Source organism: Amycolatopsis sp. CA-161197, from assembly GCF_050942255.1.
In the GTDB taxonomy this organism is placed as follows: domain Bacteria; phylum Actinomycetota; class Actinomycetes; order Mycobacteriales; family Pseudonocardiaceae; genus Amycolatopsis.
Genome location: NZ_CP192059.1, coordinates 5348779 through 5405232, shown reverse-complemented (window position 1 = coordinate 5405232; position 56454 = coordinate 5348779). Strand labels below are relative to the sequence as shown.

Below are 56454 nucleotides of genomic sequence, written 5' to 3'. Positions count from 1 at the left end.
CCAGCTCCGCCGCGGTCACCGTCTTGTGCAGGACCGGCTGCCGCGGGTCGGGCTGGGTGTCGAAGACGTGGACGTTCGAGGAACGCAGCCCGGGCAGCAGCAGGAACCGGCGGCGCAGGCCGTCGGTGTCGTGGCCGGTGTGAGCGAACGCGCTGCTGCACGCGTTCCACCCGAAGTGGTGCAGCTCGTCGCCGCTGCCCGGCAGCTCCGACCAGCCGACCACGCTGCCGTAGGTACCCGAGTCGGGATCCACGTCGACCGTCGCCAGGGCGTCCGGTTTGGCGGCCGTCCGGTCGAACGCCACGACATAGGCGAGCGTCTCCGGCGGGGCCGCGATCGCGTCGCCGGGGCTGCGGTAGAAGGTCGGATCGGTCTGTGCCTGTGCTGACTGTCCCGTCGTCACGTTCTGCCTCCCGTGTCCGATTCCCCGCGGCCAATGTCCCGCGCGTGCCATCGGGGCCGCAAGGCGTGAACGCGCACGTCAGACGGCATCGGCGCGGGCTCCGCGAGAGCTGCCGGGCCGCTGCTCACGCGGTGTGAGACTGGCGTGCTGCTCGCGTTTTCCCTTGGCCGCGCAAGGGAAAACGGCCGGTCCAGGCCGCCCGCGGCAGGTGCCCGAGCGGGCAGTCACCACGGTGGCCAGGCGGCGCGAGGGTGAAACTTCACGGTCAGGGCCGAGGGGTTTCCCCGGGCAGGTCGAGCAGTTCCGCCAGCAGGTCGGCACGCAGGTCGGTGTTCTCGGTGGGAGTCGCCAGGGCGAGCCGGTGCACGCGCTCGAGCCGGGATCGCAGGCCGTTGTGGTGCTCCGCGGCGCGGGTCAGCTGTTCGTGGGCCGCGTCCAGCCGGCCGGCCAGGACGGCGGAGCGGCTGCGTTCCTCAGCGAGGGCTTCGGCCGAGGCAGCGGATTCCGTGCGCTGGTGCTGGTGGGCAGCGTCCAGGCGTTGCTCCAGGTCCCCGAGGGAAGCCCGGGCGACGGCGAGTGTCTCGGTGGTCTGGTCGAGCCGGCCCGTGAGGTCCCGGCGGACCTCCTCCTCGCGGGCGCGGGCCTGCGCGAGGTTCGTGAGCGCGGCGTCGCGTTCGGTGGTGCGGACGGCGAGCTGCTCCGAGCGCTGGGCGAGCTCCGCAGCGAGGGCGTCGGCGCGGGAGCGTTCGGAGCGGATGTCGGTGGCGGCCTGGTCGGCGCGTTCGGCCGCGGCGGTGGCGGCCGCTTCGGCACGGGCCTGGTCGAGCTCGGCCGTCTTGCGGGCTTTCACCGCTTGCGCGGCGGTTTCCTGCGCGGCTTTCGCCAGCTCGGCCTGTTCCTGGGCGTGAGCCTGGGCGGCGGCGGTGGCTTCTTCGGCGTCCAGCGCGCGGGCTTCGGCGGCTTGGCGCAGGCCGTCGGCTTCGGTGGCGCGGCCTTCCGCGGTTTCGGCGCGGGTGAGCGCGGAGGTCACCTCGTCCTGCGCGCGGGCGGCGACGCTGTCGAGGGCGTTGCGCAGCGTCTGCAGCGGCCCGCCCAGTTCCGTGGCGGCGCGGACGAACTCCGCGGCCGCGTCCGTCAGCCCGGCGTGGGAGACCGAGTCGCCCAGTGCTTCCCGCAGCGCCTGGTCGGCGGCGGCGAGCTGCTTGCACGTGCGGTCTCCGGGCCAGCGGCGGTCCGGGCAGAACTCGAACGGCCGGCCCCCGCGCGGCCCCGGTGGCGGCAACGGCGCCCGGCACTGCCTGAACCCGCACAGCGCGGCCGTCCGGTCCTCGATCACAGCTCCTTCAGTCACTCCTGAACCCTATCCGATTAGTTATGTAACCCATAACTGAGGTTGTAGTTATCTAACTCAATACCCAGGTCGGCTACAGAACAGAGCTTTTGTTGCTAAGCTACTCGAGAAGATAATTGGTCGACGGAGAGTGACGGAGCCGGCAGCTGTGAGTGAGATCGTGAGCCTCGGAACCGGCTCGAAAACTGGGTACCCCCTCTCGGCCGACCATGACGTCTGGCCGGGCGTCGAAGACCCCGCCGCGCTGCTCGACGCGATCGCGGAGTGGCTCGCCGGCTACGGCAACCAGGCCACCCGCCGCACCTACGCCGAAGGACTCGGCCTGCCCGTCACGGCGGCCGACCTCGCCGAGTGGGCCGAACCGGGCCGTCACCTCGACACCTGGCGAACCGCCGTCCTGCACTACGCCGACGCACTCCGCCTCACCCCGAGCCCGGCCACGGCCACCGCTCCCCCGCCCGCACCCCGCGGCCGGCTGCGCGCGCACCACTGGTTCCGCTGGTGCGCCACCCGCGGCCTCGATCCGATGGCCGCGACCTCGGCCGACGTCAAGAGCTGGCTCGACACCCTCGCCACCGCCGACGCCGCACCCGCGACGCGCGACCGGATGCTCGCCACCGTCAAAGCGCTCTACGGCTACCTCGCCGACACCGGCCTCGTCACCGGAAACCCCGCCGCGCTCAACCGCCGCCGGCTCGGCCTCGCCACGGCCGCGAGCAGCACGTCCGGCACCGTCACGCTCACCACGCGCCAGGTCCGCGCCCTCTACACCGCCGCCGGCACCCCCCGCCGCGGCGCGAGTCCCTTGGACACGGCACGCGCGGTGGCCGTGGTCGCGCTGTTCACGCTGGGGCTGCGCGTGAGCGAACTGTGCGGGCTGGACCGCTCCGACCTGCACGTCACCCGCGGCCGCCGCGCCCTGCGCGTGCTCGGCAAGGGCGGCAAGACGCGCGTGGTCTACCTCAGCGTCCCGGCGGAGAACGCGCTCATGAGCTACCTCTCCGCCCGCGACACCGCGGCCGCCTCACGCGAGACCACGGTCGAACGGCGCACGCAGGCGCGTCACGCCCCACCGTCACCTCTCCTGCAGACCCGCACCGGCAACCGCTACCAACGCCAGGCGATCTGGCAGCTGCTCCGCCGCATCACCGCCACCGGCGGCACCGAACTCGAACCCATCGCCGGCGCCATGCACCCCCACGCGCTGCGCCACTTCTACGTCACCACTGCCGTGGAAGCGGGCGCCCAGCTGGTCCACGTGCAGGCCGACGTCGGCCACAGCAGCATCGACACCACCCAGCAGACCTACGACCACGCCGCCCGCGCCCCGGAACGCAGCGCCGTCGACCTGGTCGCGGCCAGCTGGTTCCCCGACGACACCGGCACCGGCTGACGTGCGGTCGTGGCGAGTCAGGCCTTGGCGGATTCTCGTTCGGCGATCCGCGCAAGCCGCTCCAGACTCACGCGCATGTTCGCGTTGAGGTCGGCCTCCAGGTCCCGGACCCCGAAGAACACCCGCAGGATCACGTGCAGGCCCCGCGGCACGGATTCGACGACCTCGTAGGACTCGATCGCCGCGGTACCGGTCCCTTCCGGGCGGAACACGTACCGCCACCGGATGCTGCCGCCGCCGCGTTCGGTGCGGCGGATGCCGAACTCCCGCGCCGGATCGGCGACTTCGACGACCGGCTTGTTCGACCAGGTGAACCAGCGCCGCTTGTTGCGGGCGACGAACGTGGCGCCCACCGCGGCACTGCTCGCACCGTCGAGCCAGCGGCACTCGATCACCTCCGGACTCCACTCGGGCGTCCGGGTCACGTCCGACACCAGGTCGTACAGCGTCCGAGGGTCGGCTTCGACGTGCCGGTGCACCTCGTCGCGAGTGAGCTCGCCCATCGTCCCCTCCCGGGAGCTGATGCGTTCTCACCGCCGCTCGACCAGCCTCTCGACACTTGTCGACGGCGGTTCCGATAGGACATAGTGTGGCCGATACCCTATCGGGTTGTCTACGCTGCAGGTCATGGGATCTTTCAACCCGCATCCCGGCTCGGCCCGCCTCGACGCCGACGGCGGTCCTCGCCACGCTTCGCCACCGTCAGGCCGGCGTGAGCGGCTGCGGCTGCAAGCGATCGACGAGATCCTCGACGCGGCGCTCGACGTCGTGACCGAGCAGGGCGCCGCCGCGCTCAACCTGTCGGAGGTGGCGCGACGGGTCGGGTTGCGGCAGTCGTCGCTCTACCAGTACTTCGACTCGCGGCTCGCGGTGTACAACGCGCTGTTCGAACGGGGAATGGAGCAGCACCTGGACGTCGTCCGGACGGCGGTCGCGGCCGTGCCGGAGGGCTGGGCGGCCCTGCGCGCGATCGCCGCCGCCACGGTCCGGTTCTCGGTCGACCACCCGGCCTTGTCCCAGCTGCTGTTCCTCCCGGCGGTGCCGGGGTTCGAGCCGTCGGCGCGGGCGTATCGGCCCAGCTTGGCGGTACAGGAGCTGACCACGCGAGCGTTCGCCGCGGCCGTCGACCGCCACGAGCTGCACCCGGCGGCCGCCTCGGAGCGGGGCGTCGGGCTGTTCATCGCCCTCGGCGCCGGCGTCGGCTCGCTCCAGCTGGGCAACGATCAGCACGCCGGCTTCGACGAGGGCCGGTACGCCCGCCTGGTCGAACCCGCCCTCGACATGTTCGCCGCCTACTTCTCCCCGGACAAACCGGCCGGTTGGGTGCCCTGACCGAGGAGCCACGGCCCGCCCGGCGCGCTGCACACCCGTTGCGCCGAGCGGCGAAAGCGCCGCCGATACGCTGGCAGCAACCCCGCAGCCTGGAGAACACTTGCCCCACCACGATCCGCTCACCGCCGACTGCGGCAGCTGCTTCGGGCTCTGCTGCGTCGCCCTCACCTTCACCCGCTCCGCGGACTTCGCGATGGACAAGGCCGCCGGCGACCCGTGCCCGAACCTCGAGCCGGAGTTCGGCTGCGGCATCCACGACCGCTTGCGGGACAAGGGATTCTCCGGCTGCACCGTCTACGACTGTTTCGGCGCCGGGCAGAAGATCTCACAGATCACGTTCGGCGGGCGGGACTGGCGCAGCGAACCGGGCGGTGCGAAGCAGATGTTCGCCGCGCTGCCCGTGATGCGCCAGCTGCACGAACTGCTCTGGTACCTCACCGAAGCGCGGTCCCTCGACGTCACGCGGGAGCTGCACACCGAACTCGACACCGCGCTCGGCGAGACTCAAGCGCTGACGCTGTCCGACCCGGACACCCTGCTCGCCGTGGACGTCGCCGGGCAGCGCGCCCGCGTGGACGTGCTGCTGCAGGCCACGAGCCGGCTCGTGCGGGGCGGGGTGCGCGGCAAGAAGAAGGACCGCCGCGGCGCCGATCTCATCGGAGCGAGGCTCGCGAACGCGGACCTGCGGGGCACGAACCTGCGCGGCGCCTACCTCATCGCCGCGGACCTGCGCCGCGCCGATCTGCGCCAGGCCGACCTGATCGGGGCGGACCTGCGCGACGCCGACGTCCGCGGGGCGGACCTCACCGCGTGCCTGTTCCTCACGCAGTCGCAGGTCAACGCTGCCCGCGGCGACGCCACGACCCGGCTCACCGAGCGCCTCAGCCGGCCCGCCCACTGGTAGCCGGGCGCGTCGACCCGACCACCACGCCACCGAGCCGCGCGACCCAGCTGCCGCACAGGCAGCGGACGTAGTCGGCCCGGCTGCCGCGTGAGCCGGGCACGACGGCGGACGGGGGCAGTTCGGCCAGCGGCCAGCCACAACGGGGGCAACGGTTCTCATCCATGCCCCGATCGTGCTGTAATGAGTCAGTGCACTTCAACCCTTACGGCGGCTCCGGCGCGCAGGTGGCCGCGGCGCTGGCCACTCTGGTCCGGGACGACGGCGTCCGGGCGGACGACGTGCTGGACACCTGCCGCGCCCACGGCATGACGCTGGCCGGGCTCACCGACGACGAAGGCGCCCGGATCCTCGACTGGGGCCGGCGGCTGCGTGAAGTCTTCGCGGCCGGCAGCGCAGATCGGGTCGGGCTCGTGAACCGGTTGCTCGCCACCGCGGCCGTGCGCCCGCACATCTCCGGCCACGACGGCAAGCCCCCGCACCTGCACTACGCGAGTGAGGACGCGGGGGCAGTGGAACGCGTGCAGGCGCACTCGGCCGGCGGGCTCGCCCACCTGGTGTGCGAAGCACCCGACCGCTTCGGCCTGTGTGCGCGCGAGGGCTGCGGGATCGCGTTCGTGGACACCTCGCGCAACGGCCGCCGCCGGTTCTGCTCGACGCGGTGCGGCACCCGGGTCAACGTCGCCGACCACCGGGCCCGGCAGCTCAGCGCCTGACTCAGCTCATCTGCTCGTGGATCCAGTCGAGGATCGTGTCCACGCGCGCAGTGGTCTCCACGCCGGGCTGGGGGCAGTCCGGGCCGTTGTCCTCGACCGCCACCAGCCGGCCCTTCTGGTCGCCCTCGGGGACGAAAAACGGTGAGCCCGAGTCGTCGTGACACGGGCTGTTCTCGACGGTGCGCGCCTCCCGCGGGCTCATGTCGAGCTCGGTGTGGCGGATGTCGCTGACCTCGAAGTGGCCGCGTTTCATGTGGTCGGCCGGCGCGACGACGGTGGCCGAGAGCGAGCCCCAGCCCACGAAGTCGACGTCCTCGCCGACCTTCGGCGGACCGGTCGGCAGCGTCAGCGGCGCGATGTCGGTGATCGGGGCGCTGAGCTTGACCAGCGCGAGGTCGTTGACCGGCGACTGGCGCACGTCCACCGCCTGCACCACGTGCCCGCGCGGGTCGTCGTCGTTGATCTTCCCGACCGCCACCGTCATGTGGTACTGCGGCGCGCCGCCGACGCGGGTGCCGTCGAGGTCGTGGAAGCAGTGCCCGGCCGTGATGATCCAGTCCGGCGCGATCAGCGAACCGCTGCAGCCGCCGCCGCGCACGCCGCCGCCCTCGACGGGGATGTCCTTCGACGTGAGCTTCGCGTTGAACGGCATCACACTCGGCGGCAGAGCCGGCGCCGTGCTGCTGGGCGCCGCGTCGGGCTGAGCCGACGAGCCCTGCCCGGCGGCGCCCGCGCGCGTGTGCGCTACTCCGGCCGTGTCGGCGTGCCCCTCGGCGGACGCGGCCGCACCCTTCTGGACGGTGACGTAGCCGCCGGCGAGGCCCGCACCAGCGACGATGGCGAGTGCCAGCGCGCCGTGCCGGGAACGACGGTGACCGGATCGTGACTTCACACTCGCAACAACGGACGGAGACCCCAAGAAGTTCATCCATCCGTGGAGAAATCTCAGCGAATCTCGTCACTCTGTGACACCGCAGCCGATCAAGGGACGTTTCGGGCTGCATTAGGGTTCCCGTTATGACCAACCGCTTGGTATCCCTGGGCGATTCCTTCACCGAAGGTGTCGGCGACGACGATCCCGCCGCGCCGAACGGCGTGCGCGGCTGGGCCGACCGCGTCGCCGAGGTGCTGGGCGCTCGTGAGCCGGACTTCCGCTACGCCAACCTCGCCATCCGCGGGAAGCTGCTGCCCCAGGTGCTCGCCGAGCAGGTCGAGCCGGCGATCGCGATGGAACCGGACCTGGTCACGCTCTACGCGGGCGGCAACGACCTGATGCGCCCGAAGGTCGACATCGACGCGCTGACCGACTCCTACGAGCTCGCCGTCGCCCGGCTGCGCGGCACCGGTGCGCGGGTCGCGCTGTTCACCGGCGTCGACGGGGTGGAGGACGCGTTGTTCCGGCAGATGCGCGGGCGCGTCGCGATCTACAACGAGAACGTGCGCGGCATCGCCGCCCGCCACGGCACGCTGCTGGTGGACATGTGGTCTATGCGGCAGCTGCGCGACCGGCGGCTGTGGGCACCCGACCGCCTGCACCTCAACTCCCGCGGCCACCTCGAGGTCGCCATCGCGGTCCTCGGCGTGCTGGGGGTCCCCCACGACCTCACTTCGGCCGAGCTGGGGCCGCGCCCTCGCCTGTCGGCCCGCGAACGCCGCGAGGAGAACCTGCGCTGGAGCCGCGAGCACGCGTGGCCGTGGGTTCAGCGCCGCCTGCGGGGCGAGTCGTCCGGAGACACGATGAGCCCTAAACGCCCGGTGCTGGAGCCGTTCGGGTCCGGTGCACTCGGATCAAGCGCCGACGCGCGGCGCGTGCGCGGCTGACAAGGCCGGGCGCAGGCCGTCGAAGAGGATCGCGACCACGCGGTCGCGCAGGGCGCAGTCGGCGCCGATGTGCTCGGCGGCCTTGGCCGTGCCGATGATCACCGGGATCAGCTCGGCCACGGTGAGGTCGGCGCGCACCGCGTCGGCGTCCTGCGCGCGGCGCAGCAGCACGCCGAGCGCCTCCAGCAGGCGGGTGGCGACGTCCGAGCCGGCCTGTGGCACGTGGATGCCGGCGGCGCTGAGGGCTTCGAAGTAGGCGTTTTTCGCGCTGGACATCTCGATCCAGCTGGTCAGGAACGTGAAGAACGCGGCGCCGGCGTCGGGTGAGTCCTGCGCGACGACCGCCTCGGCCTCGTCGACGAAGCGGTGCAGCCGTGCGTAGAGCACCGCTTCGAGCAGTGCTTCCTTCGTCGGGAAGTGCCGGAACACCGTGCCGACGCCCACGCCGGCCTCGCGTGCGACCTCTTCGGTCGGGGCGCCCGTGCCTTTGGCCGCGAACACCGTCTCCGCGGCTTCGAGCACTTTGGCCCGGTTGCGCCGGGCGTCGGCGCGCAGCGGTTTGGACTCCGTCACGGTGCCTGATCGTAGCCGGGTTCAGCAGGGCAGCGCGCTGAGCACGCGTTCCAGCGCTCGCGGCACGTGCGAGCGCCAGCCGCCTCCCATGATCCGGCGGGAGACGCGCTCGAACTCGTCGTCCGGGTCGAAGCCCTCGTGGCTGAGGAACAGCCGGGTGCCGGTGCCCTCCGGCACGAGCCGCCACGTGACCGTCCACTTCGGACCCACTTGATGCTCAGCTCGCGTTCGGGGTCGGCCACGAGCACCTCGCACTGCACCGGCCCGCCTGTGAACCCGGCCGCCGGCACGGGCTGGGCGAGCAGCTCGAACCGGTGTCCCACCACGGGTTTGATGTCGTTGGGCATCGTGAGCCAGCGTTCCAGCAGCTCCGGTTCGGTGAGCGCGCGCCAGACCTTGCGCGCGGGGTGCGGCAGGAACTGGTCGACGTGCACGGCCGTCGGGTCTTCCGCGTTCGGCACGGCCTCGGTCACAGGTCCTCCTCGTCGAGCAGGTCACGCAGGTTGGTGAGCTTGGTGCGCCAGAACTGCTCGAACGGGTGCAGCCACGTCGTGACTTCCTCCAGCGGCGCGGCTTCGAGGGAGTAGACGCGGTTGCGCCCGGCGCGGTGCTCGGTGACCAGTCCGGCCTCCCGCAGCACGCGCAGGTGCTCCGACAGGCTGGGCCGGCGCATGTCGAAGCGCCCGGCCAGATCACCGGCGGCCATCGGGCCCTCCAGCAGCATCCGCAGCACCTCGCGCCGCGCCGGGTTGGCGAGCGCGGCGAAGACGTCGTCGTTGACCGGCACGCCGCTCAGCCCGGCCGGTTGCCGAACGCCGAGGGCTCGAGCAGGCCGACACCGTTGCCGTCGAGGTCGCGGAACGAGGTCGCGCGACCCCACGGCATCACCTGTGGCTCGGGGACCTCGATCCCGTTGCCGCGCAACGCGGCCACGTCGGCGTCGAGGTCGGTGGTGTCGAGCTGGAAGTGCAGCGGCCCGGTGAGCGTGACGCCGGAGATCGGGTAGTCGACCAGCACCAGACCGGTCTGCGCCCCCTTCGGCGCCACCATCACGAACCGCCCGGCGGGCCCGCCGCGATCGACCACGACCTCGAACCCGAGCTTCTCGACGTAGAAGTCGCGCGCTTTCGCCTGGTCGGCCACCGGCACGGTGACGAACTGGATGCGGGAGACGGTCATGCCGGAAACAATAGGTAGGAGAAATCCTACGCGTCAACCCGTAGTGCGCTGCGCCAGAGGGGGTGAGCACGGATTCGGAGGGCGCACGCGCGCAACATCGCCATCGCCGGAGCGGGATCGCCGGAGCGGCACTGGGCCACTGAGCTCGCGGCCGACTTCTCGGTCGCAGGCTATGCGCACGGCGATCGAGAAGTCGCGGGGCGCTCGCTGGTGAAGGGCACGTGGGTCGCGCGCGCCGCGGCCCGGCCACTTCGCCGGGCAGGGCGGCGACGTGACCCACCGCGGGTTGAGCTTTACCGCGACGTCCACGCGACGGCTTGACCGCCTCGGGTCAACGACGCGGCGTCACTCGCGCAGCCGGGAGTTCAGCCGGGCGGCCTGCCGGGTGAGGTGGTCGCGTTCGGGCAGGTTGGGGGCGGCCGCGGCGGCTTCGGTGTAGAGGTGGGCCGCGGTGGCGGGGTCGCCGGCGCGTTCGTGGAGGTAGGCCGACGCCGCGGTGTGGCGGGGCAGGGTGGGGTCGAGTTCGGCGAGCGCGGCCAGGCCTGCGCGGGGACCGTCGGCCTCGCCGACCGCGACGGCTCGGTTGAGGCGGGCCACCGGGCTGTCGGTGAGGCGCACCAGCTCGTCGTACCACTCGACGATCTGCACCCAGTCGGTCTCCTCGGCCGACTGGGCGTCGGCGTGCAGCGCGGCGATCGCGGCCTGGGCTTGGAACTCGCCCAGGCGGTCGCGCGCGAGCGCGGCTTGCAGGATGTCGACGCCCTCGGCGATCAGGCGCGTGTCCCACTGGCTGCGGTCCTGCTCGGCCAGCGGGACGAGCCGGCCGTCGGTGCTGGTCCGCGCGGGGCGGCGGGCGTGGTGGAGCAGCATCAGGGCGAGCAGGCCCGCGACTTCCTCGTGGTCGATCCGGGCGGCCAGCTGGCGGGTGAGCCGGATGGCCTCGGCGGCGAGGTCGACGTCCCCGGAGTAGCCCTCGTTGAAAACCAGGTACAGCACCCGCAGAACCGTGGCGACGTCGCCGGCCCGGTTCAGACGCACGCCCGCCACGGTCTTCTTGGCCCGGGTGATGCGCTGGCCCATCGTCGCCTCGGGCACGAGGTAGGCCTGCGCGATCTGCTGCGTGGTCAGCCCGCCGACCGCGCGCAACGTGAGCGCGACGGCCGAAGCCGGGGTCAGCGACGGGTGCGTGCACAGGAAGTACAGCTGCAGCGTGTCGTCGGCGACCTCGCTCGGGCCCGGTTCCGGCTCCTCGTCCGCGCGCAGCTCTCGATTGCGGCGCGAGGAGTCGGCGCGCGCGGCGTCGAGGAACTTGCGCCACGCGACGGTGACCAGCCAGCCCTTCGGGTCACGCGGCGGGTCGTCCGGCCACACGCGCACGGCCTCCACCAGGGCTTCCTGCACCGCGTCCTCGGCCGCCGCGAAATCGGCTCCGCGGCGGCCGAGGATCCCGATCACCGCCGGGGTGAGGGTCCGCAGCAGGGTCTCGTCCACCGGCACCGTCATTCGGTGATGGCGGGGCACTCGCCGTAGAACGGGCGCACCTCGAGCCACTCCTGGACCGGCTTGCCGCCCGCACCCGGTGCTGCGGACAGCTCGCCGGCGAGCTCGACCGCGCGCTGGTGGGACTCGACGTCGATGATCACCCAGCCGGCGATGAGGTCCTTGGTCTCCGCGAACGGTCCGTCGGTGACCGGCGGCCGGCCCTCGCCGCCGGAGCTGACCCACGTGCCTTCCTGCGAGAGCGCCTGGCTGTCCACGAACTCGCCGGTGCTTTGGAGCTTGGCCGCGAAGTCGCGCTGGTACTGCACGTGGGCCGTGACCTCGTCGGGGGTCCACTGGTCCATCGGCACGTCGTTGCCGGCGGCCGGCGCGCCGCGGTAGTGCTTGAGCAGCAGGTACTTGGCCATCGTCGTTCTCCTCGGTGTGGTCCGGCCCATTCTGGCCGGGTTCGGTAGGGGGACGCAGCCGTTCGCGGGTTCCCGACATCCGGCGGCGGAAATCTTCTAGGCGTGCTGACGCTCGGCGCGCTGCTTGACGAGCTCTTCGACGGCGCTGGGCAGGGTGGTCTCGAAGTCGATGAGCTTCACCCAGGTCGGGGTCACGACGATCCGGACCATGCCGTCGTAGAGCGACCGGACCTCGGCCTCCCACTCGACGCGCTGTTCGGCGGTCATCTCGTAGGAGCCGTTCATCTGCAGGTACTCCTCGGGGATCCCGTCGACGACGTCCAGCTCCGCGCGGCCGCGGATGAGCAGGATCTTCGGCGGGTGCACCTCGGTGTCGATGGTGAGTGCGACCATCGGGTTGGCGCGCAGCGAAGGGAGCTTCGGTGCGTTCTTGGTGGTGCACATGACGATCTCGGTGCCGTTCCAGGCGAACCCGATCGGCACGGTGCGCGGTGTCCCGTCCTGGGCGACATAGGCCAGGCGGGTCAGGTCGCGCGCCAGCAGCTCCTGGCTGAGCGGGCGGTTGAGGATCTCGGTGATCTCGCTGCGGTCCACGGGGGTCTCCTCGGTGAGGCTCGGTCTGTGTTCGCCGCGGGGACGGAGCCGCGCTCGGGTTCCCGACATCCCGTCACGAAGTTTTTCGGAACAATCGCAGACCGTGGCTTTCGGCGGAATACGACCACAAAGGGTGACGGGATGAAACGGCCTTCCCGCATCGTTCGTCAGGAATCGCCGAACCGGGGCAGGTGCCTCACACTATTGAGTGACGCCAGTCACGAGAGGTGTGCATCATGGTTCTAGGCGACAACGAAGTCACCAAGTCAGTCGCAGCGTCCTCCGGAGACCGTCGAGTGCAGGTGCGGCGGGCGGCGCTCGCCGGGTCGATCGGGACGACGATCGAGTGGTACGACTTCTTCCTCTACAACACCGCCGCCGCACTCGTCTTCCCCCACCTGTTCTTCCCCTCTTCAACCGGCTACGCGGGCGTGATGCAGTCGTTCGCCACCTACGCGGTGGGGTTCGCCGCACGCCCGGTCGGCGCGGCGATCTTCGGGCACTGGGGCGATCGCCTGGGGCGCAAGGCGACACTCATCGTCACCCTGCTCCTGATGGGCTTGTCCTCGGCACTCGTGGGGGTGCTGCCGGGGACCGCGTCGATCGGGATCGCGGCTCCCATCATCCTGGTGCTGCTGCGCCTGGTGCAGGGCATCGCGATCGGTGGTGAGTGGAGCGGATCGGTTCTGCTCGCGATGGAATGGGGTGATCAGCGCCGGCGCGGGCTGCTCGCCAGTTTCGCCCAGGTCGGCGTGCCGGTCGGGCTGGTTCTCGGAACCGGTGGCATGACCCTGCTGTCGGCCACGCTGTCGCAGGAGGACTTCGATTCGTGGGGCTGGCGGATCCCGTTCCTGCTCAGCCTGGTGCTCGTGGTCATCGGCCTCGTGATCCGGCTCCGGATCCTCGAGACCCCGATGTTCGCGGGGGTGGTGGCGAACAAGAAGACGTCGAAGGCGCCGGTGAAGGACGCGGTGCGCCACCACTGGCGGGAGATCCTGCTCTCGGCGGGCCTGCGCTTCAGCGAGCAGATGCCGTTCTACCTGTTCACCAGCTTCGTGCTCGTGTACGTGGTGGAACGTCCCGAGTTCAGCAAGACGTTCATCCTCAACGCGGTGCTCGTCGGCGCGCTGGCGGAGCTGGTGCTGATCCCGGTGTTCTCGCAGCTCTCCGACCGGATCGGCCGGAAACGGGTGTATCTGAGCGGCTCGGTGCTCACGGCGGTGATCGCGTTCCCGTACTTCACGATCCTCAGCCACGCCGGACACGTGCTGATCTTCGTCGCGGTGATCGTGTCGCTGGCCGCGCACGCGATGCAGTACGGGCCGCAGGCCGCGCTGATCGGCGAGAGCTTCCCGACGCACCTGCGCTACGGCGGCGCCGGCCTCGGGTACCAGCTGGCGTCGGTGTTCGCGGGCGGGCCCGCGCCGCTGCTGGCGACGTGGCTGCTGCACCTGACCGGCACGCCGTACTCGGTGTCGATCTACATCGTGCTGTCCGCGGTGGTCACGGTCCTGTGTGTGATCGCACTGCCGGACCGGTCGAAAGCGAACATCGACGACGTGAGCGTCTACGCCCGCCGTTGACGACGAAAGAGGGGCGCCGCACCGGAATGACGGTGTGGCGCCCCTCTTTCGCGTGGTGCGTCAGCGGCGCTGCTGCGGCGGCCCGCCCTGGGGTCCGCCGAACGGGCCCTGCTGCGGGAACGGCCCGCTGCCCGGACCCTGCCCCTGCTGACCGCCGAACTGCTGCGGCGGGCCCTGGTACGGACCACTCGGCGGAGTGGTCGGGGGCTGCGGCTGCGGGAGCGACTGCGGGTTCTGCTGCTGGAGCCCCGGCGGCGGCGTGCTGGGCGGCGGCGTGGTCGGGGCCGGCGGTGCGGGCGGCTCTTCCTCAACCGGTGCGGCCGGAGCCGCGGCTTCCGGCGTCGAGGTGGGGCCGCCGAGAGCGCGGCGCGGCGGCGGGGTGTTGAGCGGGCTCGGCACCTCCTTGCGCGCCACGGCTTCCGCGGCGGCGACGGCCTCGGCGACCTTCGGGTCGGTCGAGGTGTCGAACCAGCCGGCGACCTCGTCGTCGTCGAGGTCGGGGCGTTCGGGGGTGTCGTCCTTCGGCGGCTCGTAGCGGAACACGCCGTCGTCGCCGGGGGCGCCGAGCGCGCGGGCGAAGCCCTCGAGGGCCTTGCCGTAGTCGCTCGGGATCATCCAGACCTTGTTCGCGTCGCCCTGCGCCATCTGCGGCAGGGTCTGCAGGTACTGGTAGGCGAGCACCTCGGGCGTCGGTCGGCCGGCCTTGATGGCGGCGAACACCTTCTCGATCGCCTTCGCCTGACCCTGGGCCTGCAGGTAGCGGGCGGCGCGTTCACCCTGCGCGCGCAGGATGCGGGACTGCCGCTCGGCCTCGGCCGCGAGGATCGCGGCCTGCTTCTGGCCTTCCGCGGAGAGGATCTGGCTCTGCTTCTGGCCTTCCGCCGTCTTGATCGACGACTCCCGCTGACCTTCGGCGGTGAGGATCATCGCGCGCTTCTCCCGGTCGGCGCGCATCTGCTTCTCCATCGAGTCCTGGATCGACGGCGGCGGGTCGATCGCTTTGAGCTCGACCCGCGCGACACGGATGCCCCAGCGGCCGGTGGCCTCGTCGAGGACGCCGCGCAGCTGGCTGTTGATCGCGTCGCGGGAGGTCAGCGTCTGCTCCAGGCTCATGCCACCGACCACGTTGCGGAGCGTGGTGGTGGTGAGCTGCTCGACACCGATGATGTAGTTGGAGATCTCGTACACTGCGGCGCGCGAGTCGGTGACCTGGAAGTACACGACGGTGTCGATGTTGACCGTCAGGTTGTCCTCGGTGATCACCGGCTGCGGCGGGAACGAGACGACCTGCTCGCGCAGGTCGATCCGGGCGCGGACCTTGTCCAGGAACGGCACCAGGAACGTCAGGCCGGGCGAGGCGACCGTGCGGAACCGGCCGAGTCGCTCGATCACCGCCGACTGGGCCTGCGGCACCACCATGATCGCCTTGACCACCGTGATGATGACGAACAAGACCAGAAGCGCGACCACGACGATCGCAATTGTCGACAAGAGCGTTTCCCCTTACCTAGTACCGTTTTCCGGAGTTCTCGCGATCACGACACGACGTCCACCACGGCGGTGGCGCCGGAGATCTCGACGACGGTCACGCTGGTGCCCGGCGCGATCGGCGGGTGCGACTCGTGCACCGCGCGCGCCGACCAGATCTCTCCCCCGATCTTCACCTGCCCGGCGTCGTAGTCCACTGTGGACACCACGACGGCGCGGGCGCCGATGAGCGCGTCCGTGCCCGTGGGCGTGTGGGAGCCGGCGAGGAAGCGGCGCTTGAGCGCGGGGCGGACCAGCGCCAGCAGTGCGACGGAGCTGACGGCGAACACGGCGACGTCGATGAAGATGTTGCCGGTGATCGCTTCGGAGCCGGCGCCGAGCAGCGCGGCGATGCCGAGCATGATCAACACGAAGTCGCCCGAGATGACTTCCGCGATCATCAGGACGATGCCGATGATCAGCCAGATCAATGCTGCTGCCATGTGCTCATGCTCTCAGATCGCGCCGGTTCGCACCGGGCAAGTGACTCGACGTGACCGACGCGTGACCTTGCCCGAAATCGGGCATACCGGGCTCACTTCCGGGTCATTCGGCGGGTTCGGTGACGAAGTCGATGAGCCGTTCGACGGCGCCGATGAGCGGCGTCTCGAGGTCGCGGAAACTGCTCACGGCGGCCAGGACCCGTTGCCAGCCCTCATAGGTCTCGCCCCAGCCGAGCGCCTCGCAGATCCCGACCTTCCACTCGGTGCCGCGCGGGATCTCCGGCCAGGCGCGGATGCCGACCGCGGCAGGTTTCACGGCCTGCCAGATATCCACGTACGGGTGACCGGTCACGAGCACCTGTTCGTCCCGGATCTGCGCGACCAGCCGTGACTCCTTGCTGCCCGTCACGAGGTGGTCCACCAGCACGCCGAGGCGGCGGCCGGGCCCGGTGCCGAAGTCGGCGATCTTCCCGGCCAGCACGTCGACGCCGTCCAGCGGCTCCACGACCACGCCTTCCACACGCAGGTCGTGGCCCCACACGCGTTCGACGAGCTCGGCGTCGTGCTTGCCCTCGACCCAGATCCGGGAGTCCCGTGCGACGCGGGCCTGCAGGCCCTGCACCTTCACCGAGCCGGACGCCGACACCTTCTTGACGGGCGCGGCGGCCTTGCGGACCGGCACGAGCGTGACGGGCTTGCCCTCCAGCAGGAACGCCGCCGGGCCGAGCGGGAACACGCGGTGGCGGCCCTTGGCGTCCTCGAGCACGACATTGCCGTACTCGATCTTCACGACCGCGCCGCAGTAGCCGCTGGCGGGATCTTCGACCACAAGGCCGGGTTCGGCCGGGATCTCGGGGATCTTCCGCTTGCGCGGACCCGACAGCACGTCGTCGTACGAATGTGAGCGCACGGCCGAGCACCGTAGTGCGGTTCGCAGGCCGAAGTCGTGCCGCCACGCCGGGCGGCTCTTGATCCTTGACGTCCTTCGAGGCACCGGAAATGTCGTACCCACGTGCGATTCTTCGGGTTCCTGCCGTTCCCAGGGGAGGTCGAGGTCATGGCGGGTGGGGGGATCTTCGGGTCGCTGACCGGGACGGTCGAGGCGCCCGGGCAGTGGTTGGTGCTGGTGACGGGCTTGTTCGCGGCCGCGGTGTCGGCGGGGACGTTCGCATTCCTGTCGAGCGAGAAGGATCTGCTGATCGGGCACGCGAACGTGCTGGGGACGGTGTTCCACGAGGCCGGGCACGCGCTGGCGAGCGTCCTCACCGGCGGCGGGGTGTACCGGATCGCGATCACCGGCGCCGACAGCGGTGCCACGTGGTCGTGGGCCCCGTCGCCGTGGTCGCGGACGTTGACGAGCGTGGCCGGGTACGCGATGCCGTCGCTGGCCGGGCTCGGTGCCGCCGGGCTGCTGCGCCACGGCCACGCTCCCGCCGTTCTCGCGCTCACGACGCTGGTGATGGTGCTCGTGCTGGTGGTCACGCGGGACCTGATCACCTTCGTCGCGGTGGTCGCGCTGGGGATGGTCACCTTCACCGTCTGGCGGGCGGCGCCGGGATGGGTGCAGAACGCCGTCGCGTACGGCGAGGCGTGGCTGCTGCTCACCAGCGAGATCGGCGGGCTGGCCGCGATCGTGTCCAACCGGGTGCGCCACGGCCTGCGCGACCACACCGACGACGCCGCCGGCCTCGCCGAGCTCACCTCGATCCCGGCGTTCGTGTGGATCGCCGGCTGGTTCGTGGTCATCGGCTGGGCGCTGGAGAAGGCGGTGCCGCTCCTGTGGCCGTGACGAGTGGCCGTGCCGCTGGGCCGTGACGGGCCGGTTCAGCGGGCGTGCGCGGATTCCTTCGGGGGCGTGCGGGTGCCGTGGATGGTTTCGGCGAGGTCCGCGTACAGGCGCGGCGCCAGCTCGGCGAGGGTGTCGCGGGCTTCGGCGGGCAGATTGCCGAGAGTGTCCTGGACGGCCCCGGGGTCGCCTTCGTACATCATGATCCCGAGCACGAGCGGGAGCTTCTCGGCCGGGAGCGCGGCCGCGGCCTGGGCGGCCATCGTGTTCCACTCGGCGGCGGTGATGTGCTGTTCGATCAGCGGGAGCACGTAGTCCTCTTCCGCGCCGAGGTGCTCGTACAGCACGGTGATCAGCGGGTCGAGCACGGCCAGCACGGCGTCGCGGTGCACGGGGTCCGGCTCGCTGCGCCAGGCCGCGACGGCCTCGGTGAGGTCGACGCCGAGGAACGCGATGCGTTCGTGGTGGCGTTCCGTGCCGTGCACGAGCGGCGCGACGTCGGCGGGGCAGCGGTCGAGCAGGTGCGGCCAGATCTCGAGGTCTTCGGCGTGATGGTGGTGGTGCAGGATCGTGCTGACGAGCTCGAGGTGGCCCGCGACGAGCGCGGCGCGCGCAGTGTCCCCTTCGGCGACGCCGGTGATCAGCTTCGGCATCAGCCCGAACTCGCGGCGCAGCGCGGTGTGCACCATGCGCATCTCGCGGGTCATCGCGCCGGGAGCCTTCGTTGCGGTCATGTCAGTCCTTCGGCAGCGGGAGCCGGCGCGTGCTCGCCCGGCATCCCGCGACACGGAGCTCGGCACCGCGACGGTTGAACCTGGAGCCGAACAGTGACGAGCGCCACACCTACCGCAGGAGCGCGAGGACCGCGTCGGTGAAGGGCGTCGGGCCGGTGCGGCGCAGGGGTCCTATCGCGACGAGCGGGGCGAGCGCGACGCACCACGCGCGGGTGCGGCCGGGGTCGGGCAACTCGGCGAGGCCGTCGTCGAGTGCGCCGCCGTCGGCGAGCGGGAGGAACGCCCAGTCGACGCTGTCGAGGGCCGGGTCGCCGATGCACGGGCGGGGGTCGATCGCGACGAGGCCGCGGGCCGGGCCGGCGTCGAGGACGTTGCCGGGGTGCAGGTCGCCGTGGACGAGAGCGACAGGACCGGTGGTGGCGAGGGTTTCGGCGCGGGTGCGCCCGGTGCGCAGGACGTGCATCGGCAGGTGCGCTTGCGCGGTGCTGCCCCGTAAGCGGCGTTCGGCGAGGTCGAACATCGCGTGGACGCGCTCGAGCTGGGTCGGGAACGGGCCGTCCGCGCCGACGCCGTGGAGCTGGCCGAGCAGGTCGCGGACCTGGTTCCAGGGGACGTCGGCGCCGGTCAGGGGGGTGCCGGGCACGAGGCCTTCGAGCAGGATCGCGCCCGCGGCGAGGTCGGTGTCGAGCAGCTGCACGACTCGAGGCAGGCCGGCCCACGCCTGCAACGCCGTGGCCTCGGCCCGGGCGATCGCGGGATCGGGGCACAGCTTCAGGACGCGGGGACCGTCGGGGCTGTCGCACAGCAGGGTCCGGCCGGTGTTGCCCGGGCGCGCTTCCCGGACCGTGAGAGCCCAGCGCTGCGCGAGGCGCGAGACGAGTTCGGGCAGCGCGTCGCACCACGGTCCGACGCCCGCGCCGAACCGGTCGACGAGCCTCGCGCGGGCCGTGGCGTCCAGCGAGTCGTTCAGAAGAGCGGCCAGGGGATCGCGCGCCAGTCGTCGCCGGGTTCGGGGAAGACCCCTTCGGCGAGCAGGAAGTCGGTCCGCTGCGAGAGTGCGCGGACCTCGAAAGTGGTGATGTGCTCGCCGAGGTCGGCGCCGAGCTTGCCATCGAGGTCGGACCGCAGCTTGCGCAGCTTCTCCGCGGCCTCGTCGCCGAGGCGCTCGCCGATCCAGCCCCACAGCACGGTCCGCAGCTTCGGGTCGGTGTGCAGGCAGATGCCGTGGTCGACGCCGTAGACGCGGCCGTCGGTGCCGGCGAGCAGGTGCCCGCCCTTGCGGTCGGTGTTGTTCACGATGACGTCGAGCACGGCCAGCTCACGCATCCCGGGGTGGTCGGCGTGGACCAGGACCGCCGGGTCGCCGAGGCGGTCGTGGGCGTGCAGCACGGTGCGCCAGCCTTCGGGGACCTCGTCGGGCGCGCAGACGTCGACGACGTCGCCGTCCTCGGCGGTCTCCACCCACAGCTGGACCATGCCGGGCCCGAACGGGCCGTCGCGCAGGACGGTGGGCGGGATGGCGCCGAGGCCGGACGCGTCGGCGATCATCGCGGTCGCGACCTCACGGCCGGCGAGGGTGCCGTCGGGGAAGTCCCACAGCGGCCGCTCCCCCGACACCGGCTTGTAGACCACCCGGCCGGTGACGCCGTCGAGCTCGATCGCGCAGAACAGGGTGACGTTGGAGGCGTCGACGAGCCGCCCCTCGACGTCGATGCGGCCGTGCGTGACGAATTCGCGCGCGGCGGGGTCCGTCGGCTCCGGCGGGGTGCTGGCCACCGGCGCCCTCAGTCCTCGGCCACGTCGACGTCGCGGCGGTAGCCGTTCTGCCGGGGGCAGATGTGCCCGGTCGCGTCGAGGGGCTCGCCGCACAGCGGGCAGGGTTTGCGCCCGGCATTGACGACGCGGTCGGCGCGCTCGGCGAAGGCGCGGGCGGCGACCGGGGTCAGGAACACGCGCACGGCGTCGGGGCCCTCCTCGGTGTCGTCGAGGACCACCGTCTCGTCGACCTCACCCTCGGTGATCGCGAGCAGCTCGATCACGACGGCGCTGGAGTCGGCGTCCCAGCCGAGGCCCATGGTGCCGACGCGGAACTCCTCCTCGACGGGCACCGTGAGGGGGTCGACGTCGAGATGGTCGTCGGGGACGTCGGTGGGCACGTCGGCGCCGAAGCGGCTGGCGACCTCCTCGAGAAGGGAGCCGAGGCGTTCGGCGAGGACGACGACCTGCTGTTTCTCGATCGTCACGCTGATCGTCCTGACATCTTCCGACGCCTGGAGGTAGAACGTGCGATCGCCGGGCTCGCCGACCGTTCCGGCGACGAACCGGTCGGGCTTGCGGAAGACGTGGATTACGCGAGACATAGCACCCCCGACCCTAGGCCACGGGCGCATGATCGGCATCCGCCGCCCCTGGTTGACCGGGATTTCGGTGCGGTGCGTGCGGGTGCGGACACGCAGCGGATCGCCGTTAGGCTTTCCGGGTGCCACAGATCTCTTCATACGGAACCTGGACCTCACCCGTTTCGGCGGCGGACGTGGCGGCCGCGGGAGGTGGCGCACAGTGGCCGGCGACGGTGGGTGACGAACTGTGGTGGGCCGAGGCCCGACCGGCCGAAGGCGGCCGCGTGGCGCTCGTGCGCGCGGTGCCGGGTGGCGGGGTCGAGGACGTGCTGCCGGCGCCGTGGAACGTCCGCAACCGGGTGCACGAGTACGGCGGCCGGCCGTGGGTCGCGATCGGCGACGTCGTGGTTTTCACCCATTGGGCCGATCAGCGGGTGTACGCGTCGGTCGCCGGTGAGGTGAGCGCGCTGACGCCGGAGCCGGCCGAGCCGCAGGGCGTGCGCTACAGCGATCTTCGCGCGGGCCGCGCCGGTGAGGTGTGGGCGGTGCGGGAGCGCAGCACCGGACCGCGCCGCACGGACATCTCCCGTGAGCTGGTGGCCATCCCCGTCGCGGGTGGGGCCGAGCGCGTGCTCGTGGCGGGCCATCGGTTTTTCACGGCGCCGCAGCTCTCGCCCGACGGCGCGCACGCGGCGTGGCTCGCGTGGGATCACCCGGCGATGCCGTGGGACGGCACGGAGCTGTTCGTCGCGCCCGTGGACGGCGACGGGGTGTTCGGCGAGGCCCGGGTGCTGGCCGGTGGCGCCAACGTGGCGGTCTGCCAGGTGGAGTGGGAGACGCCGGACCGGCTGCTGGCGCTGCTCGATCCGGAGGGCTGGTGGAACCTGCACCGCGTCGGGCTCGACGGGACGGTAGTGAACCTGGCGCCGGTGTTGCGGGAGATCGGCGGCGCGATGTGGAAGCTCGGCACGAGCTGGTTCGTGCCGCTCGGCGGCGGGCGGCACGCCGTCCTCACCACGGACGGGCTGGCGGTGCTCGACGAGCACGCCGGTTCGGTGACGCCGGTCGTGCCGGAGCTGAGCGTGTGGTCGACGTCCGGGCTGGCCGTGGTGCCGGGTGGCGTCGTGGGGATCGCCGGGGGCGCGGACCGCGAGAGCGCCGTGGTGCGCGTGGATCTCGAAGCGGGCACGTGGACGGCGCTGACGCCGCAGCCGGCCGACCTGCCGCCGGCGGCGTACCTGCCGGTGCCGCAGGAGCGTGTGTTCACCGCGGCGGACGGTTCGCGGATCCCGGCGTTCGTGTTCGCGCCTCGGAACCCGGACTTCACCGGTCCCGAGGGTGAGCGGCCGCCGTTCCTGGTCCACGTGCACGGCGGGCCGACCGGGCGCAGCGACGCGGCGCTGGACCTGACGATCGCGTATTTCACCAGCCGTGGCATCGGCGTGGTGGCCGTGAACTACGGCGGCTCCACCGGGTACGGCCGGGCGTTCCGGGAGCGGCTGCGCGAGCAGTGGGGTGTGGTGGACGTCGGCGACTGCGTGGCGGTGGCCGAGGCGCTCGTGGCCGAGGGCGCCGCCGACGGCGCGCGGCTCGGGATCCGGGGTGGCAGCGCGGGCGGGTTCACGTCGGCGGCGTCGATCACCATGACCCGCACGTACGCGGCGGCGACGGTGAAGTTCCCGATCCTGGACCTCGCCACGTGGACGGGCGCCGGTGGCGAGACGCACGACTTCGAGTCGCAGTACCTGGTGGGGCTGGTCGGCCCCTACCCGGAGACCGCGGACCGCTACCGGGAGCGTTCGCCGATCACGCACGCGGGTTCGCTGGCGGGGCCGGTGCTGTTCCTGCAGGGGCTGGAGGACCAGATCTGCCCGCCGGAGCAGGCGGACCGGTTCGTCGCCGGCCTGGCCGGCAGCGGCGTCGACCACGCCTACCTGCGGTTCCCGGGTGAGCAGCACGGGTTCCGGCGGGCGGAGACGATCGTGACCGCGCTGGAGGCCGAGCTGTCGTTCTACGGCCAGGTGTTCGGGTTCGCGACGCCGGACGTGGCGAAGCTGGAGCTGTCCCGATGAGACCACCGCGGCTGGCGCCCGGGGACACGGTGGCGCTGGTGGCGCCGTCCGGTCCCGTCGCGCCGGACCTGCTCGACGCGGCGCTGCCGGTGCTGCGCGGGTGGGGTGTGAAGGTGCGGGTCGGCGAGGCGGTACACGGCTCGACGTCGGGCTACCTGTCGGCGCCGGACGAGGTGCGGGCGGCGGAGTTCACGGCCGCGTGGCTCGACCCGGAGGTGTCGTGCGTGCTCGCGGCCCGTGGCGGGTACGGCGCGCAGCGGATGCTGGACCTGATCGACTGGACGGCATTGCGGGTTGCCGGGCCGAAGGTGCTGGCGGGTTCGTCCGACGTGACGGCCCTGCACCGTGCCGTGGCCACCCACCTGGGCCTGGACACGTTGTTCTCGCCGATGCCCGCTTCGGTCCTGTTCGACGAAACCGCGGCCGAGCACCTGCGGCGCACGCTGTTCGAACCGGAGCGCACGCGCGTGCTGCACGCGCCGGTCGCCGACGTGCTCGTGCCGGGCCGCGCGTCGGGCGTACTGGTGGGTGGCAACCTGTCGCTGCTCGCGGCCGGGCTCGGCACGGCGGAGCAGGGTTCGGCCGCGGACGGGATCGTGCTGCTGGAGGACGTGACCGAGAGCGTGTACCGGATCGACCGGATGCTGACGCAGCTGCTGCGCGCGGGCTGGTTCGCCGGCGCGCAGGGCGTGGTGCTGGGCTCGTGGGCCGCGTGCGGCGACCCGGCCGAGATCCGGGCGCTGGTGCTGGACCGCTTGGCCCCCTTGGGCATCCCGGTGCTGGGCGACTTCGGCTTCGGCCACGTGGCGTCCTCGCCGACGCTGCCACTGGGCGCGCGGGCTTCGCTGGACACGGAGCTGGGCACGTTGACCCTCGACTCCCCCGCGCTGGCCTGATCATGCGGTTGTCCGCTTCGGAAGCGCGAGCTCGCTTCGCGGCCTCCCGCGTGGCCCGCCTGGCGACGGCTTCGGCTGCCGGCGTGCCACACCTGGTACCGGTGACCTTCGCGGTGTCCGGTGATTCGATCGCCTTCGCCGTCGACCACAAACCCAAGTCGACGACCGCGCTGCGCCGCCTGGCGAACATCGCGGAGAACCCGGCCGTGTCCTTCCTCGTCGACGCCTACTCCGACGACTGGTCCCAGCTGTGGTGGGCCCGCGCGGACGGCGTCGCGCAGGTGCTGGATCCGGCCGCGCGGGCCGAGCCGGTGTCGTGGCTGGTGGCGAAGTACCCGCAGTACGCCGAGCACCCGCCGGAACACGCGGTGGTCCTCACGACCGTGCACTCGTGGCACGGCTGGTCCTTCTCGTAACGGTGTGACGACGGCCGCTAACGATCGCCGGGTGATCGACGATCTTGCTGCCGTGCTGAGGAAAACGGTCGTTTTAGCCGGTCTCGTGCTGGTGCTCGCGGGATGCTCTTCGGGCGAGGTGAAGGCCGGGATCGGGACACGCACGTCGACCCCGCCTCCGACCACGAGCCGGAAGTCGCACATCCCGAAGCCGGCGGATCTGTCGCAGTTCCTGCCGACGGACGAGGCGCTGGCCCCGACGGGGTTCGCGGTGGAGGACCAGCCGCGGTCGACCATCAGCGTCGTGTACCCGAAGAAGCTCATCGTCGCCTGTGAGAACGAGGCGATGGAGTCGTGGGACAAGGCCGTGGTCGAGGGCAGCTCGGCCGGCTGGTTCAAGATGGGCGGCGGCGCGAACCCGGCACTGACCTCCGAGACCGTCGACGAGCGCATGGGCCGCTACGACGGCGTGACCGGCGCGCAGGTGGTTGCCCAGATCAAGGCCGCCATGGCGTGCGGCACGTTCACCGAAACGGCCGAGGACTTCAAGGTGGACGAAAAGTTCACCGCCCCCGCGCTCCCCGGGGTCGACGCGCAGCACGGGTTCTGCGGCGCGGCCACCGACACTCCTGATGTCCGGAAGTGCGTCCTGTTCCTCGCCCACGGCGATCGGGCGGAGGTGCTCGAATCGACCGAGATCAACGACGAGGGCCTGAAACCCGGCAAGGCGAAGAAGAGCCTGCTGACGACGCTGCCGATGTTCGCCGCGGCGTTCGCCAAGGACCGGTAACGATCACCGGGTGATCGGCGATCTTGGTGCGTGCACAGACGGATTTTGTGGAAGACAGCGGCGGTGTCCGGTCTCGCGGTGATCGTCGCGGGATGTTCGTCCGGTGCGGCGACGACCGGGCCTAGTGCGACGACGAAGGCGCCGCCCGTGTCGAGTAGCGCGCCGCCTTCGTCGGTGGTGCATCCGCCGACGCTGGAGCGGCTGCTGCCGACCGAGGACGAACTGGCGAAGGTCGGGCAGGACGAGTACGTGCAGCCGGTCGAGTACGTCATCGGCGAGACCACGCCGTTGCGGCTGGTGAACGCCTGCGGTGCGGCGCAGCCCTGGGACGCGAAAGCGAAGCTGGGCGCCCAGGCGCATTCGAACAGCGAGAGCGGCGAGATCGCGCAGCTCGTGGCCGAGTACGACGGTTACACCGGTGCTCAGGTCGTGGCGGGTGTGAAGAAGGCGCTCGCTTGTGGCCACGTGACGGTGCAGCACCTTGACTTCGGGTCGGTCAGCGAGTTCACGGCGCCGAAGGTGGCGGATGCGCAGTACGGGTTCTGCGCGGCGCCGACCGACCCCATCGGGGTGCGGATCTGTGTGCTGGTGCTGGGCAAGGGTGACCGGGCCGAGTCGCTCGTCTTCACGAACACGGACTGGGTCGACAAGCCGGGCCGGTCCGTGTTGGCGAAGGTCGCGCCGCTGTTCGCCGAGGCGCTCGGGCGGCCCTAGCCCTCGGAGGTGGGTGCCGCGGGGAGGAACTTGTCTTCCCGCGGTCGCCGCCACGCCGAGATGAGGCCCAGGGGGTCCGGGCGCAGCAGGGACGCGGCCGCGTAGAGGCTCACGACCACGACGATCGCGATGAACCACCAGTCGTACAGGGCCTGTTCGCCGGTCGGGTAGTACACGAGGGTCACGAAGACCGACACGGCCACCACGGCGGAGAGGTTCCGGCGTTCCCAGGGGAACGCGGAGATGAGCACGAAGCCCCAGGTGAGGTACCACGGCAGGGTCGGCGGCATGAGGATCGCGACGGCCAGCAGGGTGATCGCGGCGCGGTACACGGCCTTGCTGCCGCCTTCGCGGGCGAGCCACCACTGGCGGATGCCGAACGCGGCGAGGCCGATCATGGCGATCGCGCGGGCGACGGTGACGAACGGCGACGGCTGGACGTTGGCGACGAGGTGCACGAGGTTGTACACGGCTTCGCCGATGCCGGTCGGGAAGTTGAGCCAGTTGGCGATGAGCTGGGGTGCCGCGAGGCCCGACCACCAGCCGAGGTTGAGGGAGCCGAGCGAGACCCAGGTGCCGGCGACGAACACGGGCAGGAAGAGCCCGACGGACGCGGCGCCGGCCTTGAAGAAGTTCTTGACCTTCGACTCGCCGGTCATGTTCGCGGCCCACATCCAGACGAGGAAGGGCAGGGCGACGGCGGCGGTCGGTTTGATCAGCATGCCGATGGTCACGAGCACGACGGCGACGATGTACTTGCGCTCGAGGGCGGCGAGGACGCCGGTGGTGAGGAAGCCGAGCATCATGAGGTCGTTGTGCGGGCCGCCGAAGAGGTGGATGACCATCATCGGGCTGGCGACCGCGAGCCACAGCGCCACGGGGAGCTTGCCGCCGAGGTGCTTCACGAGCCGCGGCAGCGCCCACAGGGTCATGCCGAGGCCGACGAGCAGCACGACGCGGGTGAGGATCACGCCGGCGATCATGTTGTCCTGCGTGATGGACACGATGCCCTTGGAGATGAGCAGGAACAGCGGCCCGTACGGGGCGGGCGTGGTCTGCCAGAGCGGGTGGACGTTCTGCACCACGTTGGGGAGCACGTCGAGCTCGGCGGGGCCGTTGGCGTACGGGTCGAGCCCGTAGAGCAGCTGGGCGCCCTGGCCGAGGTAGGAGAAGACGTCGCGGGTGAACAGCGGCGGCGACACGAGCAGGGGCGCCATCCAGCACAGGGCGGCGACGAGGATGGGCTTGCTGCCGATGCGGCCGGCGAGCACGTAGCGGCCGAGGCGGACCCAGGCCCAGACGACGAGCGCGAAGCCGAGGTAGAGCAGTCCGTTGGCGAGCGCGCGGCCGTGGCCGTAGCGGATCCACGACAGCGGGCCGTGGCCGAGGACGGGGTCGCGGATCAGGATCCCGCCGGCGCCGAGCGCGGCGAGCATGAGCAGCGTGGTCCCGATGGTGCCCATCGCGATCGTGCGGTACGGGAAGCGCGAGGGCGTGAGGAATCGCGCGTCCGGAGCGCTGATCGCGGACGGCTGCGCGGAGTCGGTGGTGGTCGCCATTTCGATCCAGGAGATTACCGGGTGAATCTTCGCCTCACCGCACGGGCTCCCGCTCCGATGCCGTTTCGCGCACCTGTTCGGGCGGCCGGCGTGCGGTCCGGGTGAATGTTCCGCCCGTGGGTGGTGGACGCCGTTTTTCCGGAAGTGGCCCGGAACGTTCAGCTGCCGGTGGTCGCGCGCTGGGCCGTGCCGCCGGGCAGGGCGGCGAGCAGGGAGCGGGTGTACTCGTGCCGGGGGTCGAGCAGGACCTGCTCGACGGTGCCCGTTTCGACGAGTTCGCCCCGGTACATCACGGCGACGCGGTCGGCGATGTTCCAGGCCAGGCCCAGGTCGTGGGTGATCACGAGCCCGGCGAGGCCGAGTTCGCGCCGCAGCCGCAGCAGGAGGGCGAGGATTTCGCCGCGCACGGATGCGTCGAGGGAGGCGACGGGTTCGTCGGCCACGAGCACGGCGGGTTCGAGCGCGAGCGCGCCGGCGATGACCACGCGCTGGCGCTGGCCGCCGGAGAGCTCGTGGGGCAGGCGGTCGAGGAACTTCTCCGGGGGCCGCAGCTCCGCCGCCTCCAGCGCCTTGAGCACGGTGTCGCGTTCGGCGGGCAGGCCGTGGATGCGGGGGCCTTCCGCGACGGCTTCGTAGACGGTGTGGGTGGGGTTGAGCGCGCTGGTGGGGTCTTGCAGGACGAGCTGGACCTTGCGCCGGTAGGCGCGCAGTGCGGCGCCGCCTGCGGGGAGGGGTTTGCCGTCGTGGCGGATCGCGCCGGAGTCGGCTTTCTGCAGGCCGAGCAGGGTGCGGGCGAGGGTGGTCTTGCCGGAGCCGGACTGGCCGACCAGGGCGACGATCTCGTCGCGGCGCACGGCGAGGTCGACGCCGTTGACGGCGTGGATGCGCTTGCCGGTCCGGTCGCGGAAGCTGACGTGGAGGTTTTCGGCTTCGAGCAGCGGGGTGTCGCCGGGGCCGGCGCGGTGCTCGGGTTCGGGCGGCAGCGGGGTGCTGGTGGCCGGGGCGAAGCGGGACACGGGGTCGCCGACGGTGGGGAACGCGGCGGCGAGCGCGCGGCTGTGTTCGTGGTGCGGGTCGGCCATGAGCTCGGCGCTGGGGCGTTCCTCGACGAGCTGCCCGTCGTACATCACGGCGATGCGGTCGCAGGTGGCGGCGAGCACGAACAGGTCGTGGCTGATCATGACGAGCCCGATGTCCTGTTCGGCCACGAGCTTCGACAGCAGCGCGAGCACCTGGGCCTGCACGATCACGTCGAGTGCGGTGGTCGGCTCGTCGGCGATCACCAGGCGCGGTGAGCAGGCCAGGGCCATCGCGATCATCACGCGCTGTTTCTGTCCGCCGGACAGCTCGTGCGGGTAAGCACCGGCGCGTGCCGGTGGCAGGTCGACCTGTTCGAGGAGTTCGGCGACGCGGGCTTTCACCTGCGGCTCGCTCAGCGCGCCGGTCTCGGGCGGGTGCAGGCGCAGGGGTTCGGCGATCTGCTCGCCGATGCGGCGCACGGGGTTGAGCGCGTGCATGGCGCCCTGGAACACCACCGACGCCTCGGCCCAGCGCACGGCGCGCAGGCGGCCCCAGCGCATCGTGGTGACGTCTTCGCCGTCGAGCAGGATCTCGCCGGTCACGGTGGCGCTGCGGGGCAGCAGGCGCAGCACGCTCATGGCGACGGTGGACTTGCCCGAGCCGGACTCCCCCGCCACGCCGAGCGTGCCGCCGGCTTCCAGGCGCAGGCCGACGCCGCGGACGGCGGGGACCTCGCCGCCGCCGGTGCGGTAGGTGACGCCGAGGTTCTTGAGTTCGAGCAGGGCGGTCACGAGTGTTGTCCTTTGAGCCTCGGGTTCAGCACCGTCTCCAGCCCGCGGCCGACCAGGGTGAAGAACAGCACGACGAGCACGATCGCGATGCCCGGCGGGAGCAGGTTCCACCACGCGCCGCGGCTGACGGCGCCGTTGTTGAGCGCGGTTTCGAGCATCGCGCCCCAGGAGATGGAGCTCGGGTCGCCGACGCCGAGGAACGACAGGGTCGCGTCGGCGATGATCGAGTTGCCGACCACCAGGGTGGTGTTGGCGAGCACGAGCGGCGCGACGCCGGGCAGGACGTGTTTGCCGACGACGTGCAGGTGGCCGCCGCCGAGCGCCCGGGAGCGTTCGATGTAGGGGCGGCTTTCGATGGTGAGGGTCTGGGCGCGCACGAGCCGGGCGGTGCTGGGCCAGGCGGTGACGCCGATGGCGAGCACGATCGTCCAGATCCCCTGCGGCAGCACCGCGGACAGCGCGATGGCGAGCACGAGGGAGGGCAGGACGAGGAAGAAGTCGGTGAAGCGCAGCAGGATCGTGGAGATCCAGCCGCCGAAGTGCGCGGCGGCGATGCCGATGACGGTGCCAATGAGCACGCTCAGCACCGTGGCGGCGAACCCGACGAGCAGCGAGATCCGGGTGCCCCACATCGTCAGCAGGAGCACGGAGCGGCCGTCGATGTCGGTGCCGAGCCAGAACTGCCCGTCGGGCGGGCTCAGGGGGCGGCCGGTGGCCTGGGTGACGTCGAGACCGCTGGAGTCGCTGATCACCGGCAGCAGCAGGGCGAGCAGGACGGTGAGCACGAGCAGGACGAACCCGGTGAGCGCGGCCTTCTGGGCGGCGAACTCGTGCCAGGTGCGGGCGATGCCGGCGCGGCGGCGGCGCCACGCGATGGCGCGCGGCGTCTCGGACGCGGTGGTGGCGGGGGCGGTCATGCGGTGCGCACCCTCGGGTCGAGCACGCGGTAGAGCAGTTCCGCGAGCAGGTTCATCAGGACGACGGCACTGGCGAGCACGACGAAAACTCCTTGCAGCACCGGCAGGTCCGGGCCGTGCAGCGCGTCGTAGGTGAGCTGGCCGAGGCCGGGCCAGCTGAACACGGCCTCGACGGTGACGGCGCCGGAGACGACCATGCCGAACTGCATGAACACCAGGGTCACGGTGGGCAGCAGCGCGTTGGGCACGGCGTGGCGGCGGCGGACGAGGTCGTCGCGCAGGCCTTTGGCGCGGGCGGTGGTGAGGTAGTCGGCGTTCATCTCCCCCAGCAGCGACGAGCGCATGACCAGCATGTACTGGGCGTAGAACACCGCAAGCAGTGTCACGCACGGCAGGACGAGGTGGTGCAGCACGTCAAGGCCCTGGGCGAGGAACCCGGGTCCGGCGTCGGGCGAGTGCATGCCGCGGCTGGGGAACAGGCCGCCGGTGACGACGAGCAGCAGCAGGCCGAGCCAGAACTGCGGAACCGACCACAGGGTCAGGGCGATGCCGGTCTGGGCGCGGTCGAAGAAGCTGTCGCGTTTCCAGGCGGCGCGGATGCCGAGCCACAGGCCGAGCGCGACGGCGAGCACGGTCGCGCTGCCCACGAGCAGCACCGTGGGCCACAGCCGTTCGCCGATCATGTCGAGCACGGGCCGGCGTTCGATGTAGGAGGTGCCGAAGTCGCCGCGGAACAGGCCGGTGAAGTAGTCCCAGAACTGGGTGATCAGGGGCTTGTCGATGCCGAGGCGGTCGCGCAGCTCGGCGATCTGGACGGGGTCGGTGGGGCGTTCGCGGACCATGAACGCCACGGGGTCGCCGGGCAGGAGCCGGAACAGCAGGAACCCGAGCACGATCACCAGCACGATGCTGGCGAGGGCTTCGGCGATCTTGGTGAGGACGAACCGGGTGGTGCCGGTCCCGCCGCGGTTCTCGTCGGGGTCGACGAGAACCGCGGCCTGGTCGGAGGTGAGTGACTGCGTCAAGAGGTGCTACTCCCGGTCGTCCGCGGCTTTGCCGCGCCGGCCGATCATGATGCCGCCGCCGACGAGGACGACGACCACGACGACACCGAGCACGATCCACAGCACGGTGTTCGAGCCGCCGCTCTCGGCGGCGGTGTTCTCCGTGCCGGCGGGGACGGCACCGTAGACACCCCAGTAGCCGGTCTGCTCCAGGATCGAGCCCTGGGGCTGCGGCTGGGTCTGGAAGCCGGAGAACTTGTCGGAGCGGTAGGCCTCGAGCGCGTTGTCGTAGTCGAGGACGACGTTCACGGCCTGGCTGTAGAGGCGGGCCTGCGCCTGCTTGACGTAGCCGGCGCGGGTGGCCGGGTCGGTGTCGGTGAGCTGCTGCTTGTAGAACCCGTCGTAGGCCTGGTCGCAGAAGAACGTGTCGGTGGTGGCGCCCTTGCCCTGGGCGTTGGGCCGCGCGGCGCAGGTGTGCAGCGCGAGCGCGTAGTCCGGGTCGGGGTTGGTGGCGTAGCCGGAGATCGCGAGGTCGTAGTTGCCGGCGGTGGTGCGGTCGTTGAGCTCCTCGTCGGAGACGAGCTCGGGCTTCACGGCGATGCCGATCTGCTGCAGCCAGCCGGTGACGTACTGCACGGTGCGCTGGTCGAACGCGCGGTTGGCGTGGCCGGTCAGGCGCAGCTCGAGGCGCGCGCCGCCGGGCGCGACGCGGATCCCGTCGCCGCCCTTGGCGTAGCCGGCCTCGTCGAGAGTCTTGTTGGCGGCCGCGAGGTCGAACTTGCGGGCCTCGGCCGGTGAGGGATCCCAGTGGTAGGCGGAGTAGATCGGCGGGATGACGCCGCCGCCGAGCTGGCCGTAGCCGCCCATGACCCGGTCGACGATCGTCTTGGTGTCGATGCTTTCCGCGATGGCCTGGCGCAGCCGGAGGTCCTTCAGCACGGGGTTGCCGTTGCCGATGGGCTTGTTGGTCACGTCTTCGACGCCGAAGTTGATGTTGATCTCGTTGTAGCGGCGCCCGGGTGCCTGGTTGGTGGCGATGTTCGGCTGGCCCTTGAGGGCGTCGAACTGGGTCGGGGTGAGCCGGTTGATCACGTCGACCTCGCCCTGCTTGAGGGCGTTGACGGCGGCTTCGACGTCCTTGAACACGAGCAGCTGCAGTTCGTCGACCTTGGGCGCACCGCGCCAGTAGGAGGTGTTGGCCTTGAACTTCACGTACTCGTTCTGCTTGTACTCGGTGAGCTGGTACGGGCCGTCGCTGACGCCGACCACGGACAGGTCGTCGGTCTTCGGGTCGTTGAGGTCCTTGATCGGCGCCCAGATGTGCTCGGGCACGATCGGCACGTCGAGCAGGTCCATGGTGGCCTGCACGGCCTTGGTCTTGATGATCAGCGTCGTGGCGTCGGGTGCGGCGACGCTCTGGAAGTTGGCGACGTAGTTGCCGTTCGCGGTGCGTGCGGTCTCGTCGTCGAGCATGCGCTGGAAGGTGAACGCCGCGTCCTTGGCGGTGACGGGCTGCCCGTCGGACCACTTCACGCCCTGGCGGATCTTGAACGTCCAGGTGAGCTTGTCGGGCGAGGTCGTCCACGACTCCGCGAGCGCGGGCGAGGCTTCGGCCTTGTCCGCGCTCGGGATGGTGAGGAACTCGTAGATGAACCGGCCGACCTGTGTCGACGCCGCGAGCGACGCCGTGAACGGGTTCAGGTGGTCGATCCCGGTCGTGAGCGCCACGCGCAGCACCTTGGGCTGCGCCGGCTGCTGTGCCGCGGCGGTTCCCGCCAGCGGCAGAATCGCCATGGTTCCCGCGGCCAGAACCGCGATGACGCGGTTCACCCCGCGCCGAACGTGCTTGATCCGCACTTGAAGACCACCCCATCGTCTAGCCCCAGAGCCGAAAAGTAACCACATACCGAGGGAAGGGCGCAATATGTTCCGACAACTGTGCGTGTCCGATCGTTATGTGCGGCGTGTCGTCACCGTGCGTGACCTCGGGTGTTCCGCCCCGGGCCGGACGTAGGATGACTAGAGTGCCCGCATGCGGATCATGGTCTCGGCGGACATGGAGGGCGCCACGGGCGTCACGTGGACCGACGACGTCGTGCCCGGCACCGAGCCCTGGCAGCGGTTCCGGCGGTTGTTCACCGGTGACGTCAACGCGGTGCTGGCGGGGTTGTTCGAAGCCGGTGCGTCCGACGTCCTGGTGAACGAGGCGCATTCGTCGCAGCGGAACCTGTTGCTGGAGGAGCTGGATCCGCGGGCGCGGATGCTCACGGGGCGCCACAAGCCGTTGTCGATGATGCAGGGCATCGATTCCGGTGTGGACGGTGTGGTGTTCCTCGGTTACCACGCGGGCGCCGGATTCGACGGCGTGCTCTCGCACACGTACCTGGAGAACCAGATCACCGGGGTGTGGCTCGACGACGTGCCCGCGAGCGAGGGCCGGCTCAACGCGGCGCTGGCGGCGGAGTACGGCGTGCCGGTACTGCTGGTCAGCGGGGACGACCAGGCATGTGAGGACGCCCGTGACTACGCTCCGGAAGCGGAGCTGGTGCCGGTGAAGGAGTGCGTGAGCCGCTACGCGGCGATCTGTCTGCCGCCGGCGCGCACCTCCGAGCTGCTGACCGCGGCGGCTTTGGACTCGTGTGTGCGGGCCGGGCGGGTGGAGCGGCTGCCGGGGCGGCACCGGATCGAGGTGGAGTTCGACGCGAGCCACCTGGCGCAGGCGACGGCCGTGATCCCGACGGTGGAGCAGATCGGCACGCGCCGGGTCGGGTTCGACGCGCCGAGCATGACCGAGGCGATGAAGGCGTTCAAGGTGGTCACGGCCATCGCGGCGGGGGCGGTGCAGGGTATCTATGGCTGACGTGGCTGACCCCGTCGAGCTTTGCGCGGATCTGATCCGGTTCGACACGACCAACCGCGGTGGCGGGGACTCCGAGGGCGAGCGGGAGGCGGCGGAGTACGTCGCGGAATTCCTGGCACGCCACGGGGTTGCGGCGAAGATCGTGGAGTCGGCGCCGCGGCGGGCGAACGTGATCGCGCGGATTCCGGGTGCCGATCCGGCGTTGCCGGCACTGCTGGTGCAGGGGCACCTGGACGTGGTCCCGGCGGACGCGGCGGACTGGTCGGTGCCGCCGTTTTCCGGTGAGGTGCGCGACGGGTTCCTGTGGGGCCGGGGCGCGGTGGACATGAAGGACTTCTGTGCGATGGTGCTTTCCGCCGTCGCGTCGGGACTGCGGCCGCGCCGGGATCTGGTGCTGGCGTTCGTGGCGGACGAGGAGGACAAGGGCGACTTCGGGGCGCATTGGCTCGTCGCGCAGCACCCGGAGCTGTTCGAGGGCTGCGCCGCGGCGATCAGCGAGTCGGGTGGCTACAGCTACCACGTGCCGGCGGCCGACGGGCGCGCCGTGCGGCTGTACCCGGTGGGGACGGCCGAGCGCGGCACCGCGCACATCAAGCTCACCGCCCGCGGCCGGGCGGGGCACGGCTCGCGCCCCAACGACGAGAACGCCGTGACCATGCTCGCCGACGCGTTGCACCGCATCGCCGGGCACCGCTGGCCGGTGCGGCTGACCCCGACCGTGCGGGCGTTCCTGGACCGCACGGGTGCGGCGCTGGGCGTGCCCGTGGACCTCTCCTCGGGTGACGCGGTGGACGCGACAGTGGCGCGGCTCGGCCCGGCGGGTTCGCTCGTGCTGCCGACCGTCCGCAACAGCACCACGCCGACGATGCTGTCCGCCGGCTACAAGGTGAACGTGATCCCGTCGACCGCGACGGCCCAGGTGGACGTCCGGGTGCTGCCGGACGCCGAGGACGAACTGTTCGAGGTCCTCGACTCCCTGCTCGGCCCCGGGGTGACGCGCGAGTTCGTCGCGCACCAGCCGCCCGTGCAGGCCCCGGTGGACTCACCGTGGTTCGACGCCATGGCCGCCGCCCTGCGCGCCGAGGACCCCGACGCGGTGGTGGTGCCCTACTGCATGGGCGGCGGCACGGACGCGAAGGCATTCTCCCGGCTGGGCATGGCGTGCTACGGCTTCGCTCCCCTGTCGCTACCCGAGGGCTTCCCGTACCGCGCCATGGCGCACGGCGTGGACGAACGCGTACCGGTGGACGGGCTGCGCTTCGGGACGCGGGTGTTGAAGCGGTTCTTGGAGTCCTGTTAGGACGCACCCTTTTGTTGCCGCGTCGGTCTACTCGGCCGCACCAATCGAGCCGCGCCGGGTCCGCTCGAGTTTCATCGCCACCACCATGCCCATTCATCCCATGAGCTCGGCAGCACAGGGTCAGGCTACGGCCGCCACACCAGCTCCGTTTGAACGCGCCGCCGCCGACTAGCCGCTCACCGGCTGTCTAGACCACGGCGCGTAGCGGAGCGCACGGCCTCGGCGACTGTGGTCTTGCCCGAGCCTGAGGGGCCGCGCCGCACGAGAAGCGTGGTGTTCTCGTGCCCGGTCAGGGCGCTCATGGGGTGGGTCCTTGGTCTGAAGGCGGAGAAAGGTTTTCGCCGGCGGTGATGAGGTCGGCGAGGTACTCCTCGATCATGGCCAAGAACCATCCTCAGCGAAATCCACAAGGGGCAGCGCGGCCACCGTACCTGCCGCCGCGTCAGCGGCTCGGTCAGGGTTTGCGGGCCACGGCTGCGAGAAGGCAGTGATCGGAGAGTTTGAGTGGCTGCATGCGAGGGCCCGTGGGCCACCAGTCGGCCGGCTGGACCAGGCCGGGCTCGAGGATCTCGAGGCCGGCGAGCATGGTGTTGATCTCGGCGCGGGTGCGGAAGTGGATCCGCCCTGAGGAGGCGCCTTGATATACGCGTTCGATGTTGCGGGCGACGGCGCTGTACTCGTCGTCTTCGGGGTCGAGGGCGTGGCTGAGCACCACATACGATCCTGACGGCAGGGCGTCGAGGTAGTCACGCAGTACGGCGGCCGGGTCGTCGGCGCAGAAGTGCATGCTCATCGAGTGGATGAGTGCGAGGGGTTTGTCCCAGTCGAGCTCGCCGCGCACGGTCGGATCGGCCAGCAGCTTCGCGGGCTGGAAGATGTCGCCTCGGACGATGTGGGTGTGCTCGTTGTCGGCCAGCAGCGCGCGGCCGTGGGCGAGCACCACCGGATCGTTGTCGACGTAGACCACGCGCGCGTCGGGGTTGGACCGTTGTGCGACCTCGTGGACGTTCTCGGCGGTGGGTAGCCCGGACCCGCAGTCGAGGAACTGGTCGATGCCGATGTCGCGGGCCAGGAAGCGCACGGCGCGGATCAGAAATTCTCGAGCGACGACGGCCAGTTCGGTCACCTCGGGTGCCACGGCTTGGACCTTGCGCAGCATTTCCCGGTCGACCTCGTAGTTGTCCTTGCCGCCCAAGCCCGCGTCGTAGACCCGGGCGGTACTCGGCACGGTCGGATCGATGACCATCGCAAAGTCGTCGTCGAGCTCGCTCATGGGTAGCAACGTACCGCTAAGCGGTTGCGCTCCGACGTCGACCGGCGGCCACCGTAATGGTGAATATGTCTGACCAGCAGTGATCAGGGGATGATGCGGCGCCGTGCCGCGGGTGGCCGTGGTGCGACGGTGGTCCGTGCCACGGGACCGCGCAATTGTGAGACGAACCTGGAGTGCTTGTAAGCGCCCCCGCCCGCCCTTCTCCGAGTCGAAAAGGCCATGCGTGAGCGTGCCGTGGGCCGCTAATGTGACAGCACTGTTGTATCCCGGTGTGAGGACGCGCTGATGGCTGGGCTGTACCCCGAGATCGAACCGTACGAGCAGGGCCTGCTCGACGTCGGAGACGGGCACGAGATCTACTGGGAGACTTGCGGGAACCCGGCCGGGAAGCCCGCGCTCGTCGTGCACGGCGGCCCGGGCTCGGGCTGCTCGGCAAATCTCCGCCGTTACTTCGACCCCGAGCGGTACCGGGTCGTGCTCGTCGACCAGCGCGGCTGCGGCCGCAGCATCCCGCACGCCGGCGCTCCGGTCGCCGACCTCTCGGCCAACACCACTGCCCACCTGATCGCGGACTTCGAACTCCTCCGGACCCGGCTCGGTATCGAGAAGTGGTTGCTGTTCGGCGGTTCCTGGGGCTCGGTGCTCGGGCTGACTTACGCTCTGCGCCACACCGAGCGGATCAGCGAGATCGTCCTGATGGGCCTGGCGACCGACCGGCACCTCGAGATCGAAATGCTCATCCGCGGTCTCGGTGCCTACTTCCCGGAGGCCTTCGCCCAGTTCCGCGAGGGCGTGTCCGAGAACGAGCGCGACGGCGACCTGTCCGCCGCATACCACCGACTGGTCATGGACCCGGACCCCGTGGTCCACCACCAGGCGGCCGCGGATTGGTGCGCCTGGGAAGGCGCGATGCTGCCGGGCGTGCGGCCACACGACGTCTACGAGGATCCGACGTACCGGCTCTGCTCTGCCCGGCTCGTCACGCACTACTTCAGCAACCGGGCGTTCCTCGAGGACGGCGTCATCCTGCGCGAAGCGGCCAAGTTGGCAGGGATCCCGGCTGTGCTGGCGCAGGGCGTGCTCGACACCAGCAACATCGTCGGCACACCGTGGCTGCTGCACCACGCCTGGCCCGGCAGCGAGCTGGTGATGCTGGACGACGTCGGACACACGATTTCCGCCGCCTCGATGCAGAACGTGCTGGTCGGCGCGACGGACCGATTCGCCCGGTGACGGACGGCCGCGGTGGGGCGCTCGACGGATGGAGTCCGCGAAGCTGACCGATGCGGGGTATCTGCCCGCCACTGCGGAGGTGACGCCGTTGCAGGCGTTGGCGTGCGCACGCCGGCTCGCGCGGATGATCACGGGTGGTTCTCAGGGAGAGTGTCCGTGCCATGCGGCGAGCTTCCGGCGCCGCTAGGCCCGCCAGGCGCCCGGCAGGTTCTGCGGGTGTGTGCGCTCGAGTTCGGCTTCGAGGGTGGCCTGGCGGTGTTCGGCGGCTTCGGCGCTGGGGAGGCCGAGGCGGTCGGCGATGCGGTCCCAGGACCAGCCGCGCCGGCGGGCCTGGGTGATGAACTCGGGTTCGGACTGGTCGACGACGCGGCGGGTGATGACGACTTCGCGGCCCCAGGCGTCGAGGACGTCGTCGGGGACGTCGTGGCCGAGCTGAGCCGTCATGAGCAGGGCGGTGAGCACCTCGGTGGGTGCCAGGTCGGGGAGGTGCTCGGTGAGCCAGCGTTCGAGGATCGGGTTCACGTCAGGTCTCCCGGGTGAACTGGGCCCACCAGCGGCTGCCGTCGCGGACGCGGTCGACGGTGGTGGCCTTGACGCCGTCGCGGGCGAAGGAGTCGAGTTCGGCGCGGTTGAGCGGCCAGGGTGGTCCGGACCAGGTGGCGAGGTCGATGTTCTCCTCGGCGAACGCGCCGACGACGAGCGTGCCGCCGGGGGCGAGGAAGCCGGCCACGGACGCGATCGCCGCGTCGCGCACGGACTTCGGCATGGACTGCACGGTGAGGATCTCGACGACGACGTCGAAGGCGTGGTGCCAGGCGGCGGGCGGGTCGAGCAGGTCGGCGGTGCGGTAGGAGACGCGCGTGTCGGGGAAGCGGTTGAGCACGGCCTTGATCGCGCTGGGCGAGACGTCGAACGCCGAGGTCGCGTAGCCGGACTCGGCGAGCAGTTCCGCGTCGTCGCCCAGGCCGCACCCGACGACGAGCGCGCTGCGGCCCGCGCCGGGGTTCGCCGCCGCCCAGGCCGCGAGCTCGGGGCCCGGTTCGCCCCGGTACCACGGCACGACGGCCTCCCCCGCTTCGGCCGCGGCGTACAGGGGCTCGAACCACCCCGTCGGGTCGCCTTCGGCCAGCGCGGCCTCGGCACGGCGGCGCGCGGCGTCGTCGGCCGCCGCCTGGTCGATCGCTTCAGGGGGCATGCTCCCCTTATACCGGCGGCGGCCATGCGGTGTGCGGGATTTCCGGATGCGCCACCCGGCCGCGTACTCGAGCGCCCCCGCGTGCGTGCGGTGCCGGCCCGGGTGCGCGGCTGCGGTTCACTGATCACCATGGACCGACTGCCCGACCTCCACACCAGCCTGCTGATCCGCACGGACTTCGCCGACCCGGCCGGGTGGGACGCGGTCCGCACCGCGGTGACGACCCCGAACGAAGACGATTTCCTGCCGAACCTGCACGTGGTCGACGACCCGGCCTACCGCGACGCGACCGCCGACCAATTGATCGCGCTGGCGCCGGAGTGGGCGCTGCTGGTGCTGGCGGATCGGACGGCGCTCGCGTCGGCGGAGCTGCCGTTGCTGGTGGTGCGGGTGAGCCCGCGGGTGAACGGGCGCCTGCGGGTGGTCGCGGAGCACCTGTGGTCGATCGAGAACAACATCTCGCTGGCGAACATGGACTGGGAGGAGTTCACGGCGTCGGCGGACGAGGACGGGGTGTTCCGCGGGTTCTGACGCTCCGCGCCGCTCGGCCGCAGTCCGCTCGCCGGCGCGGCAAGGCCGGATGCGCCAGCGGGTACGTCCGGCGTTGTCCGTTTCCGGTCAGGTTTGCCCGCCGGATCTTGACATCGATGTCACGCCCGGGTTTCCCTTCCGTAGCGCCGCCGCCGGGAGGGTTCCCGCGCGGGCGTGCCCGACCCGCCCCGACAAGCTGGGAGCAACGATGCCCCGAAGCGCCAGATCCGTCCGCGCCGCGCTGGTCGCGGTCGTGGCGGCGGCCGGATTGGTCGCCGCGCCGGTGACCTCGACCGCCGCGGCGGACGCCCCTCCGCCGGATTTCTCGTCCTCGTTCGAGCCGTCGGATCCGCAGCCGACGTGGCAGGACACCGTTGACACCGATGCCGCGGGGCAGCCGCGGACGTCGGGGGTCAACGGCGCGAACGGTGCCACGATCCCGGGTGACATCCGGGGCAAGGTGACCGACGTGAGCGCGAGCAGCGAGAACACCGACGGCGGTGAGGTCTCGGCGAACCTGGTCGACGGCACGACCGACACGAAATGGCTTTCGTGGGACCCCACCGCGTGGGCGCAGCTGACGTTGTCGGAGCCGGTGGCGATCACGCACTACGCGATCAGCTCGGCCAACGACTTCCCCGGCCGTGACCCGCAGGACTGGACGCTGCAGGGGTCGAACGACGCGCAGCAGTGGACGGACCTGGACAAGCAGTCGGGCCAGTCGTTCGACGCGCGGTTCCAGACGAACCAGTACAAGCTCGCGGCACCGAGCGCGGCGTACCGCTACTACCGCCTCGACGTGACGCGCAACCACGGCGACGACATCCTGCAGATGTCGGAGCTGCTGCTGGCCAACGACGACGCCCCGCCGCCGCCGTTGCCGAACATGCGCAGCTTCGTCGACTCCGGGCCCACCAGCGGGTACACGAGCAAGAACCGGGTGGGCTTCACGGGCAAGAAGGCGTTCCGCTACGCCGGTACGCAGACCGCGGCCGGGCACGGGTACTCCTACAACAAGGTGTTCGACGTGAACCTGCCGGTGGTCCCGACCACCGAGCTGTCCTACAAGGTGCAGCCGCAGCTCACGGGCAACGACCTGAAGTACCCGAGCACGAACGTCGCGATCGACCTGGCGTTCACCGACGGCACGTACCTGTCGGGGCTGGGTGCGACGGACCAGTACGGGTTCCCGCTGACGCCGCAGGGCCAGGGCGCGAGCAAGACCCTGTACGCGAACCAGTGGAACCTGGTGCGTTCGGCGATCGGCACGGTCGCCGCGGGCAAGACGATCGACCGGATCCTCGTCGGCTACGACAACCCGAACGGGCCGGGTGCATTCCAGGGCTGGCTCGACGACGTGAAGATCTCGGCGACCCCGACGCCGCCGGCGAGCCAGCGCCCGAGCGACAACGTGCTGACCACGCGCGGCACGATGGCCAACGGCACGTTCTCGCGCGGCAACAACTTCCCGGCCACGGCGGTGCCGCACGGGTTCAACTTCTGGACGCCGGTCACGGACGCGGGTTCGGACAGCTGGCTGTACAACTACTCGACGCAGAACAACGCGGACAACCGGCCGCAGTTGCAGGCGTTCTCGGCGAGCCACGAGCCGAGCCCGTGGATGGGTGACCGGCAGAGCTTCCAGGTGATGCCGTCGGCGGCGGCCGGGGTGCCGGACGCGAACCGCGACGCGCGGGCGCTGTCGTTCTCCCACGACAACGAGGTCGCGCGGGCGCACTACTACGGCGTGACGTTCGACAACGGGATCAAGACGGAGATCGCGCCGACCGACCACGCGGCGGTCATGCGGTTCTCCTTCCCGGGCAGCGACTCGAGCCTGATCTTCGACAACGTGAACAACTCCGGCGGGCTCACGCTCGACCCGGCCACGGGCACGCTGACCGGGTACTCGGACGCGAAGAGCGGGCTGTCGGCGGGTGCGGGGCGGATGTTCGTGTACGCGAGCTTCGACAAGCCGGTGACCGCCGGGGCGAAGCTGACCGGCCAGGGCCGCGACAACGTCACGGGTTACCTGCGGTTCGCAGCGGGCGCGGACAAGACGGTGACGATGCGGATCGCGACGTCGCTGATCAGCGTGGAGCAGGCGAAGAAGAACCTCGAGCAGGAGATCGCGCCGACCGCGACGTTCGACTCCGTGCGTGACGCGGCGCAGCAGGCGTGGGACAAGCAGCTGCGGGTGATCGAGGTGCAGGGCGCGTCGAAGGACCAGCTGGAGACGCTGTACTCGAACCTCTACCGGCTGTTCCTCTACCCGAACGAGGCGTTCGAGAACACCGGCACGCCGCAGGCCCCGGCCTACAAGTACGCCAGCCCGGTGGCCGCCAAGACGGGCGCGGACACCGCGACGCAGACCGGGTCGAAGATCGTCGACGGCCAGATCTACGTCAACAACGGGTTCTGGGACACCTACCGCACCACCTGGCCGGCGTATTCGCTGCTCACGCCCGACATGGCCGGGAAGATGGTCGACGGGTTCGTGCAGCAGTACCGCGACTCGGGCTGGATCGCGCGCTGGTCCTCCCCCGGTTACGCGGACCTGATGACGGGCACGAGCTCCGACGTCGCGTTCGCCGACGCCTACCTCAAGGGCGTGACGAACTTCGACGTGAAGTCGGCCTACGACGCGGCGCTGAAGAACGCCACGGTGACGCCGCCGAACTCGGCGGTGGGCCGCAAGGGCCTGGACCAGTCGATCTTCCTCGGCTACACGCCGAACACCACGGGCGAGGGCTTCTCGTGGGCGATCGAGGGTTACGTCAACGACTTCGGCATCGCGAACCTGTCGAAGAAGCTCTACGACGAGGCCCCGGCGAGTGACCCGCGCAAGGCGGAGTACCTGGAGAACTACCAGTACTTCACCAGCCGCGCGCAGCAGTACGTGAACCTGTTCGACCCGAGCATCGGGTTCTTCCAGGGCAAGGACGCGTCCGGGAAGTTCACCAAGACCGCGGCGCAGTACGACCCGCGCGCGTGGGGCGGAGACTACACCGAGACCGACGGCTGGAACATGGCGTTCACGGTGCCGCAGGACGGGCAGGGCCTCGCGAACCTCTACGGCGGCAAGGACAAGCTGGCGCAGAAGCTGGACGCGTTCTTCGCCGACCAGGAGACCGCGACGATGACCGGGTCCTACGGCACGGTGATCCACGAGATGCGGGAGGCGCGGGACGTGCGGATGGGCCAGTACGGCCACTCCAACCAGCCCTCGCACCACCTGCTCTACATGTACGACTACGCGGGTCAGCCGTCGAAGACGCAGGCCAAGGTGCGGGAGGCGCTCTCGCGGCTGTACTCGGGCAGCGAGCTGGGCCAGGGTTACGCGGGCGACGAGGACAACGGCGAGATGTCCGCGTGGTACGTGTTCGGCGCGCTCGGTTTCTACCCGTTGCAGATGGGCAGCCCGAACTACGCGATCGGGTCGCCGCTGTTCACCAAGGCGACCCTGCACCTGCCGGGTGGCGACGTGGTGATCAACGCGCCGAAGAACTCGGCGAAGAACGTCTACGTGCAGGGCCTGAAGATCAACGGCAAGGCCTGGACGTCGACGTCGCTGCCGCAGGACGTGCTCTCCCACGGGGCCACGCTCGACTTCGACATGGGCCCGAACCCCTCGGCCTGGGGCACGGGCGCGAACGACGCGCCGAAGTCGATCACCACGGGCGACGCGGTGCCGACGCCGCTGCACGACGAGACCGGCGCCGGCAAGGGCACGCTGTCCACTTCGGACGGTTCGAACGCGGCGGCGCTGATCGACAACTCCTCGCGCACCGAGGCGAAGGTGACCGGAGCGGTGACGTATCAGCTGAACTCGACGGACGAGGCGGTCACGCACTACACGCTGACCTCGCCGAAGGGCGCGGGTGACCCGAAGAGCTGGAAGCTCGAGGGTTCCTACGACGGGAAGACGTGGGCGGTCGCCGACCAGCAGACCGGTCAGACGTTCCCGTGGCGGCAGCAGACGCGGGCGTTCGCGGTGGCCAACCCGGCGCACTACGCCTACTACCGGCTCACCGTCACCGACAGCAGCGGTGGTCCCGCGTCGCTGGCGGAGTTCGAGCTGCTGGGCCGGCCGGACGCGTCGTGCACGAAGACGCTGACGGGCGCGCAGAAGGGCCCGCTGACGGTGTCGAGCGGCACGGTGTGCCTCGCCGGCGCCACGGTGTCCGGTCCGGTGACCGTGGCCGCCGGTGCGTCGCTGGTGGTGCGGGGCGGCTCGATCTCGGGTCCGCTCGCGACGACGGGTGCGGCGCAGGTCGTGCTGAACCGCACGAAGGTGTCGGGCCCGGTGGCGATCACGGGCACGACCGGCTCGGTCTCGGTCGAGCTGACCGACATCGGCGGCCCGGCGACGTTCACGGGCAACCACGGGCCGGTGCTGACCAGCAGCACCGTGGGCGGGCCACTGGCCTGCACGGGCAACACGCCCGCCCCGACCGACCACGACCTCGCCAACACCGTCCGCGGCCCGGCCGCGGGGCAGTGCGCGAAGCTGTAGCCGGCTGACCCGCCGTGGGGCCTCTTTCCGCATCGGAAAGAGGCCCCACGGTCGTTTCCGGGGGCGGGCGGCGTCAAAGATCATGTCCGTGGCGGGCCGGTGGACGTCCGAGCGGCTACCGTGTGCGCGTGACCAGCGCCGGGTTCTTCTCATCGTTCGAGGCGGGTGACCCGCAGCCGGCCGCGGCCGGTGTCCGCGTGGACAGCGGGCCCGACCGGTCCCCCACCGCGAAACCGGGCGTGGGGTTCACCGGCGTGCGCGCCCTGCGCTACAGCGGCGTGGCGCGGACGGTGCTGTTCGAGACCGACGTCGAGGTCACCGCCCACAGTGCACTGTCCTACGTGGTCTTCCCGGCCTCGGACGCGACGATCCCCTCCTACCGGAGCACGTTCGTCGCGCTGGACGTGGAGTTCGACGACGGCGGCAGCGCCGGCTTCTCGGCCACTGAGCAGGGGCACGCGAAGACGCTGCTGGTGGACCAGTGGAACCTCGTGCGCCGGCCGCTGGGCGCGTTCGCCGGGCGCCGGGTGCGGCGGATCGTGCTGCTCACCGACGCGCCGGGCGGCCGTGACGTCAAGGGCTGGCTCGACGACGTGCGCGTCGCCGAGCACCACCCGCGCACGGGTGACCCGGTCGACCACGTGCGCACCACCCGCGGCTCGCACTCCGGCTTCGCCTTCTCGCGCGGCAACACGTTCCCGGCCACGGCCGTGCCGCACGGCTTCAACTTCTGGACCCCGGTCACCGACGCGCGGTCGCTGGACTGGTTCTACTCCTACCACCGGCACAACACGGCGGCGAACTCCCCGGCGTTGCAGGCGTTCGCGGTGAGCCACCAGCCGAGCCCGTGGATGGGCGACCGCCACACCTTCCACCTCATGCCCGGCACCGGTCCCGTCGAGACCGACCGCCGGCGCCGCGCGCTCACCTTCACCCACGCCGACGAGACCGACCGGCCGCACCACTACGGCGTGCGGTTCTCCACCGGTGTCACCGCCGACATCACGCCCACCGACCACGCGGCGATGTTCCGCTTCACCTTCCCCGACGGCGCCGGCTGGGTGGTCTTCGACAACGCCCGCAACCGCGGCGGCCTGCGCGTGCACCCGTCGACCGGGGTGGTCACCGGCCACACGTGGGTACGCAGCCGCCTGTCCACCGGCGCGCGGCGGATGTTCGTCTACGCCCAAGCGGACGTGCCCGCCTCCGGCGGGGGCCGCGGCTCGATCTGGCGCCGGGTGAGCGGGCACCTGGAGTTCGCCGCGCCCGAGGTGACGCTGCGGATCGCGACGTCCCTGATCGGCCTCGCGCAGGCACGGCGCAACCTGGAGCTGGAGATCCCCGCCGGCACCGGGTTCGACGAGGTCCGCGACCGCGCGCGCCGCAAGTGGCAGGACGTGCTGGGCCGCGTCGAGCTGGAAGGCGCGAGCGAGGACGAGCTGGCCACGTTCTACTCCAACCTCTACCGGCTCTACCTCTACCCGAACCGCGCGCACGAGAACACACCCGACGGCATCCGTCACGCCAGCCCCGTCGCCCGCGGCCGCGCGTTCAGCACCCGCAAGCGCACCGGCGCGAAGATCGTCGACGGCGAGCTGTACGTCAACAACGGCTTCTGGGACACCTACCGCACCACCTGGCCCGCCTACGCCCTGCTCACCCCCGAGCGCTGCGGCCGGATGATCGACGGGTTCGTGCAGCAGTATCGCGAAGGCGGCTGGATCGCCCGCTGGTCCTCCCCCGGCTACGCCGACCTCATGACCGGCACCAGCTCCGACGTCGCCTTCGCCGACGCCTACCTCAAAGGCGTGCGCAACTTCGACGTCGAATCCGCCTACGACGCCGCGCTGAAAAACGCGACCGTCGCCCCGCCGCGCGCCGGCGTCGGCCGCAAAGGCCTCGACACCGCACCGTTCCTCGGCTACACCCCCACCTCCACGAAGGAAGGCCTGTCCTGGGCGCTGGAAGGCTGCCTCAACGACTTCGGCCTCGCCAACCTCGCCGACGCACTCGCCCGCGAAAGCGAAGGCCCCCGCGCGCGCCGCCGCGCCGACAACGCCGCCTACCTGCGCCAGCGCGCCCAGCACTACGTGCACCACTTCGACCCGCGCATCGGGTTCTTCCAGGGCCGCACCCCCGACGGCGGCCGCCACTTCCCGGCCCACGGCTACGACCCCGAAGCGTGGGGCGGCGACTTCGTGGAGACCAACGCGTGGAACACCGCGTTCTCCGTGCCCCACGACGGGCCCGGCCTCGCCGCCCTGCACGGCGGCACCGCCGGCCTCGAAGCCAAGCTCGACACGTTCTTCACCACCCCCGAGACCGGGCAAAAACCCGGCTCCTACGGCGGCCTCATCCACGAGATGACCGAAGCCCGCGACGTGCGCATGGGCCAGTACGGCCACTCCAACCAGCCCTCGCACCACATCCCGTTCGTCTACGCCTTCGCCGGTGCGCCCGCGAAGCTGCAGCGCACCGTCCGCGAGGTCCTGCGCCGCCTCTACCTCGGCAGCGAGCTCGGCCAGGGCTACCCGGGCGACGAGGACAACGGCGAGATGTCCGCCTGGTACGTCTTCGCCGCCCTCGGCCTGTACCCGCTCACGGTCGGCAGCCCCCGCTACGTGGTGTGCGCGCCGCTGTTCCGCCAGGCGACCCTGCACCTGGAGAACGGCCATGACCTCGTGATCCGCGCCCCCGGCGCCGCCGGCCCGGGGGACGCCGGGGACACGCCCTACGTCCACGGCCTCACCATCGACGGCCGGCCCCACCAGTCGGCAACCCTCTCCCACGCCGTGCTCGCCCGCGGCGCCGTGCTCGAGTTCGACGTCCGCAGCGAACCCGGCACCTGGGGCACCGAACCCGTCACCCCGAAGCGGCCCGAGCCGCTGACCGACCTCGTCGGCACCGCCTACAGCCCCCACGGCCCCGCCGCGCTCCTCGTCGACGACACCAGCCGCACCGAAGCCACCTTCACCACCCGCACCCCCGTGATCGAGTTCTCCGTGCACGGCACCCCCCGCGAAGTCACGATGTACACGCTCACCTCGGGCAGCCGCGACGGCGACCCCACCGCGTGGGTACTGGAAGGCTCCGCCGACGGCCGCCGCTGGACCGTGCTCGACCGCCGCGACGACGAGCTGTTCCGCTGGCGCCGCCAGACCCGCCCGTTCGTCCTCGACAGCCCCGCCGCCTGCGAGCACTACCGTTTGCGTGTCACGGCGGCGAACCGCCGCCGCGTCACCCTCGCCCAGTGGGAGCTGCTCGCCCGATGATCGCCGACCTCCGCGACGCCACCCTCGACCGGCTGGCGGCAGCCGATCCCGGCCTCGTCCGCCTGCGGCTGGCCGGCTCCGCCGTGCTGGGCATCATCATCGCCATCCTCGCGCTGCAGCCCCTGCACTTCCCGCTCACCACGTCACTGGTCGCCGCCATCGCCGCCATGATGAGCGCGTTCACCGTCAACGACCCCACCAGCGGCGGCCAAGCCGTCACGCTCTGCCTCGCGGCAGTCGTCGGCGCCTGCTCCATCACCCTGGCCACCATCGGCGCCGCCTATCCACCGCTCGACAGCATCGTCTTCGTGCTGCTGATCTTCGTCGCCGTCTACGTCCAGCGCTTCGGCCCCCGCGGCACCGCACTGGGCTCCATGGCGTTCTTCCTCTTCTTCTTCCCCATGTTCCTGCAGGCCCACCTCGCCCAGGCCCCGCAGCTGCTCATCGCCATGGCCACCGGCGTCGCCGCCAACGCCCTCGTGCGCTTCGTCCTCCTGCGCCGCAACGCCGAAACCGAGTTCATCCGCATCCGCCGCGCCTTCCGCGCCCGCGTCGCCGCCGCCGTCCGCGCCACCGAGGCCTACATCGCCTCCTCCGGCAGCGACCGCAGCAACCGCCAGATCCGCACCGCACTGGCCCGCCTGCACGAATCCGTCCTCCTCATCGAAGACAACGCCCCCGACGTCGTCGACGCCCGCAACGCCGACCTCCTGCGCCGCCGCGCCATCGAAGTCGAGCTCGCCGTGCAATGGCTCACCATCACCGTCCAGCGCACCTGCTCCCACCCGATGCCCGAAGGCGTCGCCGACGACCTCGTCGCCCGCCTGGCCAAATTCCGCTCCCTGATGGAACGCGACCCCCGCGAACTGCCCCTGATCAGCGAAACCGGCGAGTACAGCCGCATGCTCGTGGAAGGCAGCCGCATCGATGAGAAAGCCCACCCCGGCGACGGCGTCCGCCGCGCCATCGCCGAGCTCGCCGTCGCCGACGACCGCGCCCAGCGCGTCGCCGGCCGCGAAGCCACAGTGGACTACTCCCTCGACGAAGACGACGACGAACCCGAACCCACCAAAGCGTTCGCCTACGACAACCAGACCCGCAGCGCCATCCAGGCCGTGATCGGCGGCGGGTTCGCCGTCCTCGCCGGACAGCTCATCTCCCACCAACGCTGGTACTGGGCCGTGCTCACCGTCTTCGTCGTCTTCGTCGGCACCTCCAGCGCCGGCGCCCGCTTCGTCAAAGGCGTCCGCCGCACCGGCGGCACCCTCATCGGCATCGTCGGCGGCGTCGCACTCGCCCTGCTCGTCAGCGGCAACACCCTCGCGATCCTGGCCCTGATCATGGTCTGCGTCTTCGGCATGGTCTACATGTCCCGCGTCTCGCAGTTCCTCATGGCCTTCTTCGTCACCAGCATGCTCGGCCTGCTCTACAGCCTGCTCGGCACCTTCAGCATCCAAGTCCTCTGGATCCGCGTCGCCGAAACCGCCGTCGGCGCCGCCGCCGGCCTGCTCGCCGCCGTCGTCATCGTCCCCGTCCGCACCCGCTCGGTGATGCTCGACGACATCGCGACCGTGCTCGACGAGCTCCACGACTTCGTCGAATCAGCCGACACGCTCCTCTCGGGCCGCGACAACGTGAACATCATCGAGATGTCCCGCGACCTCGACCGAGCCGTCGAACAGGTCCGCAAGACCATCGAACCCCTCACCCACCCCATCAACCTCCGCAGCGCACGGCGCGACTACGGCTGGCACGTGCTCACCACGCTGGAAACCATCGCCTTCCGCGCCCGCCACGTCGCCGCCCGCGCCCAGCCCGGCCAGCTCGACGGACCCGTCGCCGACCGCCTCGACCTCTTCGCCGGCCGCGTGCTCGCCAACATCGACCTCGTCGGCGAAGCCGTCCGCCACCCCAACACCACACCCACCGAAAAGCTCATCCGCGACGACGGCACCCCCGTCGTCGACCGCATCGACGACGCCGAAACCCGCGCCGTCGTCTCCAGCTTCAGCCACCTCGACGAAGGCGTCGTCGCGCTGGGCCGCGTGTTCAACGTCGACGCGACCCAGCCCGCACCGGCCGGCGCTAACCGGCCTTCGTGAGCAGCTCCATGTTGTGCCCGTCCGGATCGTCGAAGTAGAACCCCCGCCCGCCGAACATCCCGTTGACCCCCGCCGTGCGGTGCAACGGATCGGCGTAGATCGCCGTACCGGCAGCAGTCAGCCGCGCCAGCGCGGCGTCGAACTCCTCGTCGCTCACCAGGAACGCATAGTGCTGACCGGCGACCGTGTCGGCCTGCGCGAAGTCCAGCGTCACCCCGTTGCCCAGCACCACCGGCAGGAACGGAGCCGTCTCTGCACCCACGGTCAACCCCAGGACCCCCGCCAGGAACTCCGCCGACGCGCTCCGATCCGTCGCCCACACGATCGTGTGGTTCAGCTCCGCCATCACGCACCCCCGCGCGCGAACGCCGGCGGCGCACCGAGCGGGCTCAGGTGCATCCCCGCCAGCAACCACCGGCCGTCCTCACGCACCAGCACGTGCGTCGACCGGAACTGCCCGTCCACCGCGTTGCCCCGGTGCGTCGCCTCCTGGTCGTGCACGCCGACCGCGATCGCCGAGTCACCGTGCTCACGCACCTCGACATCGCGCCAGTCCAGCCGGCGCGTGACGAGCCCGCCGCCTTCGTAGCGCTGCAGCCACTGGTCGCGGTCCAGCACGAAACCCAGCGGGCCGACCAGCGTGAAGTCACCCGTGGTCATCCCGGCCAGCGTCGTGGTGTCCCCCGCCGTCTCGGCCGCGACCCAGCGCCTCCCCAAGTCGGTGATCTCTTCGGTGGTGCCCATGATCCCTCCCGTGGTCAGTGGAGCAGCTTGACGCGACAAACGTTAGAACTCGAATCGTTAGATGTCAAACGCTTAGTCTTCGATCAATCTGCGCTACGGTGCACCCGTGCCCCGACCCACCACCGCCCCCATCGGCGTCCTCCTCGCCCGCACCGCCAAAGCCGCGGGCCAAGCCTTCGACCAGGCCCTCGCCGCCGTCGGCGGCTCCCAGCCCGTCTGGCAGATCCTCATCGCCCTCAAAACCCACCAGCACACCAGCCAACGCGAGCTCGCCGACGCCGTCGGCATCCAAGGCGCCACCCTCACCCACCACCTCAACGGAATGGAAACCGCCGGCCTGCTCACCCGCACCCGCGACCCCGAAAACCGCCGCGTCCACCACGTCGAGCTCACCGAATACGGCGAAACCACCTTCCACCGCCTCGCCGAAGCCGCTGTGGCCCACGACAACCGCATGCGCACCGGCCTCACCGACCACGAGATCGCGACGCTCGCCACACTCCTGGGCCGCCTCGCCGCCAACGTCACGACACCCGCCGGAGAGTGACTGGACGCACCCGAACGAACGCACCCGCGAGTACTAGAGTCGCGGTACTAGCCAAAGTCGTCTCAAGCTGGAGAACCCGCTATGACCCAAGCCCCTGTCAACGTCACCGTCACCGGTGCGGCCGGCCAGATCGGCTACGCGCTGCTCTTCCGCATCGCGTCCGGTCAGCTCCTCGGCCCGGACACCCCGGTGAAGCTGCGGCTCCTCGAGATCCCGCAGGCGGTCAAGGCGGCTGAGGGCACCGCGATGGAGCTCGACGACGGCGCCTTCCCGCTCCTGTCCGGGATCGACATCTTCGACGACCCCAAGCAGGCGTTCTCCGGCACCAACATCGCCCTGCTCGTCGGCGCCCGCCCCCGCACCAAGGGCATGGAGCGCGGCGACCTGCTCGAGGCCAACGGCGGCATCTTCAAGCCCCAGGGCGAAGCCATCAACGCCGGCGCGGCCGACGACATCCGCGTCCTCGTGGTGGGCAACCCGGCCAACACCAACGCCCTCATCGCCAAGTCCCACGCGCCCGACGTCCCGGCCGACCGCTTCACCGCGATGACCCGCCTCGACCACAACCGCGCCCTCGCGCAGCTGTCGAAGAAGCTCGACGTCCCGGTCTCGGACATCAAGCGCCTGGCCATCTGGGGCAACCACTCGGCCACGCAGTACCCGATGATCACCCACGGCACCGTCGGCGGCAAGAACCTCGCCGAGGCCGTCAACGACCAGAAGTGGGTCGAAGAGACCTTCATCCCCACCGTCGCCAAGCGCGGCGCCGCCATCATCGAGGCCCGCGGCCTCTCCTCCGCCGCCTCCGCCGCGTCGGCCGCCATCGACCACGTCTACACCTGGGTCAACGGCACCGACGAAGGCGACTGGACCTCCGCCGCGGTCATCTCCGACGGCTCCTACGGCGTGCCCGAGGGCCTCATCTCGTCCTTCCCGGTCACCGCCAAGGACGGCAAGTACGAGATCGTCCAGGGCCTCGAGATCGACAACTTCTCCCGCGCCCGCATCGACGCCACCGTCGGCGAGCTCGCCGAGGAGCGCGACGCCGTGCAGAAGCTCGGCCTCATCTGAGTTGAGCACCGCTTCTTCTGAGGGCCGCCCCGGATCCGTCCGGGGCGGCCCTCGCCTCATTCACCTCAACGGTCCGTCGGGCATCGGGAAGTCCACCGTCGCGCGGCTCTACGCCGACCGCCACCCCGGCGTGCTCGACCTCGACACCGACCACGTCGTCTCCCTCATCGGCGGCTGGCGCGACGACTTCTTCGCCACCCTGCCCGTGGCCCGCCGGCTGGCCGTCGCCATGGCGGAAACCCATCTGCGGTCCGGGTTCTCCGTCGTGATGCCCCAGCTGGCGACGCACCTGAAAGAGGTCGCCGGGTTCGAGGCCGCCGCCCGCGCCGCAGGAGTGCCGTACGTCGAGATCGCGCTGACGGCGGCGAAGCCCCACGCGTTCGACCGCTATTCCTCCCGCTCCAGCGACACCGGGCCGGCCCGCGACATCGACGAGATCATCACCCGCGCCGGTGGGCTCGAGCTGGTTGACCGCGTCCACGACCATCTCGCCGCGTACCTGCGGCAACGTCCGAAGTGCACGGTGGTCGACACGGAAACCCTTGGCGTGGAACAGACCTACGATGCCGTGGTCGAGATCCTTTCCAGTCTTTAGCGTATTTTTGGTGGTACGGCGAAGCGCTCGAGGTGAGGATGATTTTCGCCATCCGGCCCGCCGTATAGGTCGTTATACATTTCTGAATTGACTGCCTACAGGGAGCTGGGCACGGTCGGTCAGGATCCGTCCGTGAGTGATTCGGGAAAGCCGAACAGGGTGACCAGGGCTTCGTCGTGGAACGCCACGACTCGGGCGACCCCGGTGGCGGTCGGAGCCAGGACCACGATGCCGATCCCCCGGAACACGCCGGCTTCGTCTCGGCGGTACTCGACCGCGGCAGGCTGGCCGTTCGCTGTGGTGGGGACCATTCGCCAGTCCCCCGGCGCGCCCAGCACGTCCGCGGCGAGCATGCGGATGCAGTTGACCAGCCCGGCCTGCCACTCTCGGAACGGGGTCGCCTCCAGCGTCGCGTCCGTGCGCAGGACCTGTTGCAGGAGACCGGCATCCGAGCGTTCGAAGGCCGTGATGTAACCGTCGAGCAGGGCCCGCGCCCGCGGGTCGGCCGGTTCGAGCAACCGCTCCGGCCGTGGTTCGAGCTCACCGAGCCGCGCGCGGGCCCGCTGCAGTCCGCTCTTCACGGCAGCGGTGGTGGTCCCGAGCAGCTGCGCGGTTTCGGCCGCGGAGAACGCCAGCACGTCACGCAGGATGAGGATCGCGCGCTGGCGGGCGGGCAGGTGCTGAAGGCTCGCGATGAGCGCCAGGCGCACCGACTCGCGCGCGACGACCGACGTGGCCGGATCGTCGTCGGCCAGGGCTGTCCACCGGTCCGGCCACGGCTCCAGCCACGAGACCTCACCCGGCGCACCAGGGTCGGCCGGCCGTTCGGATCGGTCCTGGGGACCGCCCAGGCCCGAGGGCAGCATCCGGATCTTGCGCTGCTGCACCGAGGTCAGGCAGACGTTGGTGGCGATCTTGTAGAGCCAGGACCGGATCGGCGCACGGCCCTCGAACCCGGCGTAGGACCGCCAGGCGCGCAGGTACGTTTCCTGCACCAGGTCCTCGGCGTCGTGCGCCGAGCCGGCCATCCGGTAGCAGTGCGCCAGCAGCTCCCGGCGGAACGGCTCGGTTTCGGCGGCGAACCGGTCCGCCGGTTCCCGCGCCTGGGCCGTCACGCGGCGAGCCCGGGTCGCGGCGCGCGGTTGACCGTGGATCGCCTGGTGACCATGCCTGCTCCTCGTCCGGACCGATCCCGCGGATCGGGACCGTCGCCCACTATGACCCCGGACGCGGCCCGAAGGAATCGAACCGCAGGTCAGCCCGGAGTCACGGGCGCAGGGCGAGCTTGCCGACGGTCACCCTCGACTCCAGTGCGGCGAGGGCGTGCGGGCCGTCGGCCAGGTCGTGGACGACCGGTCGTTCGGGCGGAAGGACACCGGCGGCGACAAGCACCGACAGCTCGCCCATGACCTCTCCGAAGATCCGGGGAGCCGCCTGGCTCAGTACCCCGAGATTGAGCCCGACGACGTGGACCTGGTGACGGTAGACGAGGTCCCAGTTGGTGATCGCGGCCTGGCCGCCGGCCAAGCCGTAGACGACAACCCGGCCGGTGACCGGTTTGGCCGAGGCCAGGGCGGCCGCGAAGCCGGCACCGCCGGCCGACTCCAGCACCAGATCAGCACCGGCGCCATCGGTCAGCCGCCGGACTTCGGCGGCGAGATCGGCGTCCCGGGAGTCCAGGACGTGATCAGCACCGAGTGCCCGCACGATCTCGTGCTTGGCCGGGGACGCGGTCGCGATGACCGTCGCGCCGTAGTGCTTGGCCATCCGCACCGCGGCCTGGCCGGTCGCGCCCGCCGCGGCGCGGACCACCACCGTCTCCCCCGAGGTCAGCCTGCCCAGCGGCTTGAGCGCGGCGAGCGCGGCCGGACGGTTCACGACCAGGCCGAGTACCTGCTCGGCCGACCAGCCGGCCGGCACCGGCAGCGCCGCGGCCGCCGGCAGCAGCGCATACTCGGCGAACGCACCGGAGCCGACACCGACGACCGGATTCCCCGGCTCGAGGCCGGTGACGTCCGGGCCCAGCGCGACCACTTCGCCCGAGGCTTCGAAACCCGCCAGGTACGGCGGCTGTGGGCCGCCTCGGAACAGCCCGCGGGCTTGCGAGAGGTCGGCGAAATTGACCCCGGCGGCCCGGACCCTGATCAGCACTTCACCCCGCCCGGGAGCCGGTACCGGTGCGTCGGTGATCAGTCGCAGGTCTCGCGGTCCCTCGAGCGACGTCTGCTCAAGGGCGCGCATGGTGGCGGGAATGCTCACGGCGATCAGCTCTCTTCCGGCTTGCCGAACCCGGCGAGCTCGGGGCGAGCCGCACCGTCGAAGAGGGAGACCTCGCGCCGAGCCGAAAGGAATCGGCAGTCGGCCGGGTGCCATCCGCCCCGGTCGTCCTCAGAAGACCGAGCGGATCGCCTCCACGACCGCGTCCTCGTGGTCCAGGTGCATCGTCTGGTGGGCCGCACCGTCGAGGACGCGGTGCTCACCTCGCGGAACCGAAGCGGCGATCGACGCGTGCAGTGCCTTGATCCCCGCGAGCATCTCCCTCATCAGCTCCGGCGACGCGAACTGCGCCCAGTACGGGTTGGCGCCCAGTGCGCTCAGCACGACGAGCGGGACGTCCGGCAGCCCTCCCCCGGCGCGAACCTGGTCGTACACCGTGGTTTCGAAGTTCTGCGTCTCCAGGACCGCCGTACGCCACTCCGTGAGGTGCTTGTCCACCAACGCTTCACGGACGTCGTCAGGCCAGGCGGCGTAGAGCGCCAGCAGGGCGTCGCGAGAGGCGGCCAGCTGCTCGATCGTCGGTTCAGGCAGGGTGGTGGGGTCGGGCTTGAGGCTCTCGTTCAGCTCCGCGGCCTCCGCCGGCAGGAACTCCAGGATGTCCTCGTGGCCCGGATCGAGGAACACCAAGCCGGTGACCTCCTCGGGGAAGCGCTGCGCGTAGCGGCGGGCGTACAGCGCCCCGAGCGAATGCCCGGCCAGCACGTACGGTCCCGGCACGTCCGTGGCCGCCAGCAAGGCCCGCAGCTCGTCCGTCACCTCGTCCGGCGTGCGCGGCAGCTCGGCTGTGGCGCTCCAGCCCGTGCCGGCCCGGTCGTACACCACGCTCGTGGTGAACTCCGCGACGCGCTGCTGGACGTTCAGGAAATCGTACGCCATCAAGCCCGCGCCGGGCAAGAACACCACCGCGGGGCCGCCCGCACCGGAGCGGTGCAGCAGCAGCCGGCGCCCGGCGATCTCGTAGTGCTCGCCCAGTGGTGCCCCATCGACCTTCATCGCCGAACCTCCCGTCACGGGCCCCCAGCAGCCCACCGTTCTCAACATTGAGAACGGTAGCAGATGTGCGAACATAACGGCGTGGACGATCTCGAACTCCTGGTGCACCCGGTGCGGCTGCGCGTGGTGCACGCCCTCTCCGGCGGGCGCCCCCTCACCACCACCGAGCTGGCCGAGCGCATCCACGACGTGTCGAAGGCGACCCTGTACCGCCACGTCGGCCTGCTCGCCGAAGCCGGAATCCTCGAAGTGGCCGAGGAACAACGCGTCCGCGGCGCCGTCGAGCGCAGCTACCGGCTGCGCCGTGACCGCGCGGTGGTCGACGCGGACACGGCAGCCTCGGCGACGCTCGACGACCACCGCAAGGTGTTCGCGACCGCGATGACGACGTTGATCGCCGAGTTCACCGCGTACCTGGGCCGCGCCGGCGCGGATCCGGCCGAGGACCTGGTGGGCTACCGCCAGCACTCCGTCTGGCTGAGCCACGAGGAGCTCGCCGACCTGATCACCGATCTCCGTGAAGTCCTCCTCCCCCGGCTGCACAACGAGCCCGCCGCCGGCCGGCGTCAGCACCTCATCAGCCCGATCTTGTTCCCTTTGGAGTGACCACGGCCGGAACGATGCCCGGCTGTATAGGTCGTTATACAGTCCACAAGAGACAAAAGTGGGGCCGACCGTTCCCGATCGGCCCCACCCCGAAAACGATCAGGCTCCCGCGAGACCCCGGCGCTCCAGCAGCGGCTGGATCTCCGGCTGACGGCCGCGGAAGTTCGCGAACGCCTCCATCGGGTCCACGCTCCCCCCGCGGCCCAGCAGGGTGGAGCGGAAGTGGTCGCCGTTCTCGCGCTTCAGCCCGCCGTTCTCGCGGAACCACTGCACGGTGTCGGCGTCGAGGACCTCGCTCCAGATGTAGGAGTAGTAGCCCGCGCTGTAACCGCCGCCGAAGACGTGGTTGAAGTACGTGGTGCGGTAGCGCGGCGGGACGCTTTCCAGGGCCACGCCGGCCTTCTCCAGCGCGTCGGCCTCGAAGCGCTGGACGTCGTCGACGCGGTCGTCCACACCGAGGCGGTGCCAGGCGAGGTCGAGCAGCGACGCGGCCAGGTACTCCGTCGTCTTGAAGCCCTCGCCGTACTGCTGCGCGGCTTCCAGCTTGGCGACCTGCTCGGCGGGCAGCGGCTCCCCCGTCACGTGGTGCTTGGCGTAGT

55 protein-coding genes and 1 pseudogene (2 of these 56 cut by a window edge) are annotated in these 56454 nt (G+C 71.0%); 23 read left to right on the top strand and 33 right to left on the bottom strand.

The genetic code is table 11. The annotated features are described in order from the left end of the window. Together ACQPXB_RS25140 and ACQPXB_RS25135 are read right to left on the bottom strand one after the other, a co-directional pair. Positions 1-403, bottom strand: partial view of a selenium-binding protein SBP56-related protein gene (locus ACQPXB_RS25140; RefSeq protein ID WP_386945535.1) — the start only. Its footprint begins 1022 nt before the window's first position; only the first 403 of its 1425 coding nucleotides appear in the window; its start codon is at positions 401-403; its stop codon lies beyond the left edge, outside the window. 265 nt (positions 404-668) lie between these two features. Continuing rightward, a complete protein-coding gene (locus tag ACQPXB_RS25135) occupies positions 669-1754 on the bottom strand; it encodes a response regulator receiver protein (protein WP_432844643.1) in 1086 nt (361 codons plus the stop codon). A 148-nt stretch (positions 1755-1902) separates the two neighbouring features. Here ACQPXB_RS25135 and ACQPXB_RS25130 point away from each other — a divergent pair, with 148 nt between their 5' ends. After that, positions 1903-3147, top strand: coding sequence for a tyrosine-type recombinase/integrase (locus ACQPXB_RS25130; RefSeq protein WP_432844642.1), 1245 nt, complete (start codon positions 1903-1905; stop codon positions 3145-3147). Between the two features lie 17 nt (positions 3148-3164). Here ACQPXB_RS25130 and ACQPXB_RS25125 read toward each other — a convergent pair whose 3' ends face one another. Beyond that, on the bottom strand, positions 3165-3650 hold the full coding sequence (locus tag ACQPXB_RS25125; RefSeq protein WP_432844641.1) for an SRPBCC family protein: 486 nt from the start codon (positions 3648-3650) through the stop codon (positions 3165-3167). A 124-nt stretch (positions 3651-3774) separates the two neighbouring features. Between ACQPXB_RS25125 and ACQPXB_RS25120 the strand changes: the two genes are divergently transcribed. Together ACQPXB_RS25120 and ACQPXB_RS25115 are read left to right on the top strand one after the other, a co-directional pair. Continuing rightward, a complete protein-coding gene (locus tag ACQPXB_RS25120; protein WP_432844640.1) occupies positions 3775-4479 on the top strand; it encodes a TetR/AcrR family transcriptional regulator in 705 nt (234 codons plus the stop codon). A gap of 100 nt (positions 4480-4579) precedes the next feature. Next, a complete protein-coding gene (locus ACQPXB_RS25115) occupies positions 4580-5383 on the top strand; it encodes a pentapeptide repeat-containing protein (RefSeq protein ID WP_432844639.1) in 804 nt (267 codons plus the stop codon). On the opposite strand, the gene ACQPXB_RS25110 is transcribed toward ACQPXB_RS25115, so the two are convergent. Next, complete coding sequence (locus ACQPXB_RS25110; protein ID WP_366576029.1) at positions 5361-5546, bottom strand: hypothetical protein; 186 nt, start codon at positions 5544-5546, stop codon at positions 5361-5363. The two genes, ACQPXB_RS25115 and ACQPXB_RS25110, sit on opposite strands and share 23 nt — an antisense overlap. Before the next feature lie 25 nt (positions 5547-5571). On the opposite strand from ACQPXB_RS25110, the gene ACQPXB_RS25105 reads away from it, so the two are divergent. Next, complete coding sequence (locus ACQPXB_RS25105) at positions 5572-6096, top strand: CGNR zinc finger domain-containing protein (RefSeq protein ID WP_432844638.1); 525 nt, start codon at positions 5572-5574, stop codon at positions 6094-6096. A 1-nt stretch (position 6097) separates the two neighbouring features. Here ACQPXB_RS25105 and ACQPXB_RS25100 read toward each other — a convergent pair whose 3' ends face one another. Beyond that, positions 6098-6988 (bottom strand): trypsin-like serine protease, encoded by an 891-nt coding sequence (locus tag ACQPXB_RS25100; RefSeq protein ID WP_432844637.1) that lies wholly within the window; start codon positions 6986-6988, stop codon positions 6098-6100. A gap of 125 nt (positions 6989-7113) precedes the next feature. Here ACQPXB_RS25100 and ACQPXB_RS25095 point away from each other — a divergent pair, with 125 nt between their 5' ends. After that, positions 7114-7917, top strand: a complete 804-nt coding sequence (locus tag ACQPXB_RS25095; RefSeq protein ID WP_432844636.1) for an SGNH/GDSL hydrolase family protein — start codon at positions 7114-7116, stop codon at positions 7915-7917. Here ACQPXB_RS25095 and ACQPXB_RS25090 read toward each other — a convergent pair. The 7 genes and pseudogenes from ACQPXB_RS25090 to ACQPXB_RS25060 all read right to left on the bottom strand — a co-directional run bounded on the left by ACQPXB_RS25090 (position 7885) and on the right by ACQPXB_RS25060 (position 12170). Further along, entirely contained in the window at positions 7885-8490 is a 606-nt protein-coding gene (locus ACQPXB_RS25090) for a TetR/AcrR family transcriptional regulator (protein ID WP_366576022.1), read from the bottom strand. The two genes, ACQPXB_RS25095 and ACQPXB_RS25090, sit on opposite strands and share 33 nt — an antisense overlap. Before the next feature lie 21 nt (positions 8491-8511). Beyond that, positions 8512-8924, bottom strand: a pseudogene (locus tag ACQPXB_RS25085) (SRPBCC family protein). Positions 8925-8959: 35 nt separating this feature from the next. Further along, the gene (locus ACQPXB_RS25080; RefSeq protein ID WP_432844635.1) at positions 8960-9277 is read right to left on the bottom strand and encodes a metalloregulator ArsR/SmtB family transcription factor; all 318 of its coding nucleotides are present in this window, start codon (positions 9275-9277) and stop codon (positions 8960-8962) included. Between the two features lie 5 nt (positions 9278-9282). After that, positions 9283-9669, bottom strand: coding sequence for a VOC family protein (locus tag ACQPXB_RS25075; protein ID WP_432844634.1), 387 nt, complete (start codon positions 9667-9669; stop codon positions 9283-9285). A 345-nt stretch (positions 9670-10014) separates the two neighbouring features. Then, a complete protein-coding gene (locus ACQPXB_RS25070) occupies positions 10015-11172 on the bottom strand; it encodes an RNA polymerase sigma factor (RefSeq protein WP_432844633.1) in 1158 nt (385 codons plus the stop codon). After that, complete coding sequence (locus ACQPXB_RS25065; protein ID WP_432844632.1) at positions 11169-11576, bottom strand: YciI family protein; 408 nt, start codon at positions 11574-11576, stop codon at positions 11169-11171. Before ACQPXB_RS25065 ends, ACQPXB_RS25070 begins: the two co-directional genes overlap by 4 nt. Positions 11577-11672: 96 nt before the next feature. Next, positions 11673-12170, bottom strand: coding sequence for a pyridoxamine 5'-phosphate oxidase family protein (locus ACQPXB_RS25060; protein ID WP_432844631.1), 498 nt, complete (start codon positions 12168-12170; stop codon positions 11673-11675). Positions 12171-12406: 236 nt separating this feature from the next. Here ACQPXB_RS25060 and ACQPXB_RS25055 point away from each other — a divergent pair, with 236 nt between their 5' ends. Further along, the gene (locus ACQPXB_RS25055) at positions 12407-13753 is read left to right on the top strand and encodes an MFS transporter (protein WP_366576011.1); all 1347 of its coding nucleotides are present in this window, start codon (positions 12407-12409) and stop codon (positions 13751-13753) included. Between the two features lie 60 nt (positions 13754-13813). Here ACQPXB_RS25055 and ACQPXB_RS25050 read toward each other — a convergent pair whose 3' ends face one another. The 3 genes from ACQPXB_RS25050 to ACQPXB_RS25040 all read right to left on the bottom strand — a co-directional run bounded on the left by ACQPXB_RS25050 (position 13814) and on the right by ACQPXB_RS25040 (position 16633). Beyond that, the gene (locus ACQPXB_RS25050; RefSeq protein WP_432856775.1) at positions 13814-15172 is read right to left on the bottom strand and encodes an SPFH domain-containing protein; all 1359 of its coding nucleotides are present in this window, start codon (positions 15170-15172) and stop codon (positions 13814-13816) included. Between the two features lie 116 nt (positions 15173-15288). Next, positions 15289-15723 carry an NfeD family protein gene (locus ACQPXB_RS25045; protein WP_366576009.1) on the bottom strand — a complete coding sequence of 145 codons (435 nt, stop codon included), beginning with the start codon at positions 15721-15723 and terminating at the stop codon, positions 15289-15291. Between the two features lie 103 nt (positions 15724-15826). Then, entirely contained in the window at positions 15827-16633 is an 807-nt protein-coding gene (locus ACQPXB_RS25040; protein ID WP_386945562.1) for a DUF3097 domain-containing protein, read from the bottom strand. Positions 16634-16735: 102 nt separating this feature from the next. On the opposite strand from ACQPXB_RS25040, the gene ACQPXB_RS25035 reads away from it, so the two are divergent. After that, positions 16736-17512, top strand: coding sequence for a M50 family metallopeptidase (locus ACQPXB_RS25035; RefSeq protein WP_386945564.1), 777 nt, complete (start codon positions 16736-16738; stop codon positions 17510-17512). A gap of 35 nt (positions 17513-17547) precedes the next feature. Here the strand turns inward: ACQPXB_RS25035 and ACQPXB_RS25030 are convergent, their stop codons facing one another. The 4 genes from ACQPXB_RS25030 to ACQPXB_RS25015 form a co-directional block, all read right to left on the bottom strand. After that, positions 17548-18243 (bottom strand): hemerythrin domain-containing protein, encoded by a 696-nt coding sequence (locus tag ACQPXB_RS25030; RefSeq protein ID WP_432844630.1) that lies wholly within the window; start codon positions 18241-18243, stop codon positions 17548-17550. Positions 18244-18352: 109 nt separating this feature from the next. Beyond that, complete coding sequence (locus tag ACQPXB_RS25025; RefSeq protein ID WP_432856772.1) at positions 18353-19225, bottom strand: phosphotransferase; 873 nt, start codon at positions 19223-19225, stop codon at positions 18353-18355. Then, entirely contained in the window at positions 19210-20019 is an 810-nt protein-coding gene (locus ACQPXB_RS25020; RefSeq protein WP_386945566.1) for an SCO1664 family protein, read from the bottom strand. Before ACQPXB_RS25020 ends, ACQPXB_RS25025 begins: the two co-directional genes overlap by 16 nt. Before the next feature lie 8 nt (positions 20020-20027). Beyond that, complete coding sequence (locus ACQPXB_RS25015) at positions 20028-20603, bottom strand: DUF3090 domain-containing protein (RefSeq protein WP_366575999.1); 576 nt, start codon at positions 20601-20603, stop codon at positions 20028-20030. A 119-nt stretch (positions 20604-20722) separates the two neighbouring features. Between ACQPXB_RS25015 and ACQPXB_RS25010 the strand changes: the two genes are divergently transcribed. The 5 genes from ACQPXB_RS25010 to ACQPXB_RS24990 all read left to right on the top strand — a co-directional run bounded on the left by ACQPXB_RS25010 (position 20723) and on the right by ACQPXB_RS24990 (position 25449). Further along, complete coding sequence (locus ACQPXB_RS25010; protein ID WP_432844629.1) at positions 20723-22654, top strand: prolyl oligopeptidase family serine peptidase; 1932 nt, start codon at positions 20723-20725, stop codon at positions 22652-22654. Next, positions 22651-23550 (top strand): S66 peptidase family protein, encoded by a 900-nt coding sequence (locus ACQPXB_RS25005; RefSeq protein ID WP_432844628.1) that lies wholly within the window; start codon positions 22651-22653, stop codon positions 23548-23550. The genes ACQPXB_RS25010 and ACQPXB_RS25005 overlap by 4 nt, the downstream gene beginning before the upstream one ends. Positions 23551-23552: 2 nt before the next feature. Further along, positions 23553-23966, top strand: coding sequence for a TIGR03668 family PPOX class F420-dependent oxidoreductase (locus ACQPXB_RS25000; protein ID WP_366575993.1), 414 nt, complete (start codon positions 23553-23555; stop codon positions 23964-23966). A 31-nt stretch (positions 23967-23997) separates the two neighbouring features. After that, positions 23998-24735 carry a hypothetical protein gene (locus ACQPXB_RS24995; protein ID WP_366575991.1) on the top strand — a complete coding sequence of 246 codons (738 nt, stop codon included), beginning with the start codon at positions 23998-24000 and terminating at the stop codon, positions 24733-24735. A gap of 147 nt (positions 24736-24882) precedes the next feature. Then, on the top strand, positions 24883-25449 hold the full coding sequence (locus ACQPXB_RS24990) for a hypothetical protein (RefSeq protein ID WP_432844627.1): 567 nt from the start codon (positions 24883-24885) through the stop codon (positions 25447-25449). Here ACQPXB_RS24990 and mptB read toward each other — a convergent pair. The 5 genes from mptB to ACQPXB_RS24965 form a co-directional block, all read right to left on the bottom strand. Then, complete coding sequence (mptB, locus tag ACQPXB_RS24985; RefSeq protein ID WP_366590165.1) at positions 25446-27008, bottom strand: polyprenol phosphomannose-dependent alpha 1,6 mannosyltransferase MptB; 1563 nt, start codon at positions 27006-27008, stop codon at positions 25446-25448. The genes ACQPXB_RS24990 and mptB overlap by 4 nt on opposite strands. A gap of 158 nt (positions 27009-27166) precedes the next feature. Continuing rightward, positions 27167-28819, bottom strand: a complete 1653-nt coding sequence (gene nikE / locus ACQPXB_RS24980; RefSeq protein WP_432844626.1) for a nickel ABC transporter ATP-binding protein NikE — start codon at positions 28817-28819, stop codon at positions 27167-27169. Further along, positions 28816-29736 (bottom strand): ABC transporter permease, encoded by a 921-nt coding sequence (locus ACQPXB_RS24975; protein WP_366590160.1) that lies wholly within the window; start codon positions 29734-29736, stop codon positions 28816-28818. The genes nikE and ACQPXB_RS24975 overlap by 4 nt, the downstream gene beginning before the upstream one ends. Further along, complete coding sequence (locus ACQPXB_RS24970; RefSeq protein WP_366590158.1) at positions 29733-30761, bottom strand: ABC transporter permease; 1029 nt, start codon at positions 30759-30761, stop codon at positions 29733-29735. The genes ACQPXB_RS24975 and ACQPXB_RS24970 overlap by 4 nt, the downstream gene beginning before the upstream one ends. Before the next feature lie 6 nt (positions 30762-30767). Beyond that, complete coding sequence (locus tag ACQPXB_RS24965) at positions 30768-32534, bottom strand: ABC transporter substrate-binding protein (RefSeq protein ID WP_366590172.1); 1767 nt, start codon at positions 32532-32534, stop codon at positions 30768-30770. 238 nt (positions 32535-32772) lie between these two features. Here ACQPXB_RS24965 and ACQPXB_RS24960 point away from each other — a divergent pair, with 238 nt between their 5' ends. Next, positions 32773-33600, top strand: coding sequence for a M55 family metallopeptidase (locus ACQPXB_RS24960; RefSeq protein ID WP_366590156.1), 828 nt, complete (start codon positions 32773-32775; stop codon positions 33598-33600). Further along, complete coding sequence (locus ACQPXB_RS24955) at positions 33593-34900, top strand: M20/M25/M40 family metallo-hydrolase (RefSeq protein WP_432844625.1); 1308 nt, start codon at positions 33593-33595, stop codon at positions 34898-34900. The genes ACQPXB_RS24960 and ACQPXB_RS24955 overlap by 8 nt, the downstream gene beginning before the upstream one ends. 454 nt (positions 34901-35354) lie before the next feature. Here the strand turns inward: ACQPXB_RS24955 and ACQPXB_RS24950 are convergent, their stop codons facing one another. After that, positions 35355-36173 carry an SAM-dependent methyltransferase gene (locus ACQPXB_RS24950; RefSeq protein ID WP_366590150.1) on the bottom strand — a complete coding sequence of 273 codons (819 nt, stop codon included), beginning with the start codon at positions 36171-36173 and terminating at the stop codon, positions 35355-35357. Positions 36174-36458: 285 nt separating this feature from the next. Here ACQPXB_RS24950 and pip point away from each other — a divergent pair, with 285 nt between their 5' ends. Then, the gene (gene pip / locus ACQPXB_RS24945) at positions 36459-37406 is read left to right on the top strand and encodes a prolyl aminopeptidase (protein ID WP_432844624.1); all 948 of its coding nucleotides are present in this window, start codon (positions 36459-36461) and stop codon (positions 37404-37406) included. A 183-nt stretch (positions 37407-37589) separates the two neighbouring features. Here the strand turns inward: pip and ACQPXB_RS24940 are convergent, their stop codons facing one another. Further along, entirely contained in the window at positions 37590-37928 is a 339-nt protein-coding gene (locus tag ACQPXB_RS24940; RefSeq protein ID WP_366590146.1) for a hypothetical protein, read from the bottom strand. A gap of 1 nt (position 37929) precedes the next feature. Continuing rightward, a complete protein-coding gene (locus ACQPXB_RS24935) occupies positions 37930-38601 on the bottom strand; it encodes a class I SAM-dependent methyltransferase (protein WP_432844623.1) in 672 nt (223 codons plus the stop codon). Between the two features lie 129 nt (positions 38602-38730). On the opposite strand from ACQPXB_RS24935, the gene ACQPXB_RS24930 reads away from it, so the two are divergent. The 4 genes from ACQPXB_RS24930 (at position 38731) to ACQPXB_RS24915 (ending at position 49022) form a co-directional block, all read left to right on the top strand. Further along, positions 38731-39132, top strand: coding sequence for a DUF6924 domain-containing protein (locus tag ACQPXB_RS24930; protein ID WP_366590142.1), 402 nt, complete (start codon positions 38731-38733; stop codon positions 39130-39132). A gap of 208 nt (positions 39133-39340) precedes the next feature. After that, complete coding sequence (locus ACQPXB_RS24925; protein ID WP_432844622.1) at positions 39341-43648, top strand: GH92 family glycosyl hydrolase; 4308 nt, start codon at positions 39341-39343, stop codon at positions 43646-43648. Between the two features lie 128 nt (positions 43649-43776). After that, complete coding sequence (locus ACQPXB_RS24920) at positions 43777-46920, top strand: GH92 family glycosyl hydrolase (protein WP_432844621.1); 3144 nt, start codon at positions 43777-43779, stop codon at positions 46918-46920. Then, entirely contained in the window at positions 46917-49022 is a 2106-nt protein-coding gene (locus ACQPXB_RS24915; RefSeq protein ID WP_432844620.1) for an FUSC family protein, read from the top strand. The genes ACQPXB_RS24920 and ACQPXB_RS24915 overlap by 4 nt, the downstream gene beginning before the upstream one ends. On the opposite strand, the gene ACQPXB_RS24910 is transcribed toward ACQPXB_RS24915, so the two are convergent. Together ACQPXB_RS24910 and ACQPXB_RS24905 are read right to left on the bottom strand one after the other, a co-directional pair. Beyond that, positions 49006-49368, bottom strand: a complete 363-nt coding sequence (locus tag ACQPXB_RS24910; protein ID WP_366590134.1) for a VOC family protein — start codon at positions 49366-49368, stop codon at positions 49006-49008. The genes ACQPXB_RS24915 and ACQPXB_RS24910 overlap by 17 nt on opposite strands. Next, the gene (locus tag ACQPXB_RS24905; RefSeq protein ID WP_432844619.1) at positions 49368-49766 is read right to left on the bottom strand and encodes a nuclear transport factor 2 family protein; all 399 of its coding nucleotides are present in this window, start codon (positions 49764-49766) and stop codon (positions 49368-49370) included. The genes ACQPXB_RS24910 and ACQPXB_RS24905 overlap by 1 nt, the downstream gene beginning before the upstream one ends. A 106-nt stretch (positions 49767-49872) precedes the next feature. Here ACQPXB_RS24905 and ACQPXB_RS24900 point away from each other — a divergent pair, with 106 nt between their 5' ends. The 3 genes from ACQPXB_RS24900 to ACQPXB_RS24890 all read left to right on the top strand — a co-directional run bounded on the left by ACQPXB_RS24900 (position 49873) and on the right by ACQPXB_RS24890 (position 51979). Further along, positions 49873-50313: a MarR family winged helix-turn-helix transcriptional regulator gene (locus tag ACQPXB_RS24900; protein ID WP_366590129.1), complete on the top strand. Its 441-nt coding sequence runs from the start codon at positions 49873-49875 to the stop codon at positions 50311-50313. 81 nt (positions 50314-50394) lie between these two features. Next, positions 50395-51384 carry a malate dehydrogenase gene (locus ACQPXB_RS24895; RefSeq protein WP_432844618.1) on the top strand — a complete coding sequence of 330 codons (990 nt, stop codon included), beginning with the start codon at positions 50395-50397 and terminating at the stop codon, positions 51382-51384. Between the two features lies 1 nt (position 51385). Then, the gene (locus ACQPXB_RS24890; protein WP_432844617.1) at positions 51386-51979 is read left to right on the top strand and encodes an AAA family ATPase; all 594 of its coding nucleotides are present in this window, start codon (positions 51386-51388) and stop codon (positions 51977-51979) included. Between the two features lie 119 nt (positions 51980-52098). On the opposite strand, the gene ACQPXB_RS24885 is transcribed toward ACQPXB_RS24890, so the two are convergent. The 3 genes from ACQPXB_RS24885 to ACQPXB_RS24875 all read right to left on the bottom strand — a co-directional run bounded on the left by ACQPXB_RS24885 (position 52099) and on the right by ACQPXB_RS24875 (position 55249). Further along, complete coding sequence (locus ACQPXB_RS24885) at positions 52099-53133, bottom strand: RNA polymerase subunit sigma-70 (RefSeq protein ID WP_432856769.1); 1035 nt, start codon at positions 53131-53133, stop codon at positions 52099-52101. A 112-nt stretch (positions 53134-53245) separates the two neighbouring features. Beyond that, positions 53246-54238, bottom strand: coding sequence for a zinc-binding dehydrogenase (locus tag ACQPXB_RS24880; protein ID WP_432844616.1), 993 nt, complete (start codon positions 54236-54238; stop codon positions 53246-53248). A 129-nt stretch (positions 54239-54367) separates the two neighbouring features. Next, positions 54368-55249: an alpha/beta fold hydrolase gene (locus ACQPXB_RS24875; protein WP_432844615.1), complete on the bottom strand. Its 882-nt coding sequence runs from the start codon at positions 55247-55249 to the stop codon at positions 54368-54370. Positions 55250-55330: 81 nt separating this feature from the next. On the opposite strand from ACQPXB_RS24875, the gene ACQPXB_RS24870 reads away from it, so the two are divergent. Further along, positions 55331-55855, top strand: coding sequence for a helix-turn-helix domain-containing protein (locus tag ACQPXB_RS24870; protein ID WP_386945600.1), 525 nt, complete (start codon positions 55331-55333; stop codon positions 55853-55855). Between the two features lie 99 nt (positions 55856-55954). On the opposite strand, the gene ACQPXB_RS24865 is transcribed toward ACQPXB_RS24870, so the two are convergent. Continuing rightward, a protein-coding gene (locus ACQPXB_RS24865) for a M3 family metallopeptidase (protein WP_432856766.1) crosses the window boundary here: on the bottom strand, positions 55955-56454 show its final stretch. Its footprint extends 1552 nt past the window's final position; only the last 500 of its 2052 coding nucleotides appear in the window; its start codon lies beyond the right edge, outside the window; it ends in the stop codon at positions 55955-55957.

Bases quoted from the DNA above. Each gene is read 5' to 3' on its own strand.
- ACQPXB_RS24950 (WP_366590150.1), bottom strand. From the start codon at position 36,173: ATGAGCGAGCTCGACGACGACTTTGCGATGGTCATCGATCCGACCGTG.
- ACQPXB_RS25000 (WP_366575993.1), top strand. From the start codon at position 23,553: ATGCGGTTGTCCGCTTCGGAAGCGCGAGCTCGCTTCGCGGCCTCCCGC.
- ACQPXB_RS24910 (WP_366590134.1), bottom strand. From the start codon at position 49,368: ATGGCGGAGCTGAACCACACGATCGTGTGGGCGACGGATCGGAGCGCG.
- ACQPXB_RS25030 (WP_432844630.1), bottom strand. From the start codon at position 18,243: ATGACCGCAACGAAGGCTCCCGGCGCGATGACCCGCGAGATGCGCATG.
- ACQPXB_RS24915 (WP_432844620.1), top strand. From the start codon at position 46,917: ATGATCGCCGACCTCCGCGACGCCACCCTCGACCGGCTGGCGGCAGCC.
- ACQPXB_RS24875 (WP_432844615.1), bottom strand. From the start codon at position 55,249: ATGAAGGTCGATGGGGCACCACTGGGCGAGCACTACGAGATCGCCGGG.
- ACQPXB_RS25070 (WP_432844633.1), bottom strand. From the start codon at position 11,172: ATGACGGTGCCGGTGGACGAGACCCTGCTGCGGACCCTCACCCCGGCG.
- ACQPXB_RS25050 (WP_432856775.1), bottom strand. From the start codon at position 15,172: ATGGTGGTGCCGCAGGCCCAGTCGGCGGTGATCGAGCGACTCGGCCGG.
- pip (WP_432844624.1), top strand. From the start codon at position 36,459: ATGGCTGGGCTGTACCCCGAGATCGAACCGTACGAGCAGGGCCTGCTC.
- ACQPXB_RS25075 (WP_432844634.1), bottom strand. From the start codon at position 9,669: ATGACCGTCTCCCGCATCCAGTTCGTCACCGTGCCGGTGGCCGACCAG.
- ACQPXB_RS25110 (WP_366576029.1), bottom strand. From the start codon at position 5,546: ATGGATGAGAACCGTTGCCCCCGTTGTGGCTGGCCGCTGGCCGAACTG.
- ACQPXB_RS24975 (WP_366590160.1), bottom strand. From the start codon at position 29,736: ATGACCGCCCCCGCCACCACCGCGTCCGAGACGCCGCGCGCCATCGCG.
- ACQPXB_RS25005 (WP_432844628.1), top strand. From the start codon at position 22,651: ATGAGACCACCGCGGCTGGCGCCCGGGGACACGGTGGCGCTGGTGGCG.
- ACQPXB_RS24965 (WP_366590172.1), bottom strand. From the start codon at position 32,534: ATGGCGATTCTGCCGCTGGCGGGAACCGCCGCGGCACAGCAGCCGGCG.
- ACQPXB_RS24895 (WP_432844618.1), top strand. From the start codon at position 50,395: ATGACCCAAGCCCCTGTCAACGTCACCGTCACCGGTGCGGCCGGCCAG.
- ACQPXB_RS24905 (WP_432844619.1), bottom strand. From the start codon at position 49,766: ATGGGCACCACCGAAGAGATCACCGACTTGGGGAGGCGCTGGGTCGCG.
- ACQPXB_RS24925 (WP_432844622.1), top strand. From the start codon at position 39,341: ATGCCCCGAAGCGCCAGATCCGTCCGCGCCGCGCTGGTCGCGGTCGTG.
- ACQPXB_RS25065 (WP_432844632.1), bottom strand. From the start codon at position 11,576: ATGGCCAAGTACCTGCTGCTCAAGCACTACCGCGGCGCGCCGGCCGCC.
- ACQPXB_RS24935 (WP_432844623.1), bottom strand. From the start codon at position 38,601: ATGCCCCCTGAAGCGATCGACCAGGCGGCGGCCGACGACGCCGCGCGC.
- ACQPXB_RS25055 (WP_366576011.1), top strand. From the start codon at position 12,407: ATGGTTCTAGGCGACAACGAAGTCACCAAGTCAGTCGCAGCGTCCTCC.
- ACQPXB_RS25095 (WP_432844636.1), top strand. From the start codon at position 7,114: ATGACCAACCGCTTGGTATCCCTGGGCGATTCCTTCACCGAAGGTGTC.
- ACQPXB_RS25125 (WP_432844641.1), bottom strand. From the start codon at position 3,650: ATGGGCGAGCTCACTCGCGACGAGGTGCACCGGCACGTCGAAGCCGAC.
- ACQPXB_RS25015 (WP_366575999.1), bottom strand. From the start codon at position 20,603: ATGTCTCGCGTAATCCACGTCTTCCGCAAGCCCGACCGGTTCGTCGCC.
- ACQPXB_RS25120 (WP_432844640.1), top strand. From the start codon at position 3,775: ATGGGATCTTTCAACCCGCATCCCGGCTCGGCCCGCCTCGACGCCGAC.
- mptB (WP_366590165.1), bottom strand. From the start codon at position 27,008: ATGGCGACCACCACCGACTCCGCGCAGCCGTCCGCGATCAGCGCTCCG.
- ACQPXB_RS25045 (WP_366576009.1), bottom strand. From the start codon at position 15,723: ATGGCAGCAGCATTGATCTGGCTGATCATCGGCATCGTCCTGATGATC.
- ACQPXB_RS24955 (WP_432844625.1), top strand. From the start codon at position 33,593: ATGGCTGACGTGGCTGACCCCGTCGAGCTTTGCGCGGATCTGATCCGG.
- ACQPXB_RS24930 (WP_366590142.1), top strand. From the start codon at position 38,731: ATGGACCGACTGCCCGACCTCCACACCAGCCTGCTGATCCGCACGGAC.
- ACQPXB_RS24960 (WP_366590156.1), top strand. From the start codon at position 32,773: ATGCGGATCATGGTCTCGGCGGACATGGAGGGCGCCACGGGCGTCACG.